The 57,671-nt window shown below is 60.5% G+C and carries 52 protein-coding genes and 1 tRNA gene (1 of these 53 running past the window's edge); 25 read left to right on the top strand and 28 right to left on the bottom strand.

Annotated features, from left to right (window positions below; genetic code table 11):
• Positions 1–1,010, top strand: partial view of an LLM class flavin-dependent oxidoreductase gene (locus ABK249_RS11815; RefSeq protein WP_348862931.1) — the 3' portion only. The gene continues 109 nt to the left of window position 1, outside the view; 1,010 of the gene's 1,119 nt are visible here — the last part of the coding sequence; its start codon lies beyond the left edge, outside the window; its stop codon occupies positions 1,008–1,010.
• An 80-nt stretch (positions 1,011–1,090) separates the two neighbouring features.
• Here ABK249_RS11815 and ABK249_RS11810 read toward each other — a convergent pair whose 3' ends face one another.
• On the bottom strand, positions 1,091–2,245 hold the full coding sequence (locus ABK249_RS11810) for an MFS transporter (protein ID WP_348862929.1): 1,155 nt from the start codon (positions 2,243–2,245) through the stop codon (positions 1,091–1,093).
• 278 nt (positions 2,246–2,523) lie between these two features.
• Here ABK249_RS11810 and ABK249_RS11805 point away from each other — a divergent pair, with 278 nt between their 5' ends.
• On the top strand, positions 2,524–2,949 hold the full coding sequence (locus tag ABK249_RS11805) for a DUF4864 domain-containing protein (RefSeq protein ID WP_037146905.1): 426 nt from the start codon (positions 2,524–2,526) through the stop codon (positions 2,947–2,949).
• 3 nt (positions 2,950–2,952) lie between these two features.
• On the opposite strand, the gene tgt is transcribed toward ABK249_RS11805, so the two are convergent.
• The 6 genes from tgt to ABK249_RS11775 form a co-directional block, all read right to left on the bottom strand.
• On the bottom strand, positions 2,953–4,083 hold the full coding sequence (gene tgt / locus ABK249_RS11800; RefSeq protein WP_348862927.1) for a tRNA guanosine(34) transglycosylase Tgt: 1,131 nt from the start codon (positions 4,081–4,083) through the stop codon (positions 2,953–2,955).
• Positions 4,080–5,165, bottom strand: a complete 1,086-nt coding sequence (queA, locus tag ABK249_RS11795) for a tRNA preQ1(34) S-adenosylmethionine ribosyltransferase-isomerase QueA (protein ID WP_037146899.1) — start codon at positions 5,163–5,165, stop codon at positions 4,080–4,082. The genes tgt and queA overlap by 4 nt, the downstream gene beginning before the upstream one ends.
• A gap of 65 nt (positions 5,166–5,230) precedes the next feature.
• The gene (locus ABK249_RS11790; RefSeq protein WP_037146897.1) at positions 5,231–5,740 is read right to left on the bottom strand and encodes a peptidylprolyl isomerase; all 510 of its coding nucleotides are present in this window, start codon (positions 5,738–5,740) and stop codon (positions 5,231–5,233) included.
• A gap of 53 nt (positions 5,741–5,793) precedes the next feature.
• On the bottom strand, positions 5,794–6,366 hold the full coding sequence (locus ABK249_RS11785; protein WP_037146894.1) for a peptidylprolyl isomerase: 573 nt from the start codon (positions 6,364–6,366) through the stop codon (positions 5,794–5,796).
• A gap of 24 nt (positions 6,367–6,390) precedes the next feature.
• Positions 6,391–6,885: a pantetheine-phosphate adenylyltransferase gene (gene coaD / locus ABK249_RS11780; RefSeq protein WP_037146892.1), complete on the bottom strand. Its 495-nt coding sequence runs from the start codon at positions 6,883–6,885 to the stop codon at positions 6,391–6,393.
• Positions 6,886–6,983: 98 nt separating this feature from the next.
• Complete coding sequence (locus ABK249_RS11775) at positions 6,984–7,193, bottom strand: hypothetical protein (protein ID WP_227702877.1); 210 nt, start codon at positions 7,191–7,193, stop codon at positions 6,984–6,986.
• A 123-nt stretch (positions 7,194–7,316) separates the two neighbouring features.
• On the opposite strand from ABK249_RS11775, the gene ABK249_RS11770 reads away from it, so the two are divergent.
• Both ABK249_RS11770 and ABK249_RS11765 read left to right on the top strand, forming a co-directional pair.
• Positions 7,317–7,472: a hypothetical protein gene (locus tag ABK249_RS11770; protein WP_200883929.1), complete on the top strand. Its 156-nt coding sequence runs from the start codon at positions 7,317–7,319 to the stop codon at positions 7,470–7,472.
• 29 nt (positions 7,473–7,501) lie between these two features.
• Positions 7,502–7,645 carry a hypothetical protein gene (locus ABK249_RS11765; protein ID WP_200883928.1) on the top strand — a complete coding sequence of 48 codons (144 nt, stop codon included), beginning with the start codon at positions 7,502–7,504 and terminating at the stop codon, positions 7,643–7,645.
• A 129-nt stretch (positions 7,646–7,774) separates the two neighbouring features.
• Here ABK249_RS11765 and gyrA read toward each other — a convergent pair whose 3' ends face one another.
• Positions 7,775–10,612 (bottom strand): DNA gyrase subunit A, encoded by a 2,838-nt coding sequence (gyrA, locus tag ABK249_RS11760; RefSeq protein ID WP_348862925.1) that lies wholly within the window; start codon positions 10,610–10,612, stop codon positions 7,775–7,777.
• A gap of 226 nt (positions 10,613–10,838) precedes the next feature.
• On the opposite strand from gyrA, the gene ABK249_RS11755 reads away from it, so the two are divergent.
• Complete coding sequence (locus ABK249_RS11755) at positions 10,839–11,468, top strand: MarC family protein (protein ID WP_210055508.1); 630 nt, start codon at positions 10,839–10,841, stop codon at positions 11,466–11,468.
• A gap of 77 nt (positions 11,469–11,545) precedes the next feature.
• Complete coding sequence (locus tag ABK249_RS11750) at positions 11,546–12,718, top strand: HPP family protein (RefSeq protein WP_348862923.1); 1,173 nt, start codon at positions 11,546–11,548, stop codon at positions 12,716–12,718.
• Positions 12,719–12,784: 66 nt separating this feature from the next.
• On the opposite strand, the gene ABK249_RS11745 is transcribed toward ABK249_RS11750, so the two are convergent.
• On the bottom strand, positions 12,785–13,327 hold the full coding sequence (locus ABK249_RS11745; RefSeq protein ID WP_348862921.1) for a single-stranded DNA-binding protein: 543 nt from the start codon (positions 13,325–13,327) through the stop codon (positions 12,785–12,787).
• Between the two features lie 249 nt (positions 13,328–13,576).
• On the opposite strand from ABK249_RS11745, the gene uvrA reads away from it, so the two are divergent.
• Both uvrA and ABK249_RS11735 read left to right on the top strand, forming a co-directional pair.
• The gene (uvrA, locus tag ABK249_RS11740) at positions 13,577–16,498 is read left to right on the top strand and encodes an excinuclease ABC subunit UvrA (RefSeq protein WP_037148434.1); all 2,922 of its coding nucleotides are present in this window, start codon (positions 13,577–13,579) and stop codon (positions 16,496–16,498) included.
• Between the two features lie 23 nt (positions 16,499–16,521).
• Positions 16,522–17,334, top strand: coding sequence for a DUF72 domain-containing protein (locus ABK249_RS11735; RefSeq protein ID WP_037146880.1), 813 nt, complete (start codon positions 16,522–16,524; stop codon positions 17,332–17,334).
• Here the strand turns inward: ABK249_RS11735 and ABK249_RS11730 are convergent.
• On the bottom strand, positions 17,331–18,812 hold the full coding sequence (locus ABK249_RS11730; RefSeq protein WP_037146878.1) for a bifunctional ADP-dependent NAD(P)H-hydrate dehydratase/NAD(P)H-hydrate epimerase: 1,482 nt from the start codon (positions 18,810–18,812) through the stop codon (positions 17,331–17,333). The genes ABK249_RS11735 and ABK249_RS11730 overlap by 4 nt on opposite strands.
• A gap of 342 nt (positions 18,813–19,154) precedes the next feature.
• Between ABK249_RS11730 and ABK249_RS11725 the strand changes: the two genes are divergently transcribed.
• The 4 genes from ABK249_RS11725 to hspQ all read left to right on the top strand — a co-directional run bounded on the left by ABK249_RS11725 (position 19,155) and on the right by hspQ (position 22,419).
• Entirely contained in the window at positions 19,155–19,493 is a 339-nt protein-coding gene (locus tag ABK249_RS11725) for a P-II family nitrogen regulator (RefSeq protein WP_037146875.1), read from the top strand.
• Between the two features lie 61 nt (positions 19,494–19,554).
• The gene (glnA, locus tag ABK249_RS11720; protein ID WP_037146872.1) at positions 19,555–20,964 is read left to right on the top strand and encodes a type I glutamate--ammonia ligase; all 1,410 of its coding nucleotides are present in this window, start codon (positions 19,555–19,557) and stop codon (positions 20,962–20,964) included.
• Positions 20,965–21,072: 108 nt separating this feature from the next.
• Positions 21,073–21,996 carry a DMT family transporter gene (locus ABK249_RS11715; protein ID WP_348862920.1) on the top strand — a complete coding sequence of 308 codons (924 nt, stop codon included), beginning with the start codon at positions 21,073–21,075 and terminating at the stop codon, positions 21,994–21,996.
• 93 nt (positions 21,997–22,089) lie between these two features.
• The gene (hspQ, locus tag ABK249_RS11710; RefSeq protein ID WP_037148432.1) at positions 22,090–22,419 is read left to right on the top strand and encodes a heat shock protein HspQ; all 330 of its coding nucleotides are present in this window, start codon (positions 22,090–22,092) and stop codon (positions 22,417–22,419) included.
• A gap of 118 nt (positions 22,420–22,537) precedes the next feature.
• Here hspQ and ABK249_RS11705 read toward each other — a convergent pair whose 3' ends face one another.
• Complete coding sequence (locus tag ABK249_RS11705; protein ID WP_227702871.1) at positions 22,538–23,191, bottom strand: invasion associated locus B family protein; 654 nt, start codon at positions 23,189–23,191, stop codon at positions 22,538–22,540.
• A 286-nt stretch (positions 23,192–23,477) separates the two neighbouring features.
• On the opposite strand from ABK249_RS11705, the gene ABK249_RS11700 reads away from it, so the two are divergent.
• From ABK249_RS11700 to ABK249_RS11690, 3 genes are read left to right on the top strand one after another with little or no spacing between them, the layout of a single operon-like run.
• Positions 23,478–25,283, top strand: a complete 1,806-nt coding sequence (locus tag ABK249_RS11700) for an extracellular solute-binding protein (RefSeq protein WP_348863128.1) — start codon at positions 23,478–23,480, stop codon at positions 25,281–25,283.
• Between the two features lie 39 nt (positions 25,284–25,322).
• Positions 25,323–25,994, top strand: coding sequence for a DsbA family oxidoreductase (locus ABK249_RS11695; RefSeq protein ID WP_348862919.1), 672 nt, complete (start codon positions 25,323–25,325; stop codon positions 25,992–25,994).
• A 38-nt stretch (positions 25,995–26,032) separates the two neighbouring features.
• Positions 26,033–26,953, top strand: a complete 921-nt coding sequence (locus ABK249_RS11690; RefSeq protein WP_227705127.1) for a DMT family transporter — start codon at positions 26,033–26,035, stop codon at positions 26,951–26,953.
• Here the strand turns inward: ABK249_RS11690 and mfd are convergent.
• The gene (gene mfd / locus ABK249_RS11685) at positions 26,950–30,459 is read right to left on the bottom strand and encodes a transcription-repair coupling factor (RefSeq protein WP_037148428.1); all 3,510 of its coding nucleotides are present in this window, start codon (positions 30,457–30,459) and stop codon (positions 26,950–26,952) included. The genes ABK249_RS11690 and mfd overlap by 4 nt on opposite strands.
• 11 nt (positions 30,460–30,470) lie before the next feature.
• On the bottom strand, positions 30,471–30,800 hold the full coding sequence (locus ABK249_RS11680) for a succinate dehydrogenase assembly factor 2 (RefSeq protein ID WP_037146857.1): 330 nt from the start codon (positions 30,798–30,800) through the stop codon (positions 30,471–30,473).
• Positions 30,801–30,889: 89 nt separating this feature from the next.
• On the opposite strand from ABK249_RS11680, the gene recG reads away from it, so the two are divergent.
• Entirely contained in the window at positions 30,890–32,998 is a 2,109-nt protein-coding gene (gene recG, locus ABK249_RS11675) for an ATP-dependent DNA helicase RecG (RefSeq protein WP_348862918.1), read from the top strand.
• A 1-nt stretch (position 32,999) separates the two neighbouring features.
• Here recG and ABK249_RS11670 read toward each other — a convergent pair whose 3' ends face one another.
• The 8 genes from ABK249_RS11670 to pcsA form a co-directional block, all read right to left on the bottom strand.
• A complete protein-coding gene (locus ABK249_RS11670; protein WP_037146851.1) occupies positions 33,000–33,695 on the bottom strand; it encodes a DUF502 domain-containing protein in 696 nt (231 codons plus the stop codon).
• A gap of 90 nt (positions 33,696–33,785) precedes the next feature.
• On the bottom strand, positions 33,786–35,612 hold the full coding sequence (gene glmS / locus ABK249_RS11665) for a glutamine--fructose-6-phosphate transaminase (isomerizing) (protein ID WP_348862916.1): 1,827 nt from the start codon (positions 35,610–35,612) through the stop codon (positions 33,786–33,788).
• Between the two features lie 122 nt (positions 35,613–35,734).
• A complete protein-coding gene (gene glmU / locus ABK249_RS11660) occupies positions 35,735–37,096 on the bottom strand; it encodes a bifunctional UDP-N-acetylglucosamine diphosphorylase/glucosamine-1-phosphate N-acetyltransferase GlmU (protein ID WP_348862914.1) in 1,362 nt (453 codons plus the stop codon).
• Positions 37,097–37,234: 138 nt separating this feature from the next.
• The gene (locus ABK249_RS11655) at positions 37,235–38,308 is read right to left on the bottom strand and encodes a BMP family ABC transporter substrate-binding protein (RefSeq protein ID WP_037146844.1); all 1,074 of its coding nucleotides are present in this window, start codon (positions 38,306–38,308) and stop codon (positions 37,235–37,237) included.
• Between the two features lie 45 nt (positions 38,309–38,353).
• On the bottom strand, positions 38,354–39,268 hold the full coding sequence (locus ABK249_RS11650) for an ABC transporter permease (protein WP_227702865.1): 915 nt from the start codon (positions 39,266–39,268) through the stop codon (positions 38,354–38,356).
• On the bottom strand, positions 39,268–40,356 hold the full coding sequence (locus tag ABK249_RS11645) for an ABC transporter permease (RefSeq protein ID WP_348862912.1): 1,089 nt from the start codon (positions 40,354–40,356) through the stop codon (positions 39,268–39,270). Before ABK249_RS11645 ends, ABK249_RS11650 begins: the two co-directional genes overlap by 1 nt.
• Positions 40,346–41,920, bottom strand: coding sequence for an ABC transporter ATP-binding protein (locus ABK249_RS11640; RefSeq protein WP_348862910.1), 1,575 nt, complete (start codon positions 41,918–41,920; stop codon positions 40,346–40,348). Before ABK249_RS11640 ends, ABK249_RS11645 begins: the two co-directional genes overlap by 11 nt.
• A gap of 172 nt (positions 41,921–42,092) precedes the next feature.
• Complete coding sequence (pcsA, locus tag ABK249_RS11635) at positions 42,093–42,821, bottom strand: phosphatidylcholine synthase (RefSeq protein WP_348270557.1); 729 nt, start codon at positions 42,819–42,821, stop codon at positions 42,093–42,095.
• Positions 42,822–43,009: 188 nt separating this feature from the next.
• Here pcsA and ABK249_RS11630 point away from each other — a divergent pair, with 188 nt between their 5' ends.
• Positions 43,010–44,212, top strand: coding sequence for a UbiH/UbiF family hydroxylase (locus tag ABK249_RS11630; RefSeq protein WP_037146829.1), 1,203 nt, complete (start codon positions 43,010–43,012; stop codon positions 44,210–44,212).
• Here the strand turns inward: ABK249_RS11630 and ABK249_RS11625 are convergent.
• Positions 44,189–45,151, bottom strand: a complete 963-nt coding sequence (locus tag ABK249_RS11625) for an AEC family transporter (RefSeq protein ID WP_348862908.1) — start codon at positions 45,149–45,151, stop codon at positions 44,189–44,191. The two genes, ABK249_RS11630 and ABK249_RS11625, sit on opposite strands and share 24 nt — an antisense overlap.
• 45 nt (positions 45,152–45,196) lie before the next feature.
• Entirely contained in the window at positions 45,197–45,952 is a 756-nt protein-coding gene (locus tag ABK249_RS11620) for a cytochrome c biogenesis CcdA family protein (protein ID WP_037146816.1), read from the bottom strand.
• A gap of 201 nt (positions 45,953–46,153) precedes the next feature.
• Between ABK249_RS11620 and ABK249_RS11615 the strand changes: the two genes are divergently transcribed.
• The 8 genes from ABK249_RS11615 (at position 46,154) to ABK249_RS11580 (ending at position 53,618) form a co-directional block, all read left to right on the top strand.
• Positions 46,154–46,229, top strand: a tRNA-Lys gene (locus tag ABK249_RS11615).
• Positions 46,230–46,778: 549 nt separating this feature from the next.
• Positions 46,779–48,305 carry a DegQ family serine endoprotease gene (locus ABK249_RS11610; RefSeq protein WP_348862906.1) on the top strand — a complete coding sequence of 509 codons (1,527 nt, stop codon included), beginning with the start codon at positions 46,779–46,781 and terminating at the stop codon, positions 48,303–48,305.
• Between the two features lie 151 nt (positions 48,306–48,456).
• Positions 48,457–48,582: a hypothetical protein gene (locus tag ABK249_RS11605; RefSeq protein WP_267950861.1), complete on the top strand. Its 126-nt coding sequence runs from the start codon at positions 48,457–48,459 to the stop codon at positions 48,580–48,582.
• Between the two features lie 136 nt (positions 48,583–48,718).
• Complete coding sequence (locus tag ABK249_RS11600; RefSeq protein WP_348862904.1) at positions 48,719–49,297, top strand: NADPH-dependent FMN reductase; 579 nt, start codon at positions 48,719–48,721, stop codon at positions 49,295–49,297.
• 420 nt (positions 49,298–49,717) lie between these two features.
• The gene (locus tag ABK249_RS11595; protein WP_348862902.1) at positions 49,718–51,007 is read left to right on the top strand and encodes an efflux RND transporter periplasmic adaptor subunit; all 1,290 of its coding nucleotides are present in this window, start codon (positions 49,718–49,720) and stop codon (positions 51,005–51,007) included.
• An 11-nt stretch (positions 51,008–51,018) separates the two neighbouring features.
• Complete coding sequence (locus tag ABK249_RS11590; RefSeq protein ID WP_348862901.1) at positions 51,019–51,735, top strand: ABC transporter ATP-binding protein; 717 nt, start codon at positions 51,019–51,021, stop codon at positions 51,733–51,735.
• The gene (locus tag ABK249_RS11585) at positions 51,725–52,930 is read left to right on the top strand and encodes an ABC transporter permease (protein ID WP_348862899.1); all 1,206 of its coding nucleotides are present in this window, start codon (positions 51,725–51,727) and stop codon (positions 52,928–52,930) included. Before ABK249_RS11590 ends, ABK249_RS11585 begins: the two co-directional genes overlap by 11 nt.
• 64 nt (positions 52,931–52,994) lie before the next feature.
• Positions 52,995–53,618 (top strand): GntR family transcriptional regulator, encoded by a 624-nt coding sequence (locus tag ABK249_RS11580; protein WP_227705124.1) that lies wholly within the window; start codon positions 52,995–52,997, stop codon positions 53,616–53,618.
• Between the two features lie 5 nt (positions 53,619–53,623).
• Here the strand turns inward: ABK249_RS11580 and sufA are convergent, their stop codons facing one another.
• From sufA to sufC, 5 genes are all read right to left on the bottom strand, one after another.
• Complete coding sequence (gene sufA, locus ABK249_RS11575) at positions 53,624–54,013, bottom strand: Fe-S cluster assembly scaffold SufA (RefSeq protein ID WP_210055455.1); 390 nt, start codon at positions 54,011–54,013, stop codon at positions 53,624–53,626.
• Between the two features lie 78 nt (positions 54,014–54,091).
• Complete coding sequence (locus ABK249_RS11570) at positions 54,092–54,472, bottom strand: SUF system Fe-S cluster assembly protein (protein WP_037146799.1); 381 nt, start codon at positions 54,470–54,472, stop codon at positions 54,092–54,094.
• Positions 54,473–54,482: 10 nt separating this feature from the next.
• On the bottom strand, positions 54,483–55,724 hold the full coding sequence (locus ABK249_RS11565) for a cysteine desulfurase (protein WP_348862897.1): 1,242 nt from the start codon (positions 55,722–55,724) through the stop codon (positions 54,483–54,485).
• Between the two features lies 1 nt (position 55,725).
• Positions 55,726–57,012 (bottom strand): Fe-S cluster assembly protein SufD, encoded by a 1,287-nt coding sequence (sufD, locus tag ABK249_RS11560; RefSeq protein WP_037146796.1) that lies wholly within the window; start codon positions 57,010–57,012, stop codon positions 55,726–55,728.
• A 21-nt stretch (positions 57,013–57,033) separates the two neighbouring features.
• The coding region (sufC, locus tag ABK249_RS11555; RefSeq protein ID WP_348862895.1) for a Fe-S cluster assembly ATPase SufC at positions 57,034–57,671 on the bottom strand (638 nt) is incomplete at its 5' end.

Raw genomic sequence — 57,671 nt, 5'->3', positions numbered from 1 at the left:
CCTGGGACAACAATCTGAAATTGGCTCAGCTTCTGGATGCGGCCGGCATCGACTTCATGCTGCCGATCGCCCGCTGGATCGGCTACGGTGGAGAGACCAATTTCCACGGCAATGTTCTCGAAACCGTTACCTGGGCGGCCGGCCTTCTGGCGAAAACCCAAAACATCAACGTCTTCGCCACGATCCACACCGTTGCCAACCATCCGGTCGTCCTTGCCAAGCAGATCGCCACCATTGACCAGATCAGTGGCGGCCGCATCGGCCTGAACATCGTCGCGGGCTGGAACCAACCCGAATACGAGGCGCTCGGGCTCGAACTGCCAACCGATCACGAAACGCGCTATGCCTATGCGGAAGAATGGTTCGATGTGGTCAAGACGCTCTGGCAGCGGACGGAAACCTTCGACTACGACGGAAAATTCTTCAATCTCAGCCGGGTGCTCGGAGATCCTCGCCCGGCACGCAAGGTGCCCATCCTGAACGCCGCCGGCTCCGGCCAGGGCCGTGCCTTCGCCGTCCGTAATGCCGACTTCCTGTTCACGCCGGCGATCGACCTCGAACGCTCTGCATCCGAGGTCGCGGAATTAAAAGCACAAGGCAAGGCCGCCGGTCGCGATCTCGGCGTTCTCACCTTCTCGCATGTCGTCTGCCGGCCGACGGAAAAGGAGGCGCGTGACTACCTCCAGCATTTTGGAAAGGACAATGCGGATTGGGAGGCCGTAGACAACCTGGTCCGGCTGCAGTTTGCCCATGCGCATTCCTTCCCGCACGATCTCCTCGCGCTCATACGCGACCGCATGGCAGCGGGTCATGGCGGCTTTCCGCTGGTCGGTACGCCGGAACAGGTGGCGGAAGGGATACTGTCGCTTCACAGGGCCGGCTTCAATGGCACAACGCTGTCCTTCGTCGACTATGCCGAGGAGTTTCCCTACTTCCGGGACACGGTATTGCCGATCCTGGAGGCTGAGGGAATCCGAAGGAGCGTGACGACGGCGGCGGCCGCAGCCTGAGAAGACTGTGGAAATGCTGGTCGCTCGCCCCAAGACCGCCCGGATCGAGCGGAAGAAGCCGGCGTGAAGCTGCATCTGGCTTAGCTGCCTCTGGGCCACGGGGATAGGCGCCGGCCCTCCGCCACCGGCGCCATGAGGAAACTGACCACCACGCAGGGCAGCAATACGAGGAAAGTCGCAGCGAGACTGACATGCTCGGCGATGAAGCCCAGCAGCGGCGGCACACCGATCGTCGAGAGCATCAGCGTCAGCGATAAAGCCGCAAGGTTTTCTGACGGCTGCCCTTTGCCGCGCTCGATCGTCGTGGAGACCGCCAGCGGGAAAGCGAGCGCGATGCCGCAGCCGATCAGAAACAAGGCGACGCCCGCGAGCGTGAGGCTCGACGTCATCACCAGGAGCGTGATTCCTATTGCGACCGAAACGGCCGATGCGCGCACCAGAACCATGGGCCTGAAGCTATCCCGGAGCATATCGCCGGACAACCGTGTCAGGCCCATGCCAATGGTAAACGCAGCATAGAGCATGCCGGCAATTGCCGGATCGGCGCCGAGTTCTTCGCGCAAGAAGAAGATGCCCCAATCATAGACTGCGCCTTCGACGATACAGAGCCCGAAGACCATAACACAGATGAGCAGGATCGTGCGGTCCGGCAGGACATAGGCAGAGCGCTTGCGTTCCGGCTGCGCGTCCGGAGCCACGTCCTTCGGCGTGACCCAGAACACCAGCAGGCAAGCCGCAACGACGAAGGCAGCGGCCATAACCTGTTGTGAAAAAGGCGCCACCGCCCTCTCCGCCAGGAAGCCGGAACACAAGGATCCGACGAGCAGTCCAACCGACCAGAAGCCATGGCTGCGCGCCAGGACCTTCGTGCCGGTTCTTTGCTCGATACCGGCGGAGATCATGTTGGCGGCGACGTCGAAGATTGTGCGAAAGAAGCCGAAGAGAAAGAAACAAAGGACGAAGCCGATGACCGGGGAAATCGTCAGCAGCGGGCTGAGCAAAGCGCAGATCGGCAATGTGACGAGCGCCGTCAGCCGCGGTGTAAAACGGTCTGTAATCCGCCCGGCGAGAGGCAAGGCCAGAAATGTACCGACCGGCGCGCTCAGCAGCGCGAAACCAAGGACTGCCTTATCGATTCCCATCGACGCCTGGATGGCCGGCAGGCGGGTAAAAAGCGAAATGAACAGGATAGCATTGCTGAAATAAAGCAATGCCGGCGGCAGAAAGGTTTTCATAAAAATGTTCCGGGCGAATCAGAGCTCCCGGCGCATTCGTGCCAGCGCGGATCACTTCAGACAAGCGGCGATAACGGAACCCTGCCCTGCGCCACTGAGGGGCGAAAATTCACGGAAAAGTATGAATATCAGGCGCAATCCACTGCACCTGTCATCATCCTGCAATCGTTCAGATTCGCCTGCCCGTTCCAGGGGCGATGCCTCAAAAATTTGCGGGGACCATCTTCTCCTTTCCCAGAAACGCGCTAGCCTCCTTGCAGCCATCTTGGAGAAAACCGATGCCCGTTCGATTACTTCCTGTCGTTCTGTGTCTCGCTCTCTTATCCTTCACCGCCGCCAAAGCCGAAGACCCCGTCGCGGAGGCTCAGGCGGTCATCTCTGGCCAGATCGCCGCGCTGATGCGCAATGACGCGGAAAGGGCCTACTCCTTCGCCTCTCCTGGCATCCGTAGCCTCTACCCCGACAAGAACCGGTTCCTGGACATGGTGCGCAAGGATTACGAACCCGTCTATCAGGCCAGCAACTATGCCTTCGGCCGCTCGAAACTCATCGGTGGCGGAGAAATGGTGCTGCAGGAAGTGATGATCGGCGCCCGGGAGGGTAAGGACTGGACCGCCATCTACCAAATGCGGCTGATGGATGACGGAAGTTACAAGGTCGATGGCGTGCGGATGATGCGCAATACAGCGAGCCAGGGCATCTGACCCTCACTGCGGATCGAGATCGCCCTTGGCCCACATTTCCTGCGTTTCGGCGTAGAAATCCGCAAAACGGCCTTCGGCGATCGCCTGACGGATGCCCTTCATCAGGTCCTGATAGTAGTGCAGGTTGTTCCAGGAGAGCAGCATGCCGCCCAACGCCTCGTCCGAACGGACGAGGTGGTGAAGATAGGCACGGGAGTAATCCCGCGCTGCCGGGCAGTTCGACTCCTCGTCGAGAGGCCGCAGATCCTCGGCATGGCGGGCATTGCGGATATTGACCTTGCCACGGCGGGTGAAGGCGAGGCCATGGCGGCCGGAACGGGTGGGCATGACGCAGTCGAACATGTCGATGCCACGCGCGACCGACTTCAGGATATCGTCCGGCGTGCCGACACCCATCAGGTAGCGCGGCTTTTCGTTCGGCAACACCGGGAGCGTGGTCTCCAGCATCTTCAGCATGACGTCCTGAGGTTCACCGACTGCGAGGCCGCCCACCGCATAGCCCTTGAGATCAAGCTGTTTCAGACCTTCGGCAGAACGGATGCGCAGATCTGCTATGTCGCCGCCCTGGACGATGCCGAACATGGCCTTGCCAGGCTGATCGCCGAACGCGACGCGGCAGCGCTCGGCCCAACGCTGCGACAATTCCATGGCTCGCTCGATCTCCTTGGGTTCTGCCGGCAGTGCCACGCATTCATCGAGCTGCATCTGGATATCCGAGCCCAGCAGGCCCTGGATTTCGATCGACCGTTCCGGCGACATGTGATGCAGGCTGCCATCCACATGGCTCTTGAAGGTCACGCCCTTCTCGTCGAGCTTCCGGAGCCCGGAAAGCGACATGACCTGGAAACCGCCGCTGTCGGTCAGGATCGGGTGCGGCCAGCGGATGAGATTGTGGAGCCCGCCGAGGCGGGCGACGCGCTCCGCCCCCGGCCTCAGCATCAGGTGATAGGTGTTGCCGAGGATGATGTCGGCGCCAGTGTCGCGCACCTGATCGAGATACATGGCCTTGACGGTGCCGACCGTCCCGACCGGCATGAAAGCCGGCGTGCGGATCATGCCGCGCGGCATGGTGATCTCGCCAAGACGCGCACCACCATCGGTGGCCCTGAGGTTGAATTGGAAGTTTTCACTCATTTGTCGGTCCGGAAAAGCAGGCACGCGTCGCCATAGGAGTAGAAGCGATAGCCCGTCGATATGGCATGGGAATAGGCAGAACGCATCGTCTCAAGCCCGCAAAATGCGGAGACCAGCATGAACAGCGTCGATTTCGGCAGATGGAAATTGGTCATCAGCATGTCGACTGCCTTGAAGCGATAGCCGGGCGTGATGAAGATGTCGGTCGCACCACTCCATGGTTTTATCATGCCATCTTCGGCAGTCGCGCTCTCGATCAGCCGGAGCGACGTCGTGCCGACGCAGACGATGCGACCGCCTCTTCTCTTCACGGCATTCAGGCTTGCCGCAACCCCGGCGCTCACATAGCCGATTTCCTGGTGCATCCTGTGATCGGTCGTATCCTCGGCCTTGACCGGCAGGAACGTCCCTGCCCCGACATGCAGCGTCACGAAATGCCGTTCGATACCGGCGGCATCGAGGGCTGCGAAAAGCCCGGGCGTGAAATGCAGGCCTGCTGTCGGCGCCGCGACGGCACCCTCCTCCCGGGCATAGATCGTCTGGTAGTCCTTGCGGTCCTGGGCGTCTTCCGGCCGCTTGGCGGCGATATAAGGCGGCAGTGGAATGTGTCCGACTACCGCGATCGCCTCGTCCAGTGCCGGGCCGGAAAGATCGAAGCGCAACGTCACCTCACCGCCCTCGCCCTTCTCCTCGACGGTTGCAGTGAGCGCCCCCAGCAGACAGGCATTGCCGCCGTGGCCAAATTCGATGCGATCGCCGATCTTGATGCGTTTGCCGGGTTTCGCAAAGGCCTTCCAGACATCAGGCGCGGTGCGCATGTGGAGGGTGGCGGAAACCTGCTGGCCGCCAGCCCCTTCCCGATGGCGGATGCCTTCGAGCTGGGCCGGAATGACCTTGGTATCGTTGAAGACCAGCGCATCGCCGGCTCTCAGAAAATTCGGCAGTTCCAAGACTCTGTGGTCGGCAAGCACAGGGTCGCTCTCGGGCCGGACGACAAGCAGCCGGGCGCTGTCGCGCGGGCTTGCGGGCCTCAGTGCGATGCTTTCCTCTGGCAGGTCAAAGTCGAAAAAGTCGACGCGCATAATTTTCCCGGAAAAGCGAAACCCGCCCCGACACGAGACGGAGCGGGTCGGTCATTCAAGTCAGATCAGACATCGGCGGCGACGCGCAACGACACGATCGAGTCCGGATCCTTGACCGGCTCGCCCTTCTTGATCTGGTCGATATTGTCCATGCCCTCGATGACCTGGCCCCACACGGTGTACTGCTTGTTGAGCCATGGTGCATCGGTGAAGCAGATGAAGAACTGGGAATTCGCCGAATTCGGGTTCTGGGAACGGGCCATCGAGCAGGTGCCGCGCACATGCGGCACAGCCGAGAACTCGGCCTTCAAGTCAGGCTTTTCGGAACCGCCCATGCCGGCGCGGGCCGGATTGAAGCTTTCGCTTCCCTGTTTGCCGAACTTCACGTCGCCGGTCTGGGCCATGAAATCGGCGATGACGCGGTGGAAAACGACGCCGTCATAGGCGTTTTCGCGCGCAAGCTCCTTGATACGGGCGACATGGCCGGGTGCCAGGTCCGGCATCAGCGAGATGACGACCTTGCCCTTGGTGGTTTCCATGATGAGGGTGTTTTCCGGATCCTTGATCTCGGCCATTTTCTTCTCCTTTTTTAGCGCCCGATATGTCGTCTGCGACGAGGCGCCCTCGGTTACTTCTTGCCGACGGTGACCTTGATCATCTTGTCGGGGTTGGTGACTTCTCCGTTGCGGCCCTCACCGCGCTTGATCTTGTCGACAAACTCCATGCCTGAGACGACCTTGCCGATGACCGTATATTGGCCGTTCAGGAAAGAGCCCTGATCAAACATGATGAAGAATTGCGAATTGGCGGAATTCGGGCTTTGCGCGCGCGCCATCCCAACTGTGCCGCGCTCGAACGGGACCTTGGAGAATTCGGCTGGAAGATCCGGCAGGTCGGAGCCGCCGGTGCCGGCGCGGCCGGGGTTGTAACCTGGGCCGCCTTCCTTGCCGAACTGGACGTCGCCGGTCTGGGCCATGAAGCCATCGATGACGCGGTGGAAGACGACATTGTCATAAGCGCCCTTGGCGGCAAGCGCCTCGACCTGCGCCACATGCTTCGGAGCGACCTCCGGCATCAACTGGATCACAACCGGACCATCCTTGAGCTGGATCGTCAGGACATCGTCCGGCGCGGCAAAAGCCGGCATGACCATGGAAGCGAGGGCGAAAGCGCCGGCAATGGTGAAACCAAGCAATTTCATACGGAACTCCGGGTTCGGAAACGATCAGCGTTTCAGCTTGTTATTCAGGGCTTTGAGGACTGCGGCAGGCACGAAGGCGCTGACATCGCCGCCCATGGAGGCGATCTGCCGGACCAATGTGGCCGTAATGGGCCGCGAGGCGGTGCCCGCTGGCAGGAAGACAGTCTGGATATCCGGCGCCATCTGCCTGTTCATGCCGGCCATCTGCATTTCGTAATCGAGATCGGTTCCATCCCTCAGCCCGCGGATCAGAAGTGCCGCACCGTTGGCGCGGGCTGCATCGACCACAAGATTATCGAAAGAAACCACGGAAACATTGGTTGCCTTGCCGGGCAGGACTTCAAAAAGCGATGCGCGGATGAGTTCGGCTCGCTCCTCGAAGGTGAACATCGGAACCTTGCCCGGATGAATGCCGATCGCGACGATCACCGTCTCGGCAACATTGAGTGCCTGGACGAGCACATCCAGATGACCATGGGTCATCGGATCAAAAGAACCGGGATAAAAAGCAGTCGTCATGCCGAGTGGCCTGTTCCAACGAATTCTCCGGCCTTTTGTCACGGAAGGCTGCTCGCCGCAAGACTCTCCCAATTCTGAACGGAAGATGAATGCCCCGTTCAAGGGTGTTTCAGCGGCATTGTGATCTTATGCGCATCGTGGCGGGCACTAAGCCCCGTCCGTATCGAGGGAGAAACGAAGGAAAGATGCTGGCGGTGATAGTGATGGGGGCCGTGATGATTGCTTTCCTGGTGGAAGCCATGGTCGTCGCTTTCGGACCAGACGAAGCGTGAAATGGTCGAATTCTGAACGCCAGATGAACGGGCCATTCAAGGACGCTTCAGAGCAATCCGGCTAAGTTTCTCTCAAAATGCGGTGGAACCTGTTTGCGCGACGCGCGTTCAGGCAAACAAGAAGGACAGACGGAGATGATCGCGAAAAGGAAAACGGTCATGCCTGACAAGATCACCATGATCAACCTGGTGTGGACGGCAATGATCGCTGTAATGCTGACGGCAACAGTAACCCTTTATCAAGATAAATCCGAATTGACCGATCTCAATTACCCGCAGGTAACGGGTCGCTATAGCGATCTCTCGTATTACTGACGCGGGTACACGAACCAGAAGGGATGACCATGTTCGTGACGTTGACTGTACTTGCAGGCTTGATCAGCATCATGTTCGTGGCATCCGTGGCATCCACGATTTCCGAACTTCGCCGTGAGCGCGAGGACATGAAGGATTTTCGTGATTTCGCGCGTCGTCACAGCGCGTTCTAAGCAATTTCACAGTAGTACGGACCGGATCACGCAGAACTCCCGTCGCGACCGGTTCAAACAAAAGCCGGAGGATCAGATCCTCCGGCTTTTAACTTTTGTTCGGCTCGTCCAGTTCTGGAGAGGCGCGGCCTATTCGGCCGTACCTTCATCCGTCGGTCCGCCTTCCGGAGCAGCACCGATATCACCAGTCTCGGCCGTGATCTCTTCAGGCAGATCATTGCCGTTTTCCTCGTCGCCTTCCGGCTCGCTGATACGCTCGACCGATACGACTTTCTCATCCTTGGCAGTGGAGAAGATCGTCACACCCTTGGTCGCACGGCTGGCGATGCGGATGCCGTTGACCGGCACACGGATCAGCACGCCGCCATCCGAAACAAGCATGATCTGGTCATTTTCCTCAACCGGGAAGGCGGCGACCAGTTCACCGATCTCGGCGGTCTTGGACGTATCGGTGGCGCGGATACCCTTGCCCCCGCGGCCAGATGTGCGGAAATCATAGGAGGACGAACGCTTGCCGAAGCCTTTTTCCGAAACCGTCAGCACGAATTCTTCACGTGCCTTCAGCTCTTCATAACGTTCATCGGACAGCAGCCCTCCCTCGGTGACTTCCTCGCCAACGAGAGCAATATCCTCCTCGTCGACGCCCGCCGCACGGCGTTCGGCCGCCGAGCGCTTGAGATAGGCTGCACGCTCCCAGGGCTCCGCATCGACATGGCCGACAATGGTCATCGAGATGATGCGATCCCCCTCGCCGAGCGTAATGCCACGCACGCCGATCGAATTGCGGCCGGCGAAGACGCGCACATCATCGACAGGGAAGCGGATGCATTGACCAAGCGCGGTCGTCAGCAGCACGTCGTCACCCGGTTCGTTGACGTCCGAGTTCGGACCCTTGCAGGTCTCGACGGAGAGGATCTCGTCGCCCTCCTCCTCGAGCTTCATGGCGATCTTGCCGTTGCGGTTCACCTGCACGAAGTCCGACAGCTTGTTGCGGCGGACGGTGCCGCGCGTGGTCGAGAACATGACGTCCAGGTTATCCCAGGTCGATTCGTCCTCGGGCAACGGCATGATCGTGGTGATGCGTTCGCCGGATTCCAGCGGAAGCATGTTGATCAGTGCCTTGCCGCGCGACTGCGGCGTACCGATCGGCAGGCGCCAGACCTTTTCCTTGTAGACGATGCCGCGCGAAGAGAAGAACAGCACCGGCGTGTGCGTGTTTGCAACGAACAGGCGGGTGACGAAATCCTCATCACGCGTCGCCATGCCGGAACGGCCCTTGCCGCCGCGGCGCTGGGCGCGATAGGTACCGAGCGGCACGCGCTTGATGTAACCGAGATGCGAAACGGTGACGACCATGTCTTCACGGGCGATGAGATCCTCATCGTCCATATCCGGACCGCCTTCGAGAATCTCGGTGCGCCGCGGCGTGCCAAATTCGTCACGAACTGCGGCGAGTTCGTCCTTGACGATCTGCTGGATGCGAAGACGTGACGACAGGATTTCGAGATAGTCGCTGATCTCGACACCGATCTTGTTCAACTCGTCGCCGATTTCATCGCGGCCAAGAGCCGTCAAGCGCGCAAGACGCAGTTCGAGAATTGCGCGAGCCTGCTCTTCCGACAGGTTATAGGTGCCGTCATCATTGATCTTATGGCGCGGATCATCGATCAGGCGGATCAGCGCCTCGACATCGTGAGCCGGCCAGCGGCGGGTCATCAACTGTTCGCGCGCCGTCTGCGGATCGGGCGCACGGCGGATCAGCAAAATGATCTCGTCGATATTGGCAACCGCAATCGCGAGCCCCACCAAGACGTGCGCACGCTCGCGCGCCTTTCGCAGCAGGTATTTCGTGCGCCGGCTCACCACCTCCTCGCGGAAGGACACGAAGGCCTTCAGCATGTCGATGAGCGCGAGTTGTTCAGGCTTGCCGCCGTTCAGCGCCACCATGTTGCAGCCGAAAGAGGTCTGCAGCGGCGTATAGCGATAAAGCTGATTGAGGATCACATCCGCATTGGCGTCGCGCTTCAGCTCGACGACCACGCGGTAACCCTGGCGGTCTGATTCATCGCGCAGGTCGGAAATGCCCTCGATGCGCTTTTCCCGCACGAGTTCGCCGATCTTCTCGACCATCGATGCCTTGTTCACCTGATAGGGAACCTCGGTGATGATGATCTGCTCGCGGTCGCCCCGCATCGGTTCGATCGTGGCGCGTCCGCGCATGATGACCGAGCCGCGGCCCGTCTCATAGGCCGACCTGATGCCGGAACGGCCGAGGATTAGGGCGCCGGTCGGAAAGTCCGGACCGGGAATGATCTCCATCAGCTCCGGCAGCTCGATCGCCGGATTGTCGATCATGGCAATGCAGCCATTGATGACTTCCGAGAGGTTGTGCGGCGGTATGTTGGTCGCCATGCCGACGGCGATGCCGCCGGCACCATTGACCAGAAGGTTCGGAAACTTCGCCGGCAGCACGACGGGTTCGGAGAGCGTGCCGTCGTAGTTGTCGCGGAAGTCGACCGTCTCCTTGTCGAGGTCGTCGAGGAGGGAATGGGCAGCCTTTTCAAGGCGACATTCGGTATAGCGTTCGGCCGCCGGCGGGTCGCCGTCGATCGAACCAAAATTGCCCTGGCCGTCGATCAGCGGCAGGCGGAGCGACCAGTCCTGCGCCATACGGGCGAGCGCATCATAGATCGCCAGGTTGCCGTGCGGATGGTATTTACCCATCACGTCCCCGGTAACACGGGCGCATTTGACGTATTTCTTGTTCCAGTCGATCCCCAGTTCCGACATGCCATAGAGGATGCGCCGGTGAACCGGTTTCAGTCCGTCTCGGACGTCCGGGAGAGCGCGGCTGACGATCACACTCATGGCGTAATCGAGATAGGACCGCTGCATCTCCTCCATGATGGAAATGGGTTCGATGCCTGGAGGCAGCTTTCCGCCGCCGGGTGTGCTTTGCTCAGTCAAATCGGATCACGATCTCTGTTCGGAATCAGTTGGTTGTTTATAGCGGAAAGCGGTTCCGAGCGCCAATTTCCACCGTGGTTTTGAACAGCTTTTGCGGTGTTTTCCGGGCATTGTACAAGACATAGCACCTCATTTTCGAAAACCCGTTGCAGGCTTCCCTAAACCGCGCGCCTGTCCTAACAATCTTCGCATGCGACTGCAAGGATGCAGCCTGACAGGAGAGGATATGGCCACCCCGGATATGCTGGTCAATGCACTGACCACGATGCTTGTGACACTCGATCCACCGGGGCTTGCGCCGGTCTTCCTGGGACTGACCGTCGGCATGACTGCGCTCCAAAGGCGGCATGTGGCGCTTCGGGGATCGCTGATTGCGTTCGGCATCCTGGCCGTCTTCGCTCTCTTCGGCTCGGGCGTGCTCGGCATCCTGGGGATTTCGATCGGCGCCTTTCGTATTGCCGGCGGCCTGCTTCTCTTCTGGATATCCTTTGAGATGGTCTTCGAAAGACGCCAGGAGCGGAAGGAAAAGACCTCTCAGGCGGCGATCACCATCGACCATATCCACAATATCGCGGTCTTTCCGCTCGCCCTGCCGCTGATCGCCGGACCGGGCGCCATTTCCGCGACCGTGCTGCTTGCCGGAACATTCCCCGGTCCATTTGACCGCGCCCTGCTGATCGGTGTCATCGGCTTGATCATGCTGCTGGTCTACGCCACACTGCTGATCGCAGAACGTCTCGATCGTTTTCTTGGCGTCACCGGCCGGGCGATCCTCACCCGCCTGCTGGGTGTCATCCTTGCCGCTCTGTCCGTCCAGTTTATCGTGGACGGCGTGCGTTCGGCTTTTAATCTATAGAGCCCGCGACAAAGCGCCGTTTTCTGCTAAAAGCGCTCGCCAACCGGAATGCCATCAATCGGAATCGAAAGTCCATCATGCAACGCACTTTACGCCGGCTTCTGCCCGAAGCCAGCCCCATCAGTACGAGGGAAAGACTGCGCGCCGCTCTCGGCGCTCTGACGGGAATTCTGGTCACGGGGATGGTCGGAGGCCTGGCCTTGCGGGCCGACGCATCGCTTCCGGCCCTGATTGCGCCGATGGGAGCCTCGGCCGTCCTGCTCTTTGCCGTGCCGTCCAGCCCGCTCGCCCAGCCCTGGTCGGTCCTCTGCGGCAATACTGTTGCAGCACTGGTCGGCGTGACCGCCGCCTTGCTCATCGATGATCTTTTCGTAGCATCGGCGGCTGCGATCGGGATCGCGATCGCTCTCATGATGACCTTCCGCTGCCTGCATCCGCCGAGCGGTGCGATCGCACTTACCGCCGTACTCGGCGGGCCGGCCATCCATGAACTTGGATACGGCTTTGTCCTCTGGCCGGTCGCAGGCAATTCGCTGGCCCTGCTCGTGCTTGCCCTGATCTTCAACAACCTGACGGGACGCCCCTACCCTCACGCGATCAAGCCGCCCACGACTGATCACGGCACCGCCGATCCCGCTCCCGTTCAGCGCATCGGCTTCACGTCAGAGGACCTCGACGAGGTGCTGAAGGAGTATGACGAATTTCTCGATATCGACCGCGACGATCTCGAAACCATCCTGCGGCGAACGGAATTGCGCTCCTATCGCCGCCGCGCCGTCCATCTCGATTGTGCCAACATCATGTCCCGCGACGTTGTCGCAGTGGCGCCCGACAATTCGCTGAAGGAAGCGCATGACCTGATGCGCGCCCATCATTTCAAGGCCCTGCCCGTTACCAATGACAAAGCCGAGGTCGTCGGCATCGTTACGCAGACCGATTTCCTGGACAAGGCGAACTGGACCAAAGGACGGCCCAAGATCGGCTTCGGCCAACGCCTGCGCCTGGTGCTTTCCGGCAAAAGCGCGCCCAGCGACACGATCAAGGACATCATGACTGCACCCGTCAGGACCGTCAGTCCCGACACGCCCGTTGCCGATGCCATCGTCATCTTTGCCGAGGAAGGACTGCACTACCTGCCGGTCACCCGGAGCAATAATAAACTCGTGGGGATATTATCACAGTCGGATGTCCTGGTGGCGATGCTCGCCGACGGAGCAACCCAAGACGCCGACATACGTCTAAGTGCCTGAAATGAACCCGGGCGCTCAGGCATCAATCCCTGCAGGTGTTGATGAAAGTCGAGGAAATCCTCGATTCTAGAACGGGATATCGTCGTCGAGATCGCGCGAGAAATTCCCGCCTGCCGGCTGCTGGCTGCCACCACGAGCCGGGCCGCCCGACGGCCGGCCATAATCATCGCCACCACCGAAGTCACCGCCGCCGTAGTCGTTCCCGACGCGATTGTTACCGCCGCCACCGTAACCAGCTCGATCGCCACCGCCCTCACCCCGACCATCGAGCATAGTCAGCGTCGAATTGAAACCCTGCAGCACCACTTCCGTCGTATAACGGTCGTTGCCGCTCTGATCCTGCCATTTGCGGGTCTGCAACTGGCCTTCGATATAAAGCTTGGCGCCCTTCTTCACATACTGCTCGACAACCTTGCAGAGGCCTTCGTTGAAGACGACGACATTGTGCCATTCGGTCTTTTCCCGGCGCTCGCCGGAATTACGGTCGCGCCAGGTCTCGGAGGTCGCAATGCGCAGGTTGGCGATCGGCCGGCCGTCCTGCGTGCGGCGAATTTCCGGATCGGCCCCGACATTCCCCACCAGAATGACCTTGTTCACGCTACCAGCCATAACTCTTCACCTCGTCTCTGCCGCATCCCGCGGACTTAAAACCAATCATGACACTTTAGCCCATCGGCCTCACTCATTGGGCGCCGATGATTTTTAATCCACAGGCAAATTTGTTCTTTATTTGTTCTATTTTATTCCTATAGTGCTGTCAACCGACTCGAAATGGCGCTGCATTGCAGCAAGTTTCCGTCTCGACAGCGACGGATCAATCACTACATAAGGACCTTCGATCCTCCCGAGAGCATGAAGATGAGTGAACTCAAAACCATTTCAATACGTGGTGCGCGCGAGCACAATTTGAAGGGCATCGATCTCGACCTGCCGCGCAATTCGCTGATCGTCATGACCGGGCTTTCCGGCTCGGGCAAGTCTTCGCTTGCCTTCGACACGATCTATGCCGAGGGTCAGCGGCGCTATGTCGAGAGCCTTTCGGCCTACGCACGCCAGTTCCTGGAAATGATGCAGAAGCCGGACGTCGACCAGATCGACGGGCTTTCGCCGGCGATCTCGATCGAACAGAAAACGACCTCGCGCAATCCCCGTTCGACGGTCGGCACGGTCACCGAGATCTACGACTATATGCGCCTGCTCTTCGCACGCGTCGGCGTGCCCTATTCGCCGGCGACGGGCCTGCCGATCGAGAGCCAGACCGTCAGCCAGATGGTCGACCGCATCCTCGCCTTCGAGGAAGGCACGCGTCTTTATATTCTGGCGCCGATGATCCGCGGCCGAAAGGGCGAGTACAAGAAAGAACTCGCCGATCTGATGAAGAAGGGCTTTCAGCGCGTCAAGGTCGACGGCCAGTTCTACGAGATTGCCGATGTTCCGGCGCTCGACAAGAAATACAAGCACGATATCGATGTGGTGGTGGACCGGCTTGTCGTGCGTTCCGATATCGGTGCGCGCCTCGCCGACAGCCTCGAAACCTCGCTGAAGCTTGCCGACGGCCTGGCGGTCGCCGAATTCGCCGACAAGCCGCTGCCGCCGGAGGAAACGGCGGCAGGCGGTTCGGCCAACAAATCGCTCAACGAGACACATGAGCGCGTGTTGTTTTCGGAAAAATTCGCCTGCCCCGTTTCCGGCTTCACCATTCCGGAAATCGAGCCACGCCTCTTCTCGTTCAACAATCCGTTCGGCGCCTGCCCAACCTGCGACGGGCTCGGCTCGCAGCAGAAAGTGGATGAGGCGTTGATCGTGCCGGAGCCCGCCCGGACCCTACGCGACGGCGCGATCTCGCCCTGGGCGAAATCCACCTCGCCCTATTACAACCAGACGCTCGAAGCTTTGGGCAAGGCGTTCGGGTTCAAGCTTTCGAGCCGCTGGAACGAGCTCTCGGAAGAGGCGCAAAGGGCGATCCTGCACGGGACCGAGGAGAAGATCGAATTCCATTATGCCGACGGCGCCCGCTCTTACAAGACTGTGAAGACTTTCGAAGGCATCGTGCCGAATCTCGAGCGCCGCTGGAAGGAAACCGATTCCGCATGGGCGCGTGAGGATATTGAGCGCTACATGTCCGCCGCTCCCTGCCCCGCCTGCAACGGCTATCGCCTGAAGCCGGAAGCACTCGCCGTCAAGATCCACAAGCTGCATATCGGCGAAGTCACCGAAATGTCGATCAGGGTGGCGCGCGACTGGTTCGAGGCGCTGCCGGAACACCTGAACGCCAAGCAGAACGAGATCGCGGTGAGAATTCTCAAGGAAATTCGCGAGCGCCTGCGCTTCCTGAACGATGTCGGCCTCGATTACCTGAGCTTGTCGCGCAATTCCGGCACATTGTCCGGCGGCGAAAGCCAGCGCATCCGCCTTGCCTCGCAGATCGGTTCGGGCCTGACCGGCGTGCTCTACGTGCTCGACGAGCCGTCGATCGGCCTGCACCAGCGCGACAACGCGCGCCTTCTCGACACGCTGAAGCACCTCAGGGATATCGGCAACACGGTGATCGTCGTCGAGCATGACGAGGATGCCATCCTGACGGCGGATTATGTGGTCGACATCGGCCCGGCCGCCGGCATCCACGGCGGTACGGTGGTGGCTCAAGGGGCGCCGGCCGAGATCATGGCCAATCCAAAATCGCTGACCGGCAAATATCTTTCCGGCGAGCTCGGCGTGCCCGTGCCGCCCGAGCGCAGAAAGCCAAAAAAGAGCAAGGAAATCAAGGTTTTTGGCGCACGCGGCAACAATCTCAGGAATGTTACAGCCGCCATTCCGCTTGGCGTCTTTACGGCGGTGACCGGCGTTTCGGGCGGCGGCAAGTCCACGTTTCTGATCGAGACACTCTACAAGGCGGCCGCACGCCGCATCATGGGCGCCCGCGAGATTCCCGCCGAGCACGACCGGATCGACGGTTTCGAATTCATCGACAAGGTGATCGATATCGACCAGTCGCCGATCGGACGGACGCCGCGCTCCAACCCGGCGACCTATACCGGCGCCTTCACGCCGATCCGCGACTGGTTTGCGGGCCTGCCGGAAGCAAAAGCGCGCGGCTATCAACCGGGCCGTTTTTCGTTCAACGTCAAGGGTGGGCGGTGCGAGGCCTGCCAGGGCGACGGGGTGATCAAGATCGAAATGCACTTCCTGCCGGACGTCTATGTCACCTGCGACGTCTGCCACGGCAAGCGCTACAACCGCGAAACGCTCGACGTCACCTTCAAGGGAAAGTCGATCGCCGACGTGCTCGACATGACGGTCGAAGAAGGCGTCGAGTTCTTCTCCGCGGTGCCGGCGGTGCGCGACAAGCTGCAGTCGCTCTTCGATGTGGGCCTCGGCTATATCAAGGTTGGTCAGCAGGCCAATACGCTTTCGGGTGGCGAGGCGCAGCGCGTCAAGCTAGCCAAGGAACTGTCGAAGCGCTCGACCGGTCGCACGCTCTATATCCTCGACGAGCCGACGACCGGCCTGCATTTCCACGACGTCGCCAAGCTCTTGGAAATGCTGCACGAACTGGTGAACCAGGGCAATTCCGTGGTGGTGATCGAGCACAATCTCGAAGTCATCAAGACGGCGGACTGGATTATCGATATCGGTCCGGAAGGCGGCACGGGCGGCGGCGAGATCGTCGCGGCAGGTACGCCGGAACAGATCGTCAGGGAAAAGCGGTCCTATACCGGGCAATTCCTGAAGGAACTGCTGGATCGGCGACCGGCAAAAAAGGTGGAAGCGGCGGAGTAAACATCCGCATTGGGAGGATGTGAATGACTAAAGCCGGCATTATCCGCACGGGCATCGGTGGATGGACTTTCGAACCCTGGGAGGGCACGTTTTATCCCGACAAGCTGCCGAAGAAGAAGCAGCTCGAATATGCCGCGAGCAAGCTCGCGGTCATCGAGGTCAACGGCACCTATTACGGCGCCCAGAAGCCGGAGACCTTTGCGAAATGGGCGGCCGACGTGCCGGACGGTTTTATCTTTTCGCTGAAGGCAAGCCGGTTCACCACCAACCGCAAGGTTCTCGCGGAGGCCGGGGAATCGATCGAGAAGTTCCTAGGTCAGGGGCTGACGGAACTCGGCGATCATCTCGGGCCGCTGCTGTGGCAGTTCGCGCCGACGAAGAAATTCGAGCCGGATGATTTCGAGGCCTTCCTGAAACTTCTGCCGAACAAGCTCGACGGCCTGAAGCTGGCACATGTGGTCGAAGTTCGTCACGACACATTCAAGGTACCGGAATTCGTGGCGCTGCTTGCGAAATACAACATCGCTCCCGTCTGCGCCGATCATTTCGACTATCCGATGATCGCCGATGTCACTGCGGACTTCGTCTATGCACGCCTGCAAAAAGGGTCGGACGAGATCAAGACCTGCTATGCGGAAGAGGATATGAAGGCCTGGGCGAAAAGATTGGAAACCTGGGCCGAGGGTGACGTGCCGGACGACCTGCCGCTGGTCGACGACAAGCACAGGCCGAAAAAGGAGCCGCGCGACGTTTTCGCCTTCTTCATCCATGAAGGCAAGGTGAATGCGCCTTATGGCGCGATGGCGATGCGCGAGCTCCTGGAAAGTCGCAGCTAGGGATCTAGCCAGACGCCGGCATGGGCGGCGAGATCCTCGGCCGTCATGCCCCTGCCTGCCCGCTTTGCAGCTTCGCCATGCAAGTAGACGGCGGCTGCCGCCGCCTCGAAGGCCGGCATGCCTTGGGCGAAGAGTGCGCCGATCATGCCGGCGAGAACGTCGCCGGAGCCGGCAGTGGCGAGCGACGGCGGTCCGTTCGTGTCGATGTAGGCGCGGCCGTCCGGCGCCGCGATCACCGTGTCGGCGCCTTTGTAGACGATTGCCGCATGAGCACGTTCGGCGGCTTTCACCGCCTTTTCCACCTTGCTCAGGTTTTCGTCCGAGGCCAAATCCGGGAAGAGGCGCGAGAACTCGCCCTCATGCGGCGTCAGCGCAAGATGGGTATTGCCGTCGGCAAAGGCGTCGAACAGTTCCGACGGATCGTCCCTGAATGACGTTATGCCGTCCGCATCGAGCACCAGCGGACGATCCCGCAGAGCCAGCACGAATTGCCTTGCCCTCCCGCCAACGCCGAAGCCGGGTCCGAGCACGAAAGCGGCAAGCTTTGCGGTGCGAAGCCACGTTTCCAGATCTTCCACGGTATCGATCTGATGCAGCATGACAGCGGTGAGCGAAGCCGCATTGACCTCCATGGCATCGCTTGGCGAAGCCACTGTCACCAGCCCTGCCCCCGTCTTCAGCCCCGCCGCCGCCGAAAGTCTGGCGGCACCCGTCCTGCTCGCCGGGCCGGAAAACACCGTTAGATGTCCGCGCCGGTATTTATGCGTATCGGGACCGGATGCCGGCAGGAGATTGCGCCACAACACGGGCGAGTTCTCCCTTGTCTTCCCGGCGACGGTGTCAATGATCCGCGCCGGAATGCCGATGTCGAAGACCTCCACTTCGCCGCAACGCACCCGTCCCGGCAGCAGAAGATGCCCCGGCTTGCGCGTCATGAAGGTGACCGTGCAGTTCGCCTCGAAAGCGGCACCGAGGGGGATGCCGCGTCGCCCGCAGAGACCGGAAGGCAGATCGACAGCAAGGACCGGGATCTTCGCCTCACGGACCTTATGGATCACATCCACGACGGGTTCGGGGACGGCGCGGGCGAGACCCGCCCCGAACAGCGCATCGATCACGACGTCGCCGTTTGCCGGATGATAGTCCTGCAATGGTTGTGACGGCAAACCGGAGAGTTCGCGCGCCAGCTTCGCATCGCCCTTCAGCTTTTGCGGATCAGCCAGATGATAGATGGCAACAGATGCGCCCGCTTCCGCGAGAGCCCGGGCCGCGACATATCCATCACCGCCATTGTTGCCAGGGCCGCACAGCACGACAAAGCGCCGGGCACCTGGAAAATGCCGCAGTGCCGACGCTGCCACCGCCTGCCCCGCCCGTTCCATCAGGCCGAAAGACGGAATGCCGGATTCAGCCGAGGCAGCATCGGCCGCTCCCATCTCGTCAGGCGTCAAAAGAATATGGTCCAGCGATTTGCGCATGCTGCTATTGAACGGAAAGATGAACAGAAAACAAGCGCTGTTTCACACGTCAATTAGCATACAAAATAAGCAAATGGTTAAATTATCATCATTTCCGCGTACACATTTACGCTTGTTCAACTTTCAAAAAATCGTCATGAAAGCGCATTTTTTGTGCTGTGACGCACAATATCCGGGAAAAACGGAGGCATTTTTGCCACGAAACCCTCGCTTGTGTTGGGATTTGGTGCAAAACAGCATTATTTTTTTGAAAGTGCCATCCGAGTTTGGCACGATAACTGCATTGGCATGGCCAAGTGGGTAGAGGCCTGCTTCAAGGGAGAAGCGGAGAGATAGTTTCTCATGAAAAAGATCGAAGCGATCATCAAGCCTTTCAAGCTCGACGAAGTGAAGGAAGCCCTTCAGGAGGTCGGCTTGCAAGGGATCACCGTGACCGAGGCAAAAGGTTTTGGCCGCCAGAAAGGTCATACCGAGCTCTATCGTGGCGCGGAATATGTCGTCGACTTTCTGCCGAAGGTGAAAGTCGAGGTCGTCCTGGCGGACGAGAATGCGGATGCGGTCATCGAAGCCATTCGGAATGCCGCGCAGACTGGACGGATCGGGGACGGCAAGATATTCGTCTCCAATGTGGAGGAGGTCATCCGCATCCGTACCGGTGAAACGGGCCTAGACGCCATCTAATCCGCCTCGCGGCCGCCGGCCGGGGCTTCACATCGTCATCTTACACATTGAGGAACGTCATATGACGAGCGCAAGCGAAATCATGAAACAAATCAAGGAAAACGACGTCAAGTTCGTGGACCTACGCTTCACCGACCCGCGCGGCAAGCTGCAGCATGTCACTATGGACATTTCGGCCGTCGACGAGGACATGTTCGCCGACGGCGTGATGTTCGACGGTTCCTCGATTGCCGGCTGGAAGGCCATCAACGAGTCGGACATGGTATTGATGCCGGATCCGGCGACGGTCCATATGGACCCCTTCTTCGCCCAGTCGACGATGGTTATCGTTTGCGACATCCTCGACCCGATCTCCGGCGAGGCCTATAATCGCGATCCGCGCGGCACCGCCAAGAAGGCGGAAGCTTATCTGAAGGCCTCCGGTATCGGCGATACCGTCTATGTCGGTCCCGAGCCGGAGTTCTTCGTCTTCGACGACGTGAAATACAAGGCGGACCCGTACAACACGGGCTTCAAGCTTGATGCGTCCGAACTGCCGTCCAATGATGACACCGACTACGAGACCGGCAACCTCGGCCACCGTCCGCGCGTCAAGGGCGGCTATTTCCCGGTCCCGCCGGTCGATAGCCTGCAGGACATGCGCTCCGAAATGCTGACCGTGCTTGCCGAAATGGGTGTGGTCGTCGAAAAGCACCACCACGAAGTGGCCGCCGCCCAGCACGAGCTTGGCGTCAAATTCGACACGCTGGTGCGCAACGCCGACAAGATCCAGATCTACAAGTATGTCGTGCACCAGGTCGCCAATGCCTACGGCAAGACCGCAACCTTCATGCCGAAACCGGTCTTCGGCGACAACGGTTCAGGCATGCACGTCCATCAGTCGATCTGGAAGGATGGCAAGCCGACCTTTGCCGGCGACGAATATGCAGGCCTTTCCGAGACCTGCCTCTATTACATCGGCGGCATCATCAAGCATGCCAAGGCGATCAACGCCTTCACCAATCCGTCGACGAATTCCTACAAGCGTCTCGTACCAGGCTATGAAGCACCGGTTCTGCTCGCCTATTCGGCCCGCAACCGTTCGGCATCCTGCCGTATCCCCTTCGGCTCCGGCCCGAAGTCGAAGCGCGTCGAAGTTCGTTTCCCGGACCCGCTGGCAAATCCCTATCTCGGCTTCGCCGCCATGCTGATGGCCGGCCTCGACGGCATCAAGAACAAGATCCATCCCGGCAAAGCCATGGACAAGGACCTTTACGACCTGCCGCCGAAGGAATTGAAGAAGATCCCGACCGTCTGCGGTTCACTGCGCGAAGCGCTTGAAAACCTCGACAAGGACCGCAAGTTCCTGACGGCCGGCGGCGTCTTCGACGACGATCAGATCGACGCCTATATCGAACTGAAGATGACCGAAGTGATGCGCTTTGAAATGACGCCGCATCCGGTCGAATTCGACATGTACTATTCATCCTGATCAGGGCGGCGGGGGTCTCTCCCGCGCTTTTCCTCGAACGGCGGGCTTCAGGCCCGCCGTTTTCAGTTGGTGAGGCGGTTGCCTTGCCGAAATTTCTCCGGTGTTCCGATGTCCTCCGCGAATACGCCGCAACCACGTGCTCTCGACTGGCTGATCTTCGTTTTCGTGCCCGTCTTCTTTTCCAGCAACCTGATCTTCGGGCGCGGGGTGATCGGGGAGGTCGGCCCCTTCATCACGGCGTTCATCCGCTGGGCCGGGTCGACGCTGACCATGGTGCCGCTGCTCTATCTCGACTGGCCGGCCGCCTGGACCTTCGTCCGCGAGCACACCTGGCTCTGGCTGTGGCTCGGCTTTTTGAGCATCGGCATCTGCGGCGGCTTCGTTTATTGGGCGCTGACGCTGACCACGGCCTCGAATGCAACGCTGATCTACACGACTTCGTCGCTCTTCATCATCCTGTTCGAATGGCAGTTTTCCGGCCGCAGGATCAGCGGCCGCGAACTGTTGGGCATGGGCGTCGCATTTGCAGGGGTTGCCGCAATCGTACTGCGTGGTGATTTCGGCGCCCTCACGCACATGGACTTCAACCTCGGCGACCTTGGCATGCTTGTGGCGGCGATTGCCTTCGCGGTCTATTCGGTGCTCCTGCGCCGGCCTGCCGCACAGGCCATCCGGCCGCTCTCGCTATTCGGCTTGATCGCCTTTTCCGGATCTCTGCTCCTGCTGCCTCCGGCTGTCTGGGAATTCCTTCACGGCGGGCTCTTGCCCAGGACCGTATCGGCCTGGTCGAAGATTGCCGGCATCATCCTTTTCGCTTCGCTTGCCGCTTTCTTCTGTTTCCAGTATACGGTGCGCATCTTCGGGCCGGCGACAGCCGGCATCACGCTCTACATGATGCCGCCTGTCTCGATCGTCATGGCGGTTGTATTCCTGGATGAAACTTTCGAGCAGTATCATGCGCTCGGAATCGTTCTGGTGCTTGGCGGAGTCATTCTGGCCACCGCAAAACCATGGAAACTTGCGAATACTTAAGTCTATCCCGTGGAACGATGGGGGCGTGCCTGCATTAATCTCTTGATGTCGGGAGGTTTTATTCCCACATTGGATGCGAAAGGACATCGCACCATGAAACAACGCAACGCTAAATTTACCATCGGAGAAGTGGTCCGCCACAAAGTCTTTCCGTTTCGGGGCGTCGTGTTCGATGTTGATCCGGAATATGCCAATACGGAGGAATGGTGGAACTCCATTCCCGCGGAAATCCGGCCGAGCAAAGACCAGCCCTTCTATCATCTCCTGGCGGAGAATGACGAGACGGAATATGTCGCCTATGTTTCGGAACAGAACCTGGAACATGACGAAAGCGACGCGCCACTGCGCAATCCGCAGGTCTATCAGATCTTCGATCGCGCTCCATCCGGCCAGCTGAAGCCCAAGATCATCCTGGCCCATTGATCCGGCCTAGCCGGAGCGTTTTGAAACTGAAGAGCGCCGGCGTTCCCGCCGGCGCTTTTTTTATCAGAATCAAAAAACCCGGCGCAAGGCCGGGCTTTCGATGGGGTTCAGACCCGAATTACTGGCCCTGCTTGGCAGCGTTCTGAGCGTCTTCCAGCTTCTTGCGTGTTTCTTCGGCCTTGCGCTGCATGCCCTCTTCCAGGCTCCGCTGGCTCTGGGCGATCTGCTCCTGCGGCATCGCAGGGCCATCGAAGGCGCCCGTGAAGCCCTGGAGGGAGACCTTGATCGGGTTCGGAGCCCGCCGGAAGTTGATCGAGGTGAAGACCACATCATTGCCCTTCTTGAGGCTTGCGATCATCGCGTCGGTCAGCGGAACTTCGGCTGTGCACTTGTCGGGAAGGCAGACAACGTAATCGAGCTTCTGGCCCTTGCCGCCGTCGATCTGCATGACGATGCCCGGCGGCACGAGGCGTGCAGTCGGCACGGAAACCTGCAGGATCTTGCGGTTGACCTTGCCTTCGACCGTGATCAGGCCGACGGCGGTAATCAACTGGCCGTTCTGAGCTGCAATGATATTCTGGACGACACAGAGATCATTATCGTCCTGCTTGGTGCAGGTCTTGAACCAGCCGAGCGGCGGGGCACCCGGAGCACCGGCTGCCGGCGCCGCCGCGTCCTGTGCAAACGATGCAACCGGCAGCGCGCTCGCGCCGATCGAAAGTGCGAGAGCGGACATCGCCGTCCGCAGAACTTGGGTTGCCTTGAGCATCATAACGAAATCCGTCTCCTGAAATCCGTTGGGCGCGGCCGAAGCCGTTCTCATCCCTCGGGGCGTCTTACTGCCCGTCACCTGTCGGTCAAATGAGGCAATTGAATGACCCGCCCGTCTGGCCAACCTGTTACATCGGGCCGCCGCCGATATCCAGCCCTCCTTTCGCTTTTTTTGACAAGACGTTAATGCCGCCCATCAATCTTTTGCGTGTTCCGGCGGTTGGTGCCCCTCTTTGCTTGCGCTATCTTGCGGGCGAATCAGCGAGGATTTCACCGCCATGAGTCCCATGCGACATTTCATTCCGTTTATGGCCGCACTTCTGATCGGCACGCCCGCACTGGCAGAACCCCTTCATGGAATCGCCATGCATGGCAGTCCGGCGCTACCGCCGGACTACAAGCATTTTTCCTATGTCAACCCGGACGTAAAGAAGGGTGGCAAGGTAGCCTACGGCGTTGTCGGCACATTCGACAGCCTCAATCCCTTCGTCCTGAAGAGCATGCGCACCACCGCGCGTGGGCTCTGGGACCCGATTTTCGGCCATCTCGTCTATGAACCGCTGATGACGCGATCAAGCGACGAACCTTTCACCCTGTACGGTCTGCTTGCCGAGAGCGTCGAATGGGACGAGGGACGCAGCTTCATCCAGTTCAACCTTAATCCGAATGCGAAATGGTCAGACGGCGAGCCAGTCACGGCGGATGACGTGATCTTCAGCTTCGAACTTCTACGCGACAAGGGCCGTATCCCCTTTTCAAACCGGCTGACGCCGGTGGAGAAAATGGAAAAGATTGGCGAGCATGGCGTCCGCTTCACCTTCAACGACAAGGCGGACCGGGAATTCCCGCTGATTCTCGCAACTGCCACGCCGATCCTGCCGAAGCATGCCATCGACCCGGCCACATTCGACCAGTCAACGCTGAGACCGCCGGTCGGCTCCGGCCCCTATCGGGTGAAATCCGTCTCTCCCGGCGAGCGCATCGTCTACGAACGTAATCCGGACTACTGGGGAAAGGACATTCCTTCCAAGGTCGGTTTCGACAATTACGAGCAGGTTACGGTCGAATATTTCCTGCAGGAAAATACGCTGTTCGAGGCGTTCAAGAAGGGCGAGATCGATATCTATCTGGAAGGCAGCCCGACCCACTGGGCACGCGCCTACGATTTCCCGGCCGTGCAGAACGGCGATGTGGTGAAAGATGCCTTCAAGCCACAGCTGCCGACCGGGATGCTCGGTTTCGTCTTCAACACCCGCCGCCCTATCTTTGCCGATGTCAACGTCCGTGCCGGCCTATCGCTTGCCTTCGATTTCGAATGGGCTAACAAGAACCTCTTCGAAGACGCCTATACCCGCACGGAAAGCTTCTGGCAGAACTCTCCCCTTTCCTCTCTCGGCAAACCAGCCGACGAGCGGGAGATCAAGATCCTCGGAACCACCAGGGACAGGATCGAACCGGCCGTGCTCGACGGTACATATCGCCTGCCGAGGACCGATGGCTCCGGCGCCGATCGCAAAGTGCTGCGCGAGTCGGTCGAACTTTTGAAGAAGGGCGGCTATACGATCAAGAACGGCAGGATGTCGGATGCGTCCGGCAGACCGCTCACCTTCGAAGTGATGACCCAGACCCAGGACCAGGAGAAACTGGCGATCACCTATCAGCGGACGCTGAAGATGATCGGGATCGATATGTCGATCCGCACCGTAGACGACGCGCAATACCAGGCGCGTTCCGGCAATTTCGACTACGACGTGATCGTCAAATCCTATCCCTCGTCGCTATCGCCGGGCATCGAGCAGATGGGGCGCTGGGGTTCGTCTTCACGCGACAAGGACGGCAGCTTCAATTTTGCGGGCGTTGCCGACCCCGATCTCGACAGGCTCATCGAGGCCATGCTGACGGCACGCAGCAAGGAGGATTTCGAGGCGACGGTTCGGGCTTACGACCGCATGCTGATTTCCGGCCATTATCTTGTGCCACTCTACCACATCGCGGAACAATGGGTGGCGCGGCGCAAGCATATCGGTTATCCGGAAGCGCTGCCGCTTTACGGCTACCAGCTCAACACCTGGTGGGATAAACGCGCGCAATAACCGGAAACATCCAGCCCTGCCAATGAAAGGACACCCGCCGTGGAGCGCGTAACCGTCGACATCGTATCGGATGTGGTCTGCCCCTGGTGCTATCTCGGCAAGGCGCGGCTGGAACTTGCAATCGCCGAGGTCCAGGACGAGGTGGGCGTCGATGTCAACTGGCGGCCCTTCCGGCTCAATCCGGACCATCCGCAGGAAGGCGTCGATCACCAGGCCGATCTGGCGCGCAAGCTCGGCGGCAAAGATGCCGTGGACCGCGCGCATGAAATGCTGAAGAAACTCGGCGAAGAGGTCGGCATCCGCTATAATTTCGAGGCAATCAAGATCGGCCCCAATACGCTCGATGCGCATCGCCTGCTGCACTGGGCGATAATGGAAGGCCGAGAGGTTCAGGACAGGGTCGCGACCGCGCTCTTCAGGACGAATTTCGAAGAAGGCCGCAATGTCGGTGATCACATGGTTCTAGCCGATATCGCCGCGCAAAGCGGCCTCAACCGCAAGGTGATTGAAAACCTTCTGAAAACCGAAGCGGACAAGGATACGATGCTGTCCGAGATCGACGCGGCGCAGAAGATGGGCGTCACTGGCGTGCCCTTCTTCATTATCGACGGGCAATATGCGGTCAGCGGCGCCCAGACGCCGGATGTGTTTGCCAATGCGTTGCGCGAAATCGCCAAATTGAAGGCGGAAGCCCGCAAGGGCATGATCTGAACTGCTCGGGAGTCATTGTCTTGCGTAACGACCAGAGCATGAAGGGCGTTCTCCTCGCCTTCGCTTCGTTTGCGGCCTATTCCTGGAGCGATGCCAGCGTCAAGATGATCGAAGGCGCGTTGACGGCCTATGAGATGGGCTTTTTCGGAGCCGTCTTCATGCTTGCCGGTTTTCCATTTCTGCTGAAACCCGACGACCGGTGGACGGATGCCTTCAGAAGCAGCAACCGGCCGCTGTGGATCCTGCGTTTCTTCTCGTCTGCCATCGGCACGATCGGCAGTGTCGCCGCCTTCACCTATCTCTCGATGGCGGAAGCCTTCGCGCTGATCTTCCTGTTGCCTTCGTTCGTGACGATCATGTCCGTGCTCTTCCTCAAGGAAGCGGTCGGCATCAAGCGCTGGAGCGCCGTCATCATCGGTTTCATCGGTGTGCTCGTCGTGCTTCGCCCCGGCTTCCGCGAGCTTTCCATCGGCCATGTCGGCGCTGTCTTCGCGGGACTTTCCGGCGCGATCTCCATCATCGTTTATCGCGCCATGGGACCGTCGGAGAAAAACATCTCACTCTATGGCGCCGGCATCATCGGCGTGCTCGTCGTGCTGGGCATCCTCATGATCCCGGACTTCCGCTGGCCGACCCTGCCTGAATGGGCCATGCTTGCCGGATACGGTCTTCTCGCGGCGCTCGCCACCATCCTGCTGATGTATGCGGCCTATTACGCGCCGGCCGCCCTTGTCGGTCCGACGCAATACAGCCAGATGCTCTGGGCGATCCTGTTCGGCTATCTGATCTTCGGCGACACGGTCGACCTGCCGATGCTCCTTGGCATCGTCCTGATCATCGGCTCCGGCCTGCTCACGCTTGCGCGCGAGCGGGCTCGCGATGTGCCGCTACCGACATCCGTCGCGACCGACCCGCAAGCCGCGGTCGTCACCAAACCCGATACTCAATCCGACACTTAATCATCTTTCGCCAACTCGGCAAATTGCGTCATCACCTGGGCGGCAGCCGTGAGCCGTTTCATCGGCGATGGCAGGTCGCGCGTCAGGAACACGCTCTGATCCGGCCGGATTTTTGCCAGCGTTCCCTGCTTGGCGATGTAGCCGACCAGCGCCGCCGGATTGGGGAACTGCTTGTCACGGAAGCTGACGACCAGGCCCTTCGGGCCGGCATCCAGCTTTTCGACATTGGCCTTGCGGCAGAGCGACTTGATATAGACGACCTTCAGGAGGTTCTGCACTTCGGGCGGCATGGGACCGAAACGGTCCACCATTTCCGCGCCGAAACCATCGATCTCTGAAAGTTCGGTCAATTCGCCAAGCCGGCGATAAAGACCCATGCGCAGATGCAGATCGGGCACATAGCTTTCCGGGATCATCACTGTGATGCCGACGGAAATCTGCGGCGACCAGCCGGTGTCGGTGATTTCGTCGTCCCCCTTCACTTCGGCGACAGCTTCCTCCAGCATCTGCTGATAGAGCTCGAAACCGACTTCCTTGATATGGCCCGACTGCTCCTCCCCGAGCAGATTGCCCGCGCCGCGAATGTCGAGGTCGTGGCTGGCGAGCTGGAAGCCTGCCCCCAGCGTATCGAGCGACTGCAGCACTTTCAGTCGACGATCGGCGGTCGTCGTCAGCGGCTTGTTGACCGGCAGGGTAAAGAGCGCGAAGGCGCGCACCTTGGAGCGTCCCACCCGACCGCGAAGCTGGTAAAGCTGCGCCAGCCCAAACATATCGGCCCGATGGACGATCAGCGTATTGGCGGTCGGCACGTCGAGGCCGGACTCGACGATGGTGGTCGATAGAAGTACGTCGTATTTGCCGTCGTAGAAGGCATTCATGATGTCTTCGAGTTCGCCGGCCGGCATCTGCCCGTGGGCAACCGCAACCTTCAATTCCGGCACGTCCGACTGCAAGAAGTCCTGGATCTCCGGCAGATCGGCAATTCGCGGGCAGACATAAAAACTCTGGCCGCCGCGATAATGCTCTCGCATCAGCGTCTCGCGGATGACGAGCGGGTCGAAGGGCGAGATGAAGGTGCGCACCGCCATGCGGTCGACCGGCGGCGTCGTGATGAGCGAGAGTTCGCGCACGCCGGTCATGGCAAGCTGCAGCGTGCGCGGGATCGGCGTCGCCGACAGCGTCAGCACATGCACATCGCTCTTGAGTTCCTTCAGCCGCTCCTTGTGCTTGACACCGAAATGCTGCTCCTCGTCGATGATGAGCAGACTGAGGTTGGCGAACTTGATCCCGGCACCGAGCAGCGCATGGGTGCCGACAACGATATCGACCTTGCCCTCGGCCAAGCCCTTCTTGGTATCCGCCAGCTCCTTGGCGGAGACGAGGCGCGATGCCTGGGCGATCGTGATCGGCAGGCCGCGGAAGCGTTCCTTGAAGGTCCTGTAGTGCTGGCGGGCGAGCAAAGTGGTCGGCACGACGACCGCCACCTGTGCGCCGTTCATCGCAGCAAAGAAGGCGGCGCGCAGCGCTACTTCCGTCTTGCCGAAACCGACGTCGCCGCAGACGAGGCGATCCATCGGCCGGCCGGCGCCGAGATCGTCGCGTACGGCGTCAATCGCATTCGCCTGATCCTCGGTCTCGTCATAGGGGAAGCGGGCGGCGAATTCGTCATAAAGCCCCTCCGGCGTCGTGAGCACCGGCGCGCGGCGGGTCATGCGCGCGGCGGCGATGCGGATCAGATCGTCCGCCATATCGAGCAGCCGCTTCTTGAGCTTCGCCTTGCGTGCCTGCCATGCACCACCGCCAAGCCTGTCGAGCTGGGCCTCGGCCGCATCGGAACCGTAGCGCGACAGAAGATCGATGTTTTCAACCGGCAGGAAGAGCTTTGCCTGATCGGCATAATGCAATTCCAGACACGCGCGCGGCGCACCGGCCGCCTCGATCGTGACGAGACCTACGAAACGGCCGATACCGTGTTCCGCATGGACGACGAGAGAACCTTCATCGAGACCGGTGACTTCCGTCAGGAAATCCGCCCCGCGCTTGCGCCGCTTGCCGCGGCGGACCATGCGATCGCCCAGGATGTCCTGCTCGCCGATGACCGCGATGCTATCCGTCTCAAAACCCGCTTCGAGGCTGAGGACGGCGGAAGCTGCCTCCCCCTTTTCGAGTAGATCCAGATCGGAGAGCTTTTCAACGGGCCTGATGCGCTTCAAGCCACGCTCGTCCAGAACCTGCAGCAGGCGGTCGAGCGAGCCGGCGGACCAGCCGGTGACGAGGACCTTGATGCCTTCGGCGCGCTTGTCGGCGATGTGCTTGACCACGAGGTCGAAGACGTTGACGCGTTCGTCGCGCGCTTTGTCTTCGGCCTGGTTTTTTGCCCAGCGCGGGCCGGCATGGGCGCCTACTGTCACCACGCGGCGCCCTTCTGCATCCACCTCGTTGAAGGGTGTAACCCGGAGTGCGCCGACGGCGTCGAGCGCCGATGCAAACGCCTTGCCATCGAGATAAAGCTGACCTGGCGAAATGGGTTTGTAAGGGGCGGCCTGTGCTGCAGCGCCCTTTCCTTCTCTGCCGCTATCGCGCCGCGCCTCATAATAGTCGAGAACGAGTTTCGAACGCTCGGTCGCCGCTTCACGCGCCGTATGGTCGGTAACGATGCGGAAGCCCTGGAGGTAGTCGAAGGCGGTTTCAAGCCGTTCGTAGAACAGCGGCAGCCAATGTTCCATGCCGGCATAGCGGCGGCCTTCGGATACCGCCTGATAGAGTGCGTCATCGCGAGTCGCGGCACCGAAAAGCGAAAGGTAGTTCTTGCGGAAACGGCTGATCGTATCGGGCGTCAGCGTCACCTCGCTCATCGGGTTCAGATCGAGCGACCTCGCCTGGCCTGTCGTGCGCTGGCTGGCCGGATCGAAGGACCGGATCGACTCCAGCGTATCGCCGAAGAAATCAAGCCGCACCGGCTCTTCCGTACCCGGCACGAAAACGTCCAGAATGCCGCCGCGCACCGCGAACTCACCGACCTCGCGCACGGTCGCCACGCGCTCGAAGCCGTTGCGCTCCAGTCGTGCGGCGATGTCGTCCATGCGCACCTGATTACCGGGTTTGGCCGAGAAGGCGAGACTTTCGATGATCTCGGCGGGAGCGATCTTCTGCAGCATGGCGTTGACCGTGACGAGCACGATCGCCGCATGCGGCTTCTTCCGATGCGCAATCAGGCCGGAGAGTGCCGCCAGCCTCCGCGCGGAGACATCGGCGCTCGGCGAGACCCGGTCATAGGGAAGGCAGTCCCAGGCCGGCAGCGCGAGGACCGGAATTTCCGGCGCGACGAAGGACAGCATCTGTTCCAGATCGGGCATGCTCTGCCCGTCGGACATGACATAGGCGATCGGCTGGCCGGCGCGCGCGAGCTCCGCCAGGATGAGCGGCTCCATGCCAGGCGGCACGTTGCCGATGGTGAGCGAACTTCCTGCAGCCGTTATTCTTTTCGCGTCGAATCCGGGAATCATCGAGCCAGAAGTCATCGGATGAGGCCAAGCCTCGCTTCCAGAGAAGCCTTGGTGACCGGGTCGAAATCCGGCGTGTAGGCAGCTATGCGCGCAAAGAGCGGCGTCCTCAGATGTTCCGGGAGCGGCTTTGCGCCCGTAATCCAGGCATGCAGATCATGATCGTCCTCACCCATGACCGCCTCGAACTGATCGAGTTCGGCATCGGACAGACGGGCAATCTCCGTTTCCGCAAACTGCCCGAATACGAGATCCATCTCGCGAATACCGCGATGCCAGCAACGATAGAGAATGCGACGGCGGCGCGGATCGAGATCCGCGCTGGTGCGTGATAGTCCAGTCATGTCGGTGTCCCTGTTTGCGGTTCATATAGGACGCTTTTCCGTCGTCGTCACCTTGCCAAATAGGCAAAATCCATCGCATTTTGCGCTTTATGCGTCCCGCCACTCTCGATCCACTGTTCTCGCCCGTCGCTTCGCTTGCCGGCGTCGGGCCAAAGCTCGCCGACCTGATCGCGCGTGTTACCGGCCGCGAGGATGCGGACGATTGCCGTGTCATCGACCTCCTCTTCCACGCTCCCTATTCGCTGATCGATAGGCGCAACCGGCCGGGCATCGCCCTCGCGCCCCAAGGGGCGATCGTCACCATCGAAGGACGTGTCGATCGGCATCAGCCTCCGCCGCGCGGCAAGTCGAACTTGCCCTACCGTGTTTTTCTCCATGACGAGACGGGCGAACTGGCGCTGACCTTCTTCCATGCCAAAGGCAACTGGCTGGAGAAATCGCTGCCGATCGACGAGATGGTGATGGTGAGCGGCAAGGTAGACTGGTTCAACGGCCGCCCTTCCATGGTGCATCCGGATTTCATCGTGAAATCCTCAGAGGCCGAAAACCTGCCTTTGATCGAGCCTGTTTATCCGCTAACGGCAGGCCTGTCGCCCAAAGTGCTGCGCAGGGCGATCGACGGCGCCGTCGCACGTCTACCAACCCTGCCGGAATGGGCGGATGCAGCACTCACGCAGCGTCAAGGGTTTCCTTCCGTTGCGGAAGCCTTCAGGCGTCTGCACGATCCGCGCGATGAGACGGATATCGATCCGCAGTCGCCCGCCCGCCGTCGGCTTGCCTATGACGAGTTCCTGGCCGGCCAGGTGTCGCTCTCGCTGGTGCGCCAACGCCTTCGCAAGGTGCCGGGCCAGCCGATCCGGGTAAAGGGCGATCTATCCGCCAGGATCATAGCCTCCCTACCCTTCTCGCTGACACCGAGCCAGAAGCTGGCTGTCGATGATATTCTGAAGGATATGGCGGCTGATGAGCGCATGCTGCGGCTTCTACAGGGCGATGTCGGCGCCGGAAAGACGCTGGTTGCGCTGCTCGCCATGGCGGCGGCTGTCGAAGCCGGTGGTCAGGCCGTGCTCATGGCACCAACGGAAATCCTTGCCCGCCAACATTTCGCAACAATCTCCAAACTGGCCGGAGCGGCAGGCGTGACGGTCGAAGTCCTGACCGGGCGCACGAAAGGTCGAGAACGCGAGCAGATTGCCGAAAGAATCGCCTCCGGCGAAGCCCGGATCATTATCGGCACCCATGCACTCTTCCAGGATGCGATCAACTATCACAATTTGATGCTTGCCGTCGTGGACGAGCAGCACCGGTTTGGCGTGCATCAGCGTCTCCGGCTGACGGCCAAGGGTATCTCGCCCCACATGCTGGTGATGACCGCGACGCCGATCCCGCGCACTCTGGTGCTTGCCGCCTTCGGCGACATGGACGTTTCCAAGCTCACCGAGAAACCTGCCGGCCGCAAGCCGATCCAGACCGTCACCATCCCGACCGAACGGCTCGGCGAGATCGTCGCACGGCTGAGAAGCGCGATCGATGAAGGAAAGAAAGCCTATTGGATATGCCCACTGGTCGAGGAGTCGGATGTCTCCGACCTCATGTCGGCGGAGGAGCGGTATGCGGTGCTGGCGAAGGAGCTCGGCCGCGAGAATGTCGGGCTCATCCACGGCCGCATGAGCGGTCCGGAAAAGGATGCGGTCATGCCCGCATTCAAGAACGGCGAGTTGCGTTTGCTGGTCGCGACCACCGTCGTGGAGGTGGGCGTCGACGTGCCGGATGCAACGATCATGGTGATCGAGCATGCGGAACGCTTCGGGCTTGCCCAACTCCATCAGTTGCGCGGTCGCGTCGGGCGCGGCGACGAAGCTTCCACCTGCATACTGCTCTACAAAGGGCCACTCAGCGAAACCGGACGCGCGCGGCTTTCGATCCTGCGCGACAGCGAGGACGGTTTCCTGATCGCCGAGGAGGATTTGCGCCTGCGTGGCGAAGGCGAGCTGCTCGGCACCCGCCAGTCCGGCACGCCGGGTTTCAGGATCGCCAGTCTCGAAGCGCATGCCGACCTCTTGGAGATCGCTCGCAAGGATGCGGCCTATCTGTTGGAACGTGACCCGGAACTGACGAGCGAACGCGGCCAGAACATGCGCGTGCTGCTTTATCTGCACCGTCGCGACGAGGCTATCCGTTTCCTGAGAGCGGGATAGATCAGCCTTGCGTTACCGGCGGAGGAAGAACTGCCGTGGGTACGCCTCTGGCAGGCTTATAGTCCGGCGCGATCAGCCCCCCGGAAATCAGCAGTTTCGCTCCCTCTTCCGGCGTCATGTCAAGCATGATGAGCTTGCTCTTCGGCACGAACATCAGGAAGCCGGCTGTCGGCACCGGCGTCGGAGGCAGGAAGACGGCGACCATCTCCTCGCCATCCGCATTGAGCTTTGCCGCGATCTCTCCCTGTGCGTCACCGGAAATGAAGACCAGCGCCCACATGCCGGGGCTCGGGAATTCGATCAGCCCGCATTTCTTGAAGGAGGTCGATTGTTCCTTCAGCACCGTCTCCAGGATCTGCTTGACGCTCCTGTAGATCGTCCGGACGAGCGGCATGCGATGCAGGATCGACTCGCCGAAATTGACGATCGACCGCCCGATGAGGTTCTTGCCGAGGAAGCCGATGATGGTGATCAAGACGACCGCAATCACCAGACCCGTGCCGGGAATGGTGATATTGAAATAATATTGCGGGTCGTAGCGTTTCGGAATGTAAGGTGTGACCCAGCTATCCGCCCAGTCGATAAAGGTGAAGGTCAGCCATATGGTGATCGCGAGCGGCGCGCAGATGACGAGCCCCGTAAGGAAATTATTCCTGAGCCGGCCCGCCAGCGATATACGCTCTGGACTGTCGCTCATCCGGCTTCCCTGACCCATCTAAACATTGCAGCATTCATCGAGGCGACAATGCCGGATGCGATACTGCGTTGCAAGAAAAAGCCGCAGAGATCACTCGACAGTGACGGATTTCGCCAGGTTGCGCGGCTGATCGACATCCGTGCCCATGAAGACTGCCGTGTGATAGGCAAGCAACTGGATCGGCAGCGAAAAGATCATCGGCGCGATGATCTCGTCCACATTTGGCAGCGCAATGGTCGCCATGGTCGGCAGTTTCGAGGCGGCTGCCCCTTTCTCGTCGGTGATGAAGATGATCCTGCCACCGCGCGCCGCCACTTCCTGCATGTTGGAGACGGTCTTTTCGAAGAAACGATCGTGCGGCGCGATCACGATTACCGGCATGTTCTCGTCGATCAGCGCGATCGGCCCATGCTTCAGCTCGCCGGCGGCATAACCCTCCGCATGGATATAGGAGATTTCCTTGAGCTTCAGCGCACCTTCCATGGCAAGCGGAAAGCTCGTGCCGCGACCAAGATAAAGAACATCCTTGAAACGGGAGAGTTCACGAGACAGGCCCTCGATCTCGGGCTGGATGTCGTTCAACACCCGACTCATGATACGCGGCATCTCGGCAAGATGCTTGACCATCGCCTTTTCGTCGTCTGCATTCACGGTGCCACGGGCGCGACCGGCGCCGATCGCAAGTGCAGCCAGGACGGCCAACTGGCAAGTAAAGGCCTTGGTAGACGCGACGCCGATCTCCGGTCCGGCGAGGATCGGGAAAATCGCGTCCGCTTCGCGGGCAATGGTGGATTCCCTGACGTTCACCACCGCACCGATCTTCAGGCCCAGATCCTTGCAGTAACGCAGCGAGGCCAGCGTATCCGCCGTCTCCCCGGACTGCGAGATGAACAACGCCGCCTGCGAGGGCGACAGCGGCAATTCGCGGTAACGGAATTCGGAGGCGACATCGATCTCGACGGGCAGGCGTGCATAACGCTCGAACCAGTATTTGCCGATCAGGCCGGACAGATAGGCTGTACCGCAAGCGGCGATTGCCAGGCCGGAGACCTTGCCGAAATCGATCGCCGTATCGTTCTTCTTCACCGTATGAGCGGCAAAATCGATATAGTTGCCAAGCGCGTGAGAAATGATCTCAGGCTGCTCGTAGATCTCCTTCTCCATGAAATGGCGGTGGTTGCCCTTGTCCACCATGAAGGCGGTGGCTTGAGAAATCTGGCTCTGCCGCTTGAGCGGCTTGCCTTCATAGTCGATGATCTCGACGCCTTTGTGGGTCATGATGGCGCAATCGCCATCCACCAGATAGGTGATCTCATTGGTGAAAGGCGACAACGCGATCGCGTCGGAGCCCAAAAACATCTCGCCCCGGCCATGGCCGATCGCCAGCGGCGGCCCGAAACGCGCAGCCATGATCGTGTCCGGATCGTCCTCGAACATCACGACGAGCGCATAGGCCCCGGAGACGCGGTTCAGCATGGCAAGCATGGCCTCGCGGTGATCCATGCCCTGGCGGGTGTATTTGGCGAGCAGATGCGCCACGACTTCCGTATCGGTCTGGCTCTCGAAGACGGCGCCTTCGGCAAGCAGTTCGTCCTTCAGTTCGGAAAAGTTCTCGATGATGCCGTTGTGGACGACGGCGACACCCGCGACGAAATGCGGATGCGCGTTGGTTTCATTCGGCACGCCGTGGGTCGCCCAGCGGGTGTGGGCAATACCGATCGTGCCGGGCAGCGGTTCCGCATCGAGCTTCTTTTCAAGATTGAACAGCTTGCCCTCGGCACGGCGGCGATCCATCCGGCCCTCGCAGATCGTCGCGATTCCGGCTGAATCATAACCGCGATATTCGAGCCGCCGAAGCGCATCAACCAAGCGTGATGCTACCGGCCCTCTTCCGACGATCCCGACAATCCCGCACATGGATGCTTATCTCCGCTTGGTTGAACCGCGTGAATTCCTATCCGATTACGCGTTTTGCGCAATCGGTTCAGCAGTCACTTTCGATGTCGGAAAGTAATGGTTGGCGGTTAAGGTGCTCTTGTTTATTTCGCTGCTTTTTTAGCGGCCTTGAAAGCAAGCGCACGCTCCCGGATCACTTTGGCACGCCCAGGCTTCATTTCCTGGCGTGCACGGCCAAGGGCCAGCGCATCGGCGGGCACGTCTTCGGTAATCACGCTGCCGGAGGCCACATAGGCGCCGTCGCCGATCGAAACCGGCGCTACCAGCGAAGAATTCGAGCCGATGAAGGCATTCGCGCCGATGCGGGTCACGTGCTTGTTCACACCGTCATAGTTGCAGGTGATGGCACCCGCGCCGATGTTCGAATGGGCCCCGACGAACGCATCGCCGATATAGGTCAGGTGATTGACCTTGGCTCCCTCGCCAATCTCGGCATTCTTGACCTCGCAGAAATTGCCGACCTTTGACTTGGAAAGCAACGTAGCGCCTGGCCGGAGGCGCGCAAACGGACCTATTTCCGCCCCCGCCCCGATATGGGCGCGCTCCATATGCGAAAAGGCATGAATGAGAGCCCCGGCCTCGACCTTCACGCCAGGTCCGAAAAAGACATTCGGCTCGATAAATGCGTCCTGGCCGATTTCGGTATCGTAGGAAAGGAAGACAGTCTCCGGCGCGACCATGGTGACGCCCGAGAGCATCAGTTCGTGGCGGCGGCGCTCCTGCCACAGCCTTTCAAGGGCGGCAAGCTCGGCGCGGTTGTTGCAGCCGGCGACCTCCGTTTCGGGTGCATCGACGGCCACCACCCTGCCGCCGTCAGCGCGCGCGATCTCGACCAGATCGGTAAGATAATATTCACCCTTGGCATTGTTGTTGCTGATTTTTTCGAGAAGCGACAGCGCCTTGCGGCCATCGATCGCCATCAAGCCGCTGTTGCACCAGGTGACCTTGCGTTCTTCCTCGCTTGCATCTTTCTCCTCGCGAATGGCGATGAGTTCGCCGTTTTCGACAAGGAGCCGACCGTAACCAGTCGGCTTGTCGGTATGAAAGCCGATCACCACGACATCCGCCCCGTCAGCAAGTCCTTCACGCGCCAGGGTAAAGGTCGCGGATGTCACCAGCGGCACGTCACCATAGGCAATCAACACATCGTCGTAGCCGTGAGCGATGGCATCTTTTGCTGTGAGGACCGCATGGCCCGTTCCGCGTCGTTCGGCCTGGAGAAAGGCCTCGACCGTAACGCCCTCGACAGCGCCCGCTTTGGCAACCGCATCCGCATCCCGGCCGACCACGAGCGCTGCGGCGGAAACGCCCGTCGATGCGACCGCGGCCATCAGATGCGCGATCATCGGCCGACCGGCCACCGGATGCAGCACCTTTGACATCGATGACCTCATGCGTGTGCTATCGCCGGCGGCGAGGATGACGGCAAGGCAGGAACGGCTCATCGGGAATCTCCTTCATGCAATTGCCCGGCTTTTAGCAGCAAGACAGTTGAAGCGCGATAAACGGCTTGTGTGCAGCAGAAACAAAAAGGGCGCCCGAGGACGCCCTCCATGCTTCCCAAAAGGGAAGTGGATCAGACACTATTGAGGCAGCTTGTCGTCGACGCCTTCAACATAGAAATTCATGCCGAGCAAAACGCCATCCTGAGCCTTTTCGCCCGCAGCAAGCCAGGCAGTGCCGTCCTGCTTGTTGATCGGGCCGGTGAAGGGATGGAGTTCACCCGACTTGATCTTGGCTTCGGTCTCCTCGGCCATCGCCTTCACGTCGTCCGGCATGTTGGTATAGGGCGCCATGGTCAGGATGCCGTCCTTCAAGCCGTCCCAGATCTGTTCGGATTTCCAGGTGCCGTCGAGGAGTGCCTTGGTGCGCTTGATGTAATAGGCACCCCAGGTGTCTACGATCGCGGTGAGCTGGGTTTTCGGGCCGGCGGCGATCATGTCGGAAGCCTGCCCGAACGCCAGGATGCCTCGCTCGGCCGCGACCTGCATCGGAGCCGTCGTGTCGGTGTGCTGGGTCAGAATATCGACGCCCTGGTCGATGAGAGCCTTCGCAGCGTCGGCTTCCTTGCCGGGATCGAACCAGGTATTGGCCCAGACCACCTTCAGCTTGAAGTTCGGGTTGATCGACTTGGCGCCGAGCTCAAAGGCGTTGATGCCCATCACCACTTCCGGGATCGGGAAGGAAGCGATATAGCCTGCCAGCCCCTTCTTCGACATCTTCGCAGCGATCTGCCCCTGGATATAGCGACCTTCATAGAAGCGTGAGTTGTAGGTTGCGAGATTCGGAGCCGACTTGAAGCCGGTCGCATGTTCGAACTTCACGTCCGGAAACTTTTGAGCCACCTTGACGGTGGCGTCCATGAAGCCGAAAGACGTGGTAAAGACCATGGCGCAGCCGGACCGGGCCATACGCTCGATGGCGCGCTCGGCATCCGGGCCCTCCGGAACGTTTTCCAGGAAGGGCGTCTCGATCTTGTCATCGAGAGCCTTCTGGAGCTCCTGGCGGCCGAGGTCATGCGCCTGTGTCCACCCGCCGTCCGTCTTCGACCCGACGTAGATGAAACAGACCTTCTTCTTTTCCTGGGCCTGGGCGCCGGTCGAAAACCCGCCGAGCAAGGCGGCCGATGCGGCAAGGGCAATAATCAGTTTCTTCATTTCCGAACCTCTATTGGCTTGAAGACGTTTGTTTTTGCACCGCGGTCACCGGTCGGGGACAAAGGGTTTCCCGAGCGATGCCGGCGTATTGATGAGCGTCGTGCGGCGATTATGCGAGATGATGATCAGCACGACAATAGTGGCCGCATATGGAAGGGCGGACAGCAGTTGTGAAGGCAGGCCGACACCGAAGGCCTGCGCGTGCAATTGGCCAACCCCGACTGCACCGAAAAGATAACCGCCGGCAAGCACACGCCATGGCCTCCATGAGGCGAAGACGACGAGCGCCAATGCGATCCAGCCCCGGCCGGCAGACATGTTCTCCACCCATTGCGGCGTATAGACGAGCGAGAGCTGCGCTCCGGCAAGCCCGGCGCAGGCACCGCCGAACATGACCGCCAGATAGCGTGTGCGGATGACATTGATGCCCAGCGCATGAGCGGAGGCATGGCTGTCGCCGATTGCCCGGACCTGCAAGCCGGTGCGGCTCCTGAACAGGAACCAGTTGATGCCGATCACCAGCGCGATGGACAGATAGAAGATCAGGTCCTGGCTGAAGAGAACCCGGCCGACGAACGGAATATCGGAAAGCAGCGGGATGACGATCGGCGGCAGCTTGATGCCGGGCTGACCGACGAAGGCCTCGCCGATCTGGCCGGAAAGACCAAGCCCCAGGATGGTGAGTGCAAGGCCGGTCGCCACCTGGTTGGCAACGAGCGTCAGCGTCAGAAAGCCGAAGAGCAGCGAGAAAATCGCCCCGCCCAGAATGCCGGCAAGAATGCCGAGATGAGGCGAGCCGGTCAGTTGCGCGGCGGCGAAGGCGCAGACTGCGCCCATGATCATCATCCCTTCGACACCGAGGTTCAGCACGCCGGCGCGTTCCGTCACAAGCTCACCAAGCGACGCAATGACGAGCGGTGTCGATGCGGTGATGACGGTAAGGAGGATAGCCTCGAACATCAGGCCTTCACCTCCGCCGGTTTGGTGCCTGCAACGATCAGTCGAATTCTGTAGTGAATGAGCGTGTCACAGGAAAGTACGAAGAAAAGCAGCAGCCCTTGGAAAACGCGGCTGACCTTGTCCGAAATGCCGATCGAAAGCTGCGCCGCTTCGCCGCCAAGATAAGTCAGCGCCAGCACAAGGCCCGAGGCGATAATGCCGAGCGGATTGAGGCGTCCAAGGAAGGCGACGATGATGGCGGTGAAGCCATAGCCAGGCGAGATGGTGGGCTGCACATGGCCGATCGAGCCTGACACTTCCGATATACCGGCAAGCCCCGCCAGAGCGCCGGAGAGCAGCATCGAAAACCACACCATGCGGCGAGCAGAAAAGCCGGCAAAGCGCCCTGCCCTTTCTGATTGACCGAGCACGGAAACTTCGAACCCTTTCAGCATGAAGCGCATCATGAACCAGAGCGCGACGGCTGCGATAATCGCGAAGACGAAGGCCCAATGGGCGCGGCCGGAGGAGAGTATTTCCGGCAGGACCGCCTCGACCGGAAAACTCTTGGTCTGCGGGAAGTTGTATCCCTGCGGGTCGCGCCACGGACCACGCACCAACCAGTCGAGATAGAGCTGGGCGATATAGACCAGCATGAGGCTCGTCAGGATCTCGTTGGTGTTGAAGCGGGTTTTCAGAAGGGCCGGAATCCCGGCATACAGGGCGCCGCCCACCATTCCCATGATCAGCATGAGCGGCAGGATCATCGGTGAATGCCAGTCGGGATACAGCACCGGCAGGATCGAACCGGTAATCGCGCCGATGGTAAATTGGCCTTCTGCGCCAATGTTCCAATTGTTGGACCGATAGCAGACCGCAAGCCCGACACCGATCAGAATCAGAGGGGCTGCCTTGATCGCCAGTTCGTGCAGCGACCAGACTTCCAGCAGCGGCTCGACGAAGTAAACGTAGAGCGCGTTAAGCGGGTTTTTTCCGAGCAGCCAGAACATGACCGCGCCGAAGATCAATGTGAGCGTCAGCGCAAGCAGTGGCGACAGGATCGAAAACAGCGTCGAGACGCGGGCGCGCTTTTCAAGCTCAATGCGCATGCGCCGCCTCCGGAACTGAATGGCTCTCGTGGATGCCGCCCATCATGAGACCGATGCGCTCGAGGCTGAGCGTTCCGGCCGGATACGCCTTGGACAACCTGCCTTCCGAGATTACGGCGATATTGGTCGCGACTTCGAAAATCTCGTCCAGATCCTGGCTGATAACAACAACGGCCGAGCCTGCCTTCGCCAAATCGATCAGCGCCTGGCGAATGCGGCTTGCCGCACCCGCATCGACACCCCAGGTCGGCTGATTGACGACCAGCACAGCCGGCTGACGGTCGAGCTCGCGCCCGACGATGAATTTCTGCAGATTGCCGCCGGAAAGCGAGCCCGCGAGCGGATCCTCACCGCTTTTTCTCACATCCATCGCCTCGCAGATGCGCCGCGTTGCCGAACGGATCGCATCGTGGCGGATGATTGCGGCGAAGCCGGCAGATAAAAATGCCTTCCTATCCGACTGACTGCGGGCGAGCAAAAGATTGTCGGAAAGCGGCATACCCGGGACAGCCGCATGGCCATGGCGCTCCTCCGGCACGAAGCCGGCGCCGAGCAGTCGGCGTCCGTTGATGCCGGTGTGGCCGACCGCCTTGCCGCGGATACGGATCGCCTCGTCTTCGGCGACGGGATATTCGCCCGAGAGCGCATCGAAGAGTTCACCCTGGCCGTTGCCGGCGACGCCTGCGATCGCCAGCACCTCTCCGGCCCGCACCTTCATCGAGATATTCTTCAGCGAGACGGCAAAGGGCGTGCGCGCCGGCACCGAAAGATCGCTGACCTCGATGCAGGTATCCCCAAGCGGCGCTTCGCCATCCCGATGCACTTCGGCCACTTCGGAGCCGACCATCATGCGGGCGAGCGAGGCCGGCGTCTCCTGCTTCGGGTCGCAGGCGCCGGTAACCTTGCCGTGACGAAGCACGGTGGCACGGTCGCAGATGCGCCGCACCTCCTCCAGCCGATGGCTGATGTAGAGAACCGATCGACCTTCGGCCTTCAGCTTGAAAAGCGTCTCGAACAGACGATCAGCCTCCTGCGGCGTCAGAACCGAGGTCGGCTCGTCGAGGATGATCAGCTTGGGATTTTGCAGCAGGGCGCGAACGATCTCGATGCGCTGGCGCTCGCCGACGGAAAGGTCCGCCACATGCGCCTTGGGATCGAGCGGCAGACCATAGGCTTTCGAAAGCGACGCCGCTTCGTCGGAAATCCTCGACAGCGAAATTCTCGGGTCGAGCGACAGCGCGATGTTTTCGGCCACCGTCAGCGCCTCGAAAAGCGAGAAATGCTGGAAGACCATGCCGATGCCGAGATGGCGGGCTTCGCCAGGCGAAGCGATTGTCATTGGTGAGCCGTCCCAAAGGATCCGACCCGCGCTCGGTTGCAGCACGCCGAAAAGCATCTTGACCAGGGTGGATTTGCCGGCACCGTTTTCGCCGAGAAGCGCATGAATCTCGCCCGGCGCGATATCCAGATCGATCGCACTGCAGGCGGCGAAGCTGCCGAAAAGTTTGGTCAAACCTCGAACCGACAAGAGCGGAACGGTCGCCGGACCTTCGGATAACGTCACTGAACCCCCTGTTTCGCCTGTGTCCAACCTTCTTGCGAGGCTCGGCCGGCACGGCGGCGCATTGTTCTTTGAACGCTTCTCAAGCCTGATGCTGAGCGTTCTTTTGTCATATTGATACCGTTTTTGTTGCTTCGCACAACATCAAAGAAAAAGCACAAGAAGCAACGTCCAACTATTTCCCCAGATTGGGGAAAAGCTGCAGCGCGGCGCCGATGCAATAAAGGTAGATGCCACTCACGACGACGCCCCAGGCCACCCAGTCCGGCGTGGCGAAATGCAGGAGGAGTGCATAGCCACCCAGTGCGCACCAGACAAGGCAGACGGCGAGGTTGAATGGTCTCAAGCGTTTCACCCGCACCGGATGCAGGAAATTGATCGGCAGGAACGTGAGGATCACGGAGATTGAGACGACGATCAGCGCCGTCAACGCACTGGCATCGATAGCAAAAAGCGTGAAGATCACCATGTTCCAGACGACCGGGAAACCGGAGAAGAAATACTCCTCCGTCTTCATGCCCGTGTCGGCGTAATAGACGGCGCTCGACACGACGATCGCGCCGGCAGCGAAGAAGGACCAGGGCTCGCCGATCATGCCGCTCTGGTAGAGTGCGAAAGCCGGCAGCAGGACATAGGTCACGTAGTCGATGATATTGTCGAGCGTGTCGCCCGACCAGTTGGGCAAGACTTCCTTGACCCGCACCTTGCGGGCAATCGGTCCGTCGATACCGTCGACAAGCAGCGCAAGGCCGAGCCACCAGAACATGTCCACAAAGCGGTGTTCGGCTGCCGCGACAACACCCAGGAAGGCCAGGAACGAACCCGAAGCAGTTAGAAGATGAACCGAAAAGGCGCGCATTTCCGCATAAGGAACTTTCCGGTAGTTGAAGATTCGTCTGATCACGCCGCCAGTCCACCTCTCTCTCGTTGGGCTGGTATGCGGCCAATCAGCACGCTTTGCAACCTGCCAGCCCTACGCGGCGCGGATAAACCCTTGCTTTTTCTATGCTGCGCCGCGATGCCCCATGGATATGCACGCTTTGAAGTTCTAAATAGTTTCGTCAAGGATATTCGCAGATCAGGACAACGGAAATGCAGCATTTCGAGATCGCCGTGGTGGGCGGGGGGCTTGCCGGATCGCTTGCGGCCCTGGCTCTCGCGCGCGCCGGGCGCAAGGTAGCCCTCATTGCTCCCGTATCCGAAAAAGCAGACGAGCGCACGACGGCCCTGATGGACCAGTCGATCCGCTTCCTGGAACGGCTCGGCGTGTGGGATGATATTGCCCCCTCGGCGGCGGCCCTGTCCATCATGCAGATCATCGATGGCACGAAGCGGCTGCTGCGGGCGCCGACGACACAGTTCCGGGCACAGGATGTCGGCTTGTATGCCTTCGGCTACAATATCCCGAACAAGGCGCTGTCGGGGACGCTGGATGCAGCCGTCACCGCGGAACCGAACATCACCAAGATTACGCAGAGCGTTCAAACCGTGGATTATTCCGCCGAACGGGCAGCGATCACGCTTTCGGATGCCTCCACCATCACGGTCGATTTTATCGTGGGGGCCGATGGGCGGAAGTCAAAGACCCGCGACGCGGCCGGAATCGGCGTACGCCGTTGGTCCTACAGCCAATCGGCACTGGTGCTGAATTTCGCCCATACGCTGCCGCACGGCAATGTCTCGACCGAATTCCATACGGAGACTGGACCTTTTACCCAGGTTCCGCTTCCGGGCCTTCGCTCCAGTCTTGTCTGGGTCGTGACGCCGAAGGAAGCTCAGCGCCTCGTCGCTCTGCCCGTCGAAGACCTGTCGCAGGCTATTGAAAATCGCATGCAGTCCATGCTCGGCAAGGTGACGGTGGAAGACACCCCGCAGATATGGCCGCTTTCAAGCCTGATGGCGGACCGTTTCGGCAAGGGGCGCCTAGCCCTGATCGGCGAAGCCGCGCATGCCTTCCCGCCGATCGGCGCGCAGGGCCTCAACCTGTCGCTGCGCGACGTGATCGCCCTTTCCGAGCTTCTCGCCCCCATCGGCGACCGGCCGATCCCGGCGGATGCAGGCGATCGTTTCAACCGGCGCCGGCGGCCGGACGTCATGAGCCGCACCTTCGGCGTCGACGTTCTCAACCGCTCTCTGCTGTCGGATTTCCTGCCCGTGCAGATGCTGCGTGCAGCCGGCCTGCATTTCCTCGGCAGCGCCCCGCCGCTCCGCAATCTGCTGATGCGCGAGGGAATCGAGCCTGGCCGCGGGTTCCGTGCCGTCCTTGACGCCTTAAGGAATGAGGTCCGGCGGTAGAATTCCAGCGTTGATGAGGTAGAGAAACACCGGCAAGGTCAGCACCGAGAGTACGGTGATGATCAGGATGCTCGCGGACGCCCTTTCCTGCCAGACGTGATATTGCTGGCTGATGACGAAAACGTTCGTCGCCGTCGGCAGCGCCGAAAGCAGGGTCGCCGAGTAGATCCAGACGGGATCGAAGTTGCCGATCAGCGACAGCACCACATAGGTCGTCATCGGCAGCATGGCCAGCTTGAAAACGGCGATATAGCCGATCTCCACGGGCACGCGGCGGATGGGCCTCAGCGCCAGCGTCACCCCCATGGCGAAGAGAGCGCAAGGGGCTGCCGCCTGCGCCAGATAATCGACCAGGCGCTGGAATGCCTCCGGCGGCCTGATCGCCAGGGCGGCAAAACAGAAGCCCAGCACGGTCGAGATGATGAACGGGTGCAATGCCACCCTTCGGGCAATGTCGGCCGCAACCCGGATCGCCGGGCGCCTGTCGTCCCCGGCGGCCGCCATCATGGCAGGCGCAACGATGAAATGCGCGGCATTCTCGAAGCAAACGATCAACGCCACCGGCACGGCGGCCGCTTCACCGAAGGCCAGCAACGTCAGCCCCGGTCCCATGTAACCGATATTGCCATAGGCACCCGCAAACGACTGGATTGTGCAATCGGCGAAGGAATTGCGCCTGATGAAGAAGCCGATGAGAAAAAGAAGGAAGAAGATCAGATAGGTCGCGCCGATCTCGCCGAGAATGAAGTCGACCCGGGTCAACTGTTCGACCGGCGTGCGGGAGACGAGTTTGAAGAACAGCGCCGGAAGTGCTGCGTAGATGATGAAAGTGTTCATCCAGCCAAGCGCTTCGGCGGGCTGTTTGGTAACCTTGGCAGCAAGGTAACCGATGAAGATCAGCCCGAAGAAGGGCAACAGCATTGCAATAATGTCGGCCATCTTTGCTAGCCCAAGGTCCCGGGTCGCGTTGGAAGGAGATTCCCGTTAGCCGATTTGCATGAGGATTGGAAAGGTCTGCTGGAACCAGATCGCGGCAGAACTGACGAAGCCGAAGATGAAAGCGAGACCGGTCAGGATCAGGAATACGCCCATAACTTTCTCGACCGTGCCGAGATGGCGGCGGAAGCGCGTCAGGAACCGCATGAACGCTCCCGAAAAGCCGGCGGCGATCCAGAAGGGCACGGCGAGGCCGAGCGAATAGATGGCAAGCAGCATAGCCCCCTCGCCTACGGTGTCGCGCGAGGCGGCAACACCAAGAATGGCGCCGAGCACCGGACCTATACACGGCGTCCATCCGAAGGCAAAGGCGAGCCCCATGACATAGGCGCCCGAGAGGGTTGCCGGCTGCCCGCCGCCCTGGAAGCGCGCCTCGCGGGCCAGAAAACCGATTCGGAAGACACCGAGGAAGTTGAGGCCCATGGCGATGATGATCAGGCCGCCGATCTTGGAGAGAAGGTCCAGATGCTGACGCAGCAGTACGCCGATCGTCGAAGCCCCTGCCCCAAGAGCGACGAAAACGGTTGCGAATCCCAGGGTGAAGAACAGCGCAGACATCAGCACCGCCCTGCGCGTTCCGCTCCTGAACTCGGCAACCGCGGCACCGCCGCCGCGGAACTGTTCAACGGAAATGCCCGCCATATAACAAAGATAGGGCGGCACGAGCGGCAGCACGCAGGGGGAAAGGAACGACAGCGCGCCGGCAAGAAGCGCACTCAGCAATGATACTTCGGCAATCGACACGTGTGGCTCCGGATGGCAGTCTTTTCAGACCCGGCATTGCGCTTCACGTACCGATTCAAGGCGGCGAATGCCAATCACCTTTTCGCATCATCATGGAAAAGCGGCAAGAAGCCGCATTTTTGCTGTTTTTGCGGGTTGACCGCAACGGGTCACCTGCATATGTTCCGCGCACTTTCAAGGACGCGCTGCAGCGCACCACGGGAGAGCGTAGCTCAGCCGGTAGAGCAACTGACTTTTAATCAGTAGGTCCAGGGTTCGAATCCCTGCGTTCTCACCACCTTAAAAATTCTTCATCTTCTCAGCAGAAACATCATTCTTACAAAGAATTCAGGTTTCATCGAACGCGCGTCGGCGAATAAGATGCGGGCAAACAATTGATAAACATCAATTATTCTAATTTTTCCGCGCTCCCGAAACTCAGGTTTCGGCCAAAAATCCGGCAGGTCGCCGGTCTATAACCTTATCAATTGTTAAGCTGACTATCGCGGCTTCGAGGCGTAGTTTTCGATGCAAGACTGAATACCGCCGGCGGCTGCACATGCCGCGACGCGACGGTATGAGACAGCCGATTGAACTTCTTTGATCAGGAACGGAGGCGCCATGCGCTCGTTCATGTCGATAGATCGTCGCCCACCAATCCGGCTGCGCCATCCACCGAGCTGAACTTCTGAAGAGCACGACCATTCCGTGGTCTACCTGGCTCTCCTTCTCTTCTGACCTCACCGAAAGCCGATCGGCCGCGGGCTTAGTCCGCGGCTCCGATCCCCCTCGCCCCGAACCCGTCATCAATGCGGGCCGGAGCCATCAATCAGAAAGGAAAACCAGCATGTCCGATATCCTTCGCAAACACCGCCTCGCCGCCCTTCTTGGCGCAGCCATTGCCGTTGCTCCGCTTGCCGTGCCCGTCATCTTCGGCCTCAACTCCGCCGAGGCCGCCACCGACACTGCGCCGATTACCGGCACAGTCGCCCCGGGCGGTTCCTTCGCACCGATCGTCGCAGCCGACAAGCCGGCCGTCGTCACCATCACCACCGTGATGAAAGCCCAGAACGCCGATTCTGGCGACAATTCGCCGTTCAGCGATGATTCCCCCTTCGATGAGCAGTTCAGGCAGTTCTTCGGCCAGCAGGGCATTCCGATCCCGCGCCAGATGCCGCAACGCCCGCCCCCGCATGCGGAGGCCCTTGGTTCCGGTTTTATCATCACCGCAGACGGCTATATCGTCACCAACAATCACGTGATCGACAGCGCGACGAGCATCAGGGTAACCTTGGACGACGGCACGGAACTACCCGCCAAGCTCGTCGGCGCCGACCCGAAATCCGATCTCGCCGTCATCAAGATCAATGCGCCGAAGCCGCTTGCCACCGTTGCCTGGGGTGATTCCGACAGGCTCAATGCCGGCGATCAGATCCTTGCGATCGGCAATCCCTTCGGCATCGGTACGACGGTCACCGCCGGCATCGTCTCTGCCCGCGGCCGTGACCTGCACAGCGGTCCCTACGATGACTTCATCCAGATCGACGCACCGATCAATCACGGAAACTCCGGTGGCCCGCTTGTCGATCTCCAGGGCAAGGTGATCGGTATCAACACCGCTATCTACTCGCCGAATGGCGGTAGCGTCGGCGTCGGCTTCGCGATTCCCTCCGATCAGGCGCAAAAGGTTGTCGCCAAGCTGATGAAGGACGGCTCGATCGAGCATGGCTTCATCGGCGTGCAGATCCAGCCGGTAACGGCGGACGTTGCGAGCGCCATCGGCCTTGGCAGGCCTGAAGGCGCGCTGGTCGCCAATGTGAGCGATGACACGCCGGCGTCCCGGGCCGGCATCGAGACCGGCGACGTCATCACCGCCCTCGGCGGGCAGGAGATCAAATCACCCCGCGACCTGTCGCGCATGGTCGCCGATCTCGCGCCAGGAGCCAGGGAAAGCCTCACCGTGTGGCGCGAAGGCGAGACCAGGGACCTGCGCATCACGATCGGCGGCAATCAGGACGACCAGCAGCAGGCCTCCGCCGATAACGGCGACAAGTCGAGCCCGGCCGCACAACGCGTTCCGACGATCGGCGTCGGCCTTGGCGACATTACCCCGGATGTTCGCCAGGCGCTCAACCTGCCGCGCCGGGAAAGCGGGGCGGTGATCGAAAGCGTCGCCCCCGACAAGCCGGCAACCGATGCCGGCCTGCAGCCCGGGGACATCATAGTCTCGGTCAACCAGCGGCCGGTGAAATCAGCCAAGGAAGCCAAGGCAGCAGTTGCTGATGCGGGCAAGGCCGGTCGCAAATCGGTCCTGCTTCTCATCCAGCGCGGCGACAGCCAGACCTTCGTAGCGGTCCCCTTCTCGGTCAGCTAAACCGCCAGATCCCGCATCATCATATGGCACAGCCCGGTCTTCGGGATCGGGCTGTGCCCACCCCGACCATGAATGGTCATCACGTTCTATTGAAACACAACCCGGAACCTCTACATATCTGGCACCGTTTATGCGGGCGAAGGAGTTCCTGATGCGGATCATTTTCGTCGTTCTCATCGCCTCGGTGCTTAGCATCCTGGCATTCAAATATGCAGACCAATCCCTCGGCAACGCCAATATCCTGGCGCCCTCCACAGAACTCTCGTCCACGAACTGAGCCGTTTTGGCGAGCACGATCGCGTGAACCCCGCAGCCGCCCCGTCGAAGCCCTCCGGCCGGCTTGACCATTTTCTTCTTGCGACCATATTGCTTCGGTCCCATCCAAATCCCTTTCCCGAAAGCGAGAAAATTTTATGGCCAAGCCGAAGATTGCCATCATCATCACGAGCACGCGCGACGTCCGTTTTGGAGAAAAGCCAGCCAAGTGGATTTACGAGACTGCGTCGCAGCGCGAGGACATGGAATTCGAACTCGTCGACTTGCGCGATTTCCCGCTGCCGTTCTTCAATGAAAAGGCGTCCAATGCCTGGGTTCCAACCGAAAACGAAGTAGGTCAGCGTTGGCAGAAAAAGGTCGCCGAATTCGATGGCTACATCTTTATCGTAGCTGAATACAACCGTTCGATCACGGCCGTACTCAAGAATGCCCTCGACTACTCCTACAAGGAATGGAACCGCAAGCCGGCGGCGGCCGTGGGCTACGGCAGCGTCGGAGGCGCCCGTGCGGTCGAGCATTTGCGCAACATAGCCGTCGAGCTACAGATGGTTCCGACTCGTCCGGGCGTGCACATCCAGGGTGCCGATTTCTTCGCAGTCTGGCAGCAAGGCAAGGATATCAAGGAACTCACCCATCTCGAGCCAGGCGTGAAGACCATGCTGGACGACCTCGCCTGGTGGGCGGCGGCACTGAAAACAGCCCGCGAGACGGCCTGACCTTCTTCACGAGAGGTTGACCCAAAGGTTCCGACCATGGCCGGAACGTTTCGGCGTCCCGGGCTCGGTGCAATAATCACAGATTTGAAAACGACAAAAAGCCGGCATCCCGCGCGAGATGCCGGCTTTTCCATTCACGAACCGATTTGTCGCCCTGTTCTTCTTCGAACGAGACGGCAGCGTCGCCGTCGCGGAAGCCGCATTGATGCCGGCTTCGACGTTCCCAGAAAAAGAGCCGCCGTCTGATGCGGATCAAGGCAGAACTACCTTACCGATATTTAAGTTCCTCCTACACGCGTTTCATGTCATTGGAAGCATAGAGAAATCCGCGACGACCACGCTTCCGGCGGATTCGCGCCGTGTGGCGGCGGGACGGACACGTACGGCCGTCCCATATATCATCCAAAGAGGGACTTGACCTTGAACGTGCAGAAGACACCCGACCCAGCGGTAAAGACGAGCGATGCGCCCGATCTCGCCGCGATCCTGGCAGCGTCGGGCGGCGGCAAGAAGCGCCGCTGGCTCTTCTGGCCAATCGTTTCCATCGTCCTTCTGATCGCTGCCGCCGGCGCCTATACCTATTTCGGCAGCAACGGGACGCGATACGACTATACGACACAGCCCGTGAAGCGCGGCGATCTTTCGGTCATCGTCACTGCAACCGGCTCCGTCCAGCCGACCGACCAGGTGGATATATCGAGCGAACTCTCCGGCACGGTGCGCAAAGTCAATGTCAGCTACAACAGCCCGGTGAAGACGGGCGATGTGCTCGCCGAACTCGACACCAACAAGCAGGAGGCCGATGTCCAGAGCGCTCGCGCCCAGCTTGCCTCCGCAAAGGCGAGCGTGCTCAAGGCAGAAGCGGAAGCCGCATCCGCCAAGAATACGCTTGACCGGCTGACCGGCCTTGTCAGCAACCGCATTTCCAGCCAGCAGGAGCTGGACGCCGCCCAATATACTTATGAAGCTGCCGTCGCGACCAAGGCGGTCAACGAAGCCGCAGTCCTGTCCGCCGAAGCCAGCCTGCAGCTTGCAGAGGTCAATCTCTCGAAACTCAAGATCGTCTCGCCGATCGACGGCGTGGTGCTCACCCGCGATGTGGATCCCGGCCAGACGGTTGCCTCTTCGCTCAATGCGCCGGTGCTCTTCACCATCGCCGGCGACCTGAGGCATATGGAACTTCAAGTCTCCGTCGATGAGGCGGATGTCGGCCAGGTGAGGGAAAGCCAACTCGCGAAATTCTCCGTCGACGCCTATCCGGACCGCAGCTTTCCCGCCGCCATCGAGACTGTCCGCTTTGCATCCGAAACCGTCTCCAATGTCGTCACCTACAAGGCGATCCTGACGGTCGACAATGCCGACCTCCTGTTGCGCCCCGGCATGACGGCAACCGCAGACATTACGGTGGAATCCGTCTCCGATGCACTCCTCGTGCCGAATGCGGCTCTGCGCTATTCGCCACCCGCGACCACCAGCGGCAATCGCGGCAGTTTCCTGACCCGGCTCTTTTCACCACCGCGCCTGCGCACAAACCGCAGCAGCGATGAGGCTTCGGCGGCCAACCGTGCCGTATGGGTCCTGCGTGCCGGCGTCCCCACGCGTGTCCAGCTGGAAACCGGCCCGACGGACGGGCAGTTCACGGTGCTGAAATCCGGCGACATCACGGAAGGCGACCTGCTGATCACGGATGCCGTGGCTCGGGCCAACTGAGGGGCAAGGCCATGACGCTTCCTCTCCTCATTACATTCAAACAGGTCTCCAAATTCTATGGCCGCGGCGAAGCTATGATCCGAGCGCTGGACCATATCGATCTCTCGATCTCGCAGGGCGAATTCGTGGCCATCATGGGGCCGTCGGGCTCGGGCAAATCCACGGCCATGAACATCATAGGCGGGCTCGACGTACCCTCCTCCGGCGAATACTTCTTCCAGGGCATCCCGACGAGCAGCTTCAACCGTTCGCAGCTCACGCTGCTTCGACGGCATATGCTGGGCTTCGTCTTCCAGGGCTTCAACCTGCTTGCCCGCACGTCCGCCGTCGAGAATGTAGAGCTGCCCCTCGTCTACCGTGGCATAGACCACCGTGAACGCCGCCGGCTCGCGCTCGCCGCGCTGGAACAGGTCGGCCTGAAGGGCCGCGAAAGCCATACGACACAGGAGCTCTCAGGCGGTCAACAGCAGCGTGTTGCGATCGCCCGCGCCATCGTCACCAATCCGGCCGTCCTGCTTGCCGACGAGCCGACCGGCAATCTGGACACCAGGACCAGCTCCGAGATCATGGAACTGATCACCCGGCTCAATCGCGAGAACGGCATCACCGTCATCATGGTCACCCATGAGGAAGACATTGCTGCCTATGGCAAACGCCTCCTGCGTTTCGTCGACGGCCGGCTTGCCTCGGATCAAGTGCGGGTGAAGGAGCCGGATCATGTTCTTTGAAACCGCAAAACTCGCCTGGCGCGCGATCAGCCGCAACATGCTGCGCTCATTCCTCACCGTGCTCGGAGTCGTTATCGGCGTCGCTGCCGTGATTGCGATGGTGACGGTTGGCAACGGCACGACGGCACGCGTTCAGGACGAGCTTTCGCGTCTCGGCACCAACACGCTGTTCGTCCGACCCGGCCAATGGGGGCCGGGACGAGTCAGCACCGAGGCCAAGCGTTTTACCGACAAGGATGTGCAGGCGATCCGGGAACAGGTGACCGGTCTGAGGGCCGTTGCCCCGGTAAACCGTGGCACGGCAACCGTGATTGCCGGCGGAGCCAACCATTCGACCAGCGCCATCGGCACCACCAATGATTACCTGATCGCGCAGGACTGGGACCTCGCGTTCGGTCGCAACTTCCTGCCAAACGAGGACCGTGGCAGCCATGCCGCCTGCATTATCGGCGAAACAGTGCGCAAGGAGCTTTTTGGCGCAGCCAACCCGGTCGGCCAGAACATTCGCGTCAGCAACATCGCCTGCCCGGTCATCGGGATACTTGCCGTCAAGGGTCAGTCGGGCATGGGTGACGACCAGGACGACACGGTGATCATGCCGCTGAAGCTGCACCAGCGGCGGATCGGCGGGACAACGACGATCAGCAGCATCATTCTCTCCGCTCAGGACGGCGTCGCGACGTCGAAGGTGCAGTCTGACGTGGAAAGCCTGCTGCGCGAGCGGCGCCGCATCGCGATCGGCCGCGAGGACGATTTCTCGGTCAACGACATGTCACAGATCGCTGCGGCGATGACCGGCACCACGGTGCTGCTGACGGGTTTGCTCGGGGCAGTGGCGGCTGTCAGCCTGCTCGTCGGCGGCATCGGCATCATGAACATCATGCTCGTTTCGGTGACGGAGCGCACGCGCGAAATCGGCATCCGACTGGCGATCGGCGCGCTGGAAGGACAGGTGCTCACCCAGTTCCTCGTCGAGGCTGTCATGCTGTCGATTTTCGGGGGCCTCACGGGCATTATGACAGGATTGGCTCTCGCGTTCGGCGTCGTCAGCTATCTCCAGGTGCCCTTCGTAACGAGCCCGACGATCATTGCGCTTGCATTTGTCTTCTCGGCCGCAATCGGCATGATTTTCGGTTACTTCCCTGCCCGCCGTGCGGCTCAGCTTAACCCGATCGAAGCTCTCCGACATGAATAGCGGTTCCGACCGAGCTTCGTCACGGTGCCGGTCTACCGCGATTGCCCGGGGAGAAACCAACAAGATGTCATCCGAGGCAGAATCCCTCAGCCGGCAGGCCTATCGGCGGCTGGAGAACCTGATCGTGACGCTGAAACTGAAGCCGGGAGTTCCCGTGACGGAGAGGCAATTGATCGCGCTTGCCGGCCCGGGCCGCACCCCGGTTCGCGAAGCGATTCAGAAGCTCGAATGGCAGGGGCTGATCCGGGTGCGGCCGCGCGTCGGACTGCAAATCGCCGAGATCGTCCCCGGCGATCATCAAGGCATCATGCAGGTGCGCCGGCAGCTCGAACCTCTTGCCGCTGCCCTCGTGGCGGAATATGCGAATGAGGAGCAGCGCTCCGCCTTGGTGGATTGCGCCAAGGCGATGAGTGCGGCTTCCGACACAGGCGACATTTTGGGTTTTCTGGAGGCCGACAGGCGTTTCGATGAGATCTTCGAGGAGGCCTGCCCCAATCGCTTCCTGGTTTCGGCCCTGGCACCGCTTCAGACGCATTCGCGACGGTTATGGTTCTCAAAGGCCTCTGCCCATCGTATGGATCAATCGGCAGCACGACATATCGCCGTCATTCGCGCCATACAGGCGCGTGACATCAACGGCGCGCGACAGGCAATGGAAACGCTCCTCGCCTATCTCGATAATTCATGAGTGGATCAGACGTGGGCCTCGGCCTCGCGCTGCTTTGCAAGCGCGGCCAGATCCGCCGGCTTCAGCTCGACGGACTCGCCGCAGCCGCAGGCGGATGTCTGGTTGGGATTGACGAAGGTGAAGCCGGACCGCATCTTCGTGACTTCGAAATCCATTTCGGTGCCCAGGAGATAGAGGACCGCAGACGGTTCGATCCAGACCTTGGCGCCATCCCGCTCGATCAGATCGTCCTTGGCATTGGGTTCGGTGACGAGATCGATCGTATATTCCATGCCGGCGCAGCCGCCCTTCTTGATCCCGACGCGAACACCTTTCGCATCCGCCCCGGAATTGGCCACGATCTGCTTGACGCGCGCCGCTGCGGCATCGGTCATTGTCATCACTGCAAAGCCCATGGGCCTTTTTCTCCTTCCACAACCGGATTCAAGGTCCGGCGCTTCACGATTCAAATGTAATGTCCTGCCGTAAACGGATCAATACCAACCCACGGCAACCTGAGCTTCTTCGGACATCCGTTCCGGCGTCCACGGCGGATCGAAGGTCATTTCAACCTCTACTCCGGAGACCCCCTCCACGGCGCCGACTGCATTCTCGACCCAACCAGGCATCTCGCCGGCTACGGGGCAACCGGGAGCGGTCAGCGTCATGACGATCTTCACCATGCGGTCGTCTTCGATGTCGATCTTGTAGACGAGGCCGAGTTCGAAGATGTCAGCCGGGATTTCCGGATCATACACGGTCTTCAGCGCGGCAATGATGTCGTCGCCGAGGCGGGCGAGCTCGTCGGCAGGAATAGCGGACTGGATAATCCCCTCGCGGGCATCCCATTTCAGTTCCGTCTCATCGACAGCCATGACAAAATCCTCAGGCAAAGAAATTACGCGCGTATTCCAGCGCATCCGCAAGCGCGTCCACTTCGGCACGCGTGTTGTACATGCCGAACGATGCCCGGCATGTGGAGGTCACGCCGAAGCGTTTCAAGAGCGGCATGGCGCAATGGGTGCCGGCACGCACGGCGATACCTCTGCGGTCGATCACCATCGACACGTCATGGGCATGGATGCCGGCAAGCTCGAAGGAGAAGATGCTGCCCTTGCCCGGCGCATCGCCGATGATCCTGAGCGAGTTGATCGCCCGAAGCCGCTCGGCCGCATAGGCTGCGAGATCCGCCTCGTGGCGGGCAATTGCCGCGCGGCCGATCTTGTCCATGTAATCGAGAGCATAACCGAGCCCGATCGCCTGGACGATCGGCGGGGTGCCGGCCTCGAAACGGTGCGGCGGGTCGTTATAGGGGACGTTGTCCTCGGTCACCTCGAAGATCATCTCGCCGCCACCCTGGAAGGGCCGCATCTCCTTGAGGCGATCCATCTTGCCATAGAGCACGCCGATGCCTGACGGGCCGTATAGCTTGTGTCCCGTCATCACATACCAGTCGCAATCGATATCACGGACATCGACCGGCATATGCACGGCCCCCTGGCTGCCGTCGATCAGCACCGGAATGCCCCGCTCGTGCGCGATGCGGCAAACCTCCTTGACCGGGACGACCGTTCCGAGCGCATTCGACATATGGGTAATCGCGACGAGCTTGGTCTTCTCGGTCAGCGACTTCTCGAAGTCCTCGATGTGGAAAGCGCCCTCGTCATCGACCGGCACCCAGACGAGCTTCGCGCCTTGCCGTTCACGGATGAAATGCCAGGGCACGATATTGGAATGGTGCTCCATGATGGTGACGACGATCTCGTCGCCCTCGCCGATCCTCGGCATGCCCCAGCCATAAGCGACCGTGTTGATCGCCTCCGTCGAGTTCTTGGTGAAGACGATCTCGTCGACCGACCCGGCATTCAGGAAACGGCGCACCTTTTCACGCGCCGCCTCATAGGCCTCCGTCGCAGCATTCGAAAGGAAATGCAGGCCACGATGGACATTGGCATATTCGTGCGAATAGGCATGGCTGATCGCATCAATCACCGCCTGCGGCTTCTGCGCCGACGCGCCGTTGTCCAGGTACACCAGAGGCTTGCCATGCACCATGGTCGACAGGATCGGGAAATCCCGCCTTATGGCTTCCACGTCATAGGTCGTCGCCGGTGTGGTCTGGTCCATATCAGGCATGCCTTTCAAGCCAGGCCGAAATGACGCCTTCCAGTGCCTCGACCAGCTTCTCGTCATCGAGTTCCTCGACGATCTCCGCCACAAAGGCGTGGACCAGCATGGCCCGCGCCTTGTTCTCCGGAACGCCGCGCGCCATCATGTAAAACAGATGGTTCCTGTCGATGTCCGCAACTGTCGCACCATGACCGCAAACCACGTCGTCGGCGAAGATTTCGAGCTCCGGCTTGGCCGAGAACTCACCATTGTCCGAGAGCAGCAGCGTGTTGCAGGCCATCTTGGCGTCGGTCTTCTGGGCATCCGGTGCAACCCGGATCATGCCCTGGAAGGCGCCGCTGGCGCGATCTAAGACGACGTTGCGGATGATTTCCGTGGAGTTGGTGTGCGGCACGTTATGGCCGAGAACCAGCGTCACGTCCGTATGACCTTCTCCGCCGAGCAGATTGACGCCGCGCAGCGTCAAATCGGCGCCCTCGCCTTCGACGTCGATGCGCAGTTCCTGGCGCACCAGCTTGCCGCCGGCATTGACGACGAAGAGTTTCAGCTTCGCGTTCGTCCCGAGCTTGACGCGAATCTGGCCGAGATGGGTATCGGCAGCGCCCTGGCTCTGCAGGATGATCCAGGTGATCTCCGCACCATCCTCCAGCACGATGTCACTGATCGACGACACGAGCGCGGCATCATCCGTCACCGACCGGTGACGCTCTATGATCGTCGCCTTGGAGGCTGCACCGAAGGAGACCGGGAAACGCGTATGGATCTGCCCCCCTGCATGGAGGGCCTGCAGTTCGATCGGCTCTTCCAGCTCCGCGTTGGCAGGAACCGAGATCGCAAAACCGTCACGTACGAAGCTGCCGTTGATGCGGCCGATGGCATCGTCCCTGTCGAGCGCCGTCAGGCCGGCGACGGCCGAACCATCGGCGAGCTTGTCCCTAAAGCGGGCAATCTCAATTCCGTCGGCCGAAGCATCGTCATCGGCGTCCCCCTGCAGCACTGAAAGGACAACCGAGCCCTCGACCAGCGGCGCTATGGGATCGATCGCGCTGACCGGCGTCGCCTCGGGAACCGCCCGCAACAGGGTTTTCAGGTCCGTATAGTGCCAGGCCTCGATCCGGCGGGTCGGAAGACCGGCCTTCTTCAAATCGTCCAGAAGCCGGTCGCGCGTGCCAGCGACCGCGCCATTGCCCGGCAATTCGCCGAACTGGGCGCCGAAAGCTTCAACCAGAGCGGTTTCCGCAACCGTCATCCGACCAATAGGCTGGTTTGTCGTCTGCATGTTCATGACACCATCCTTCCCGCGCGCTTAGGCCGCTTCTCCAATGATGTCGGCATAGCCATTCTCTTCCAGTTCGAGCGCGAGCGCCTTGTCGCCGGAGCGGATGATCTGCCCCTTGTAAAGCACATGCACGCTGTCGGGCACGATATAATCGAGCAGGCGCTGGTAATGGGTGATGACGATCACCGCACGGTCCGGCGACTTCAGCGCGTTGACACCGTCGGCGACGATCTTCAGCGCATCGATGTCCAGACCGGAATCGGTCTCGTCCAGCACGCAAAGCTTCGGCTCAAGCAGCGCCATCTGCAGGATTTCCGCGCGCTTCTTTTCGCCGCCGGAGAAACCGACATTCAGCGGACGACGCAGCATGGCCTGGTCGATCTTCAGCTTCTCGGCAGCGTCCTTGACGCGACGTATGAAGTCCGGCGTCGTCAGCTCGGCTTCGCCGCGCGCCTTGCGCTGCTCGTTCATCGCGACCTTGAGGAACTGCATGGTGGCGACGCCCGGGATTTCGACCGGGTATTGGAACGCGAGGAAGATGCCCTTGGCGGCACGTTCGGCGGGATCGAGTTCAAGGATGCTCTCGCCGTTATAGAGGATGTCGCCTTCGGTGACCTCGTAGTCCTCGCGACCCGACAAGATGTAGGAGAGCGTCGACTTGCCGG

Origin of the sequence: Neorhizobium phenanthreniclasticum (assembly GCF_040066075.1) — a bacterium.
GTDB lineage: Bacteria > Pseudomonadota > Alphaproteobacteria > Rhizobiales > Rhizobiaceae > Neorhizobium > Neorhizobium petrolearium.
The sequence above is the reverse complement of the archived record's forward strand: the minus strand, read 5'-3'. Positions and strand labels throughout refer to the sequence as shown.

Bases quoted from the DNA above. Each gene is read 5' to 3' on its own strand.
- ABK249_RS11810 (WP_348862929.1), bottom strand. From the start codon at position 2,245: ATGAAAACCTTTCTGCCGCCGGCATTGCTTTATTTCAGCAATGCTATC.
- ABK249_RS11805 (WP_037146905.1), top strand. From the start codon at position 2,524: ATGCCCGTTCGATTACTTCCTGTCGTTCTGTGTCTCGCTCTCTTATCC.
- tgt (WP_348862927.1), bottom strand. From the start codon at position 4,083: ATGAGTGAAAACTTCCAATTCAACCTCAGGGCCACCGATGGTGGTGCG.
- queA (WP_037146899.1), bottom strand. From the start codon at position 5,165: ATGCGCGTCGACTTTTTCGACTTTGACCTGCCAGAGGAAAGCATCGCA.
- ABK249_RS11790 (WP_037146897.1), bottom strand. From the start codon at position 5,740: ATGGCCGAGATCAAGGATCCGGAAAACACCCTCATCATGGAAACCACC.
- ABK249_RS11785 (WP_037146894.1), bottom strand. From the start codon at position 6,366: ATGAAATTGCTTGGTTTCACCATTGCCGGCGCTTTCGCCCTCGCTTCC.
- coaD (WP_037146892.1), bottom strand. From the start codon at position 6,885: ATGACGACTGCTTTTTATCCCGGTTCTTTTGATCCGATGACCCATGGT.
- ABK249_RS11775 (WP_227702877.1), bottom strand. From the start codon at position 7,193: ATGGCCCGTTCATCTGGCGTTCAGAATTCGACCATTTCACGCTTCGTC.
- ABK249_RS11770 (WP_200883929.1), top strand. From the start codon at position 7,317: ATGCCTGACAAGATCACCATGATCAACCTGGTGTGGACGGCAATGATC.
- ABK249_RS11765 (WP_200883928.1), top strand. From the start codon at position 7,502: ATGTTCGTGACGTTGACTGTACTTGCAGGCTTGATCAGCATCATGTTC.
- ABK249_RS11755 (WP_210055508.1), top strand. From the start codon at position 10,839: ATGGCCACCCCGGATATGCTGGTCAATGCACTGACCACGATGCTTGTG.
- ABK249_RS11750 (WP_348862923.1), top strand. From the start codon at position 11,546: ATGCAACGCACTTTACGCCGGCTTCTGCCCGAAGCCAGCCCCATCAGT.
- ABK249_RS11745 (WP_348862921.1), bottom strand. From the start codon at position 13,327: ATGGCTGGTAGCGTGAACAAGGTCATTCTGGTGGGGAATGTCGGGGCC.
- uvrA (WP_037148434.1), top strand. From the start codon at position 13,577: ATGAGTGAACTCAAAACCATTTCAATACGTGGTGCGCGCGAGCACAAT.
- ABK249_RS11735 (WP_037146880.1), top strand. From the start codon at position 16,522: ATGACTAAAGCCGGCATTATCCGCACGGGCATCGGTGGATGGACTTTC.
- ABK249_RS11730 (WP_037146878.1), bottom strand. From the start codon at position 18,812: ATGCGCAAATCGCTGGACCATATTCTTTTGACGCCTGACGAGATGGGA.
- ABK249_RS11725 (WP_037146875.1), top strand. From the start codon at position 19,155: ATGAAAAAGATCGAAGCGATCATCAAGCCTTTCAAGCTCGACGAAGTG.
- glnA (WP_037146872.1), top strand. From the start codon at position 19,555: ATGACGAGCGCAAGCGAAATCATGAAACAAATCAAGGAAAACGACGTC.
- ABK249_RS11715 (WP_348862920.1), top strand. From the start codon at position 21,073: ATGTCCTCCGCGAATACGCCGCAACCACGTGCTCTCGACTGGCTGATC.
- hspQ (WP_037148432.1), top strand. From the start codon at position 22,090: ATGAAACAACGCAACGCTAAATTTACCATCGGAGAAGTGGTCCGCCAC.
- ABK249_RS11705 (WP_227702871.1), bottom strand. From the start codon at position 23,191: ATGATGCTCAAGGCAACCCAAGTTCTGCGGACGGCGATGTCCGCTCTC.
- ABK249_RS11700 (WP_348863128.1), top strand. From the start codon at position 23,478: ATGCGACATTTCATTCCGTTTATGGCCGCACTTCTGATCGGCACGCCC.
- ABK249_RS11690 (WP_227705127.1), top strand. From the start codon at position 26,033: ATGAAGGGCGTTCTCCTCGCCTTCGCTTCGTTTGCGGCCTATTCCTGG.
- mfd (WP_037148428.1), bottom strand. From the start codon at position 30,459: ATGATTCCCGGATTCGACGCGAAAAGAATAACGGCTGCAGGAAGTTCG.
- ABK249_RS11680 (WP_037146857.1), bottom strand. From the start codon at position 30,800: ATGACTGGACTATCACGCACCAGCGCGGATCTCGATCCGCGCCGCCGT.
- recG (WP_348862918.1), top strand. From the start codon at position 30,890: ATGCGTCCCGCCACTCTCGATCCACTGTTCTCGCCCGTCGCTTCGCTT.
- ABK249_RS11670 (WP_037146851.1), bottom strand. From the start codon at position 33,695: ATGAGCGACAGTCCAGAGCGTATATCGCTGGCGGGCCGGCTCAGGAAT.
- glmS (WP_348862916.1), bottom strand. From the start codon at position 35,612: ATGTGCGGGATTGTCGGGATCGTCGGAAGAGGGCCGGTAGCATCACGC.
- glmU (WP_348862914.1), bottom strand. From the start codon at position 37,096: ATGAGCCGTTCCTGCCTTGCCGTCATCCTCGCCGCCGGCGATAGCACA.
- ABK249_RS11655 (WP_037146844.1), bottom strand. From the start codon at position 38,308: ATGAAGAAACTGATTATTGCCCTTGCCGCATCGGCCGCCTTGCTCGGC.
- ABK249_RS11650 (WP_227702865.1), bottom strand. From the start codon at position 39,268: ATGTTCGAGGCTATCCTCCTTACCGTCATCACCGCATCGACACCGCTC.
- ABK249_RS11645 (WP_348862912.1), bottom strand. From the start codon at position 40,356: ATGCGCATTGAGCTTGAAAAGCGCGCCCGCGTCTCGACGCTGTTTTCG.
- ABK249_RS11630 (WP_037146829.1), top strand. From the start codon at position 43,010: ATGCAGCATTTCGAGATCGCCGTGGTGGGCGGGGGGCTTGCCGGATCG.
- ABK249_RS11625 (WP_348862908.1), bottom strand. From the start codon at position 45,151: ATGGCCGACATTATTGCAATGCTGTTGCCCTTCTTCGGGCTGATCTTC.
- ABK249_RS11610 (WP_348862906.1), top strand. From the start codon at position 46,779: ATGTCCGATATCCTTCGCAAACACCGCCTCGCCGCCCTTCTTGGCGCA.
- ABK249_RS11605 (WP_267950861.1), top strand. From the start codon at position 48,457: ATGCGGATCATTTTCGTCGTTCTCATCGCCTCGGTGCTTAGCATCCTG.
- ABK249_RS11600 (WP_348862904.1), top strand. From the start codon at position 48,719: ATGGCCAAGCCGAAGATTGCCATCATCATCACGAGCACGCGCGACGTC.
- ABK249_RS11590 (WP_348862901.1), top strand. From the start codon at position 51,019: ATGACGCTTCCTCTCCTCATTACATTCAAACAGGTCTCCAAATTCTAT.
- ABK249_RS11585 (WP_348862899.1), top strand. From the start codon at position 51,725: ATGTTCTTTGAAACCGCAAAACTCGCCTGGCGCGCGATCAGCCGCAAC.
- ABK249_RS11580 (WP_227705124.1), top strand. From the start codon at position 52,995: ATGTCATCCGAGGCAGAATCCCTCAGCCGGCAGGCCTATCGGCGGCTG.
- sufA (WP_210055455.1), bottom strand. From the start codon at position 54,013: ATGGGCTTTGCAGTGATGACAATGACCGATGCCGCAGCGGCGCGCGTC.
- ABK249_RS11570 (WP_037146799.1), bottom strand. From the start codon at position 54,472: ATGGCTGTCGATGAGACGGAACTGAAATGGGATGCCCGCGAGGGGATT.
- ABK249_RS11565 (WP_348862897.1), bottom strand. From the start codon at position 55,724: ATGGACCAGACCACACCGGCGACGACCTATGACGTGGAAGCCATAAGG.
- sufD (WP_037146796.1), bottom strand. From the start codon at position 57,012: ATGAACATGCAGACGACAAACCAGCCTATTGGTCGGATGACGGTTGCG.